The organism is Bradyrhizobium sp. RD5-C2 (assembly GCF_019972155.1).
Classification (GTDB): domain Bacteria; phylum Pseudomonadota; class Alphaproteobacteria; order Rhizobiales; family Xanthobacteraceae; genus Bradyrhizobium.
Genome location: NZ_BOVL01000022.1, coordinates 287,239 through 343,330, shown reverse-complemented (window position 1 = coordinate 343,330; position 56,092 = coordinate 287,239). Strand labels below are relative to the sequence as shown.

At 65.0% G+C, this 56,092-nt stretch carries 56 protein-coding genes and 1 tRNA gene (1 of these 57 cut by a window edge); 29 read left to right on the top strand and 28 right to left on the bottom strand.

Going from position 1 to position 56,092, the window contains the following annotated elements; genetic code table 11:
- Both BraRD5C2_RS30375 and BraRD5C2_RS30370 read left to right on the top strand, forming a co-directional pair.
- Positions 1-747, top strand: partial view of a tetratricopeptide repeat protein gene (locus BraRD5C2_RS30375; RefSeq protein WP_223974828.1) — the final stretch only. Its footprint begins 837 nt before the window's first position; only the last 747 of its 1,584 coding nucleotides appear in the window; its start codon lies beyond the left edge, outside the window; its stop codon occupies positions 745-747.
- Complete coding sequence (locus BraRD5C2_RS30370) at positions 747-1,151, top strand: hypothetical protein (protein WP_223974827.1); 405 nt, start codon at positions 747-749, stop codon at positions 1,149-1,151. The genes BraRD5C2_RS30375 and BraRD5C2_RS30370 overlap by 1 nt, the downstream gene beginning before the upstream one ends.
- A gap of 22 nt (positions 1,152-1,173) precedes the next feature.
- Here the strand turns inward: BraRD5C2_RS30370 and BraRD5C2_RS30365 are convergent, their stop codons facing one another.
- The 4 genes from BraRD5C2_RS30365 to BraRD5C2_RS30350 all read right to left on the bottom strand — a co-directional run bounded on the left by BraRD5C2_RS30365 (position 1,174) and on the right by BraRD5C2_RS30350 (position 6,711).
- Positions 1,174-1,929: an SDR family oxidoreductase gene (locus BraRD5C2_RS30365; protein ID WP_223974826.1), complete on the bottom strand. Its 756-nt coding sequence runs from the start codon at positions 1,927-1,929 to the stop codon at positions 1,174-1,176.
- A 294-nt stretch (positions 1,930-2,223) separates the two neighbouring features.
- Positions 2,224-2,778 (bottom strand): flavin reductase family protein, encoded by a 555-nt coding sequence (locus BraRD5C2_RS30360; RefSeq protein ID WP_223974825.1) that lies wholly within the window; start codon positions 2,776-2,778, stop codon positions 2,224-2,226.
- A gap of 80 nt (positions 2,779-2,858) precedes the next feature.
- On the bottom strand, positions 2,859-3,959 hold the full coding sequence (locus BraRD5C2_RS30355) for an LLM class flavin-dependent oxidoreductase (RefSeq protein WP_223974824.1): 1,101 nt from the start codon (positions 3,957-3,959) through the stop codon (positions 2,859-2,861).
- Between the two features lie 394 nt (positions 3,960-4,353).
- Complete coding sequence (locus BraRD5C2_RS30350) at positions 4,354-6,711, bottom strand: mechanosensitive ion channel family protein (protein ID WP_223974822.1); 2,358 nt, start codon at positions 6,709-6,711, stop codon at positions 4,354-4,356.
- 326 nt (positions 6,712-7,037) lie between these two features.
- On the opposite strand from BraRD5C2_RS30350, the gene BraRD5C2_RS30345 reads away from it, so the two are divergent.
- On the top strand, positions 7,038-8,768 hold the full coding sequence (locus BraRD5C2_RS30345; protein ID WP_223974821.1) for an ATP-dependent Clp protease adaptor ClpS: 1,731 nt from the start codon (positions 7,038-7,040) through the stop codon (positions 8,766-8,768).
- A gap of 24 nt (positions 8,769-8,792) precedes the next feature.
- Here the strand turns inward: BraRD5C2_RS30345 and BraRD5C2_RS30340 are convergent, their stop codons facing one another.
- Positions 8,793-10,883: a tetratricopeptide repeat protein gene (locus tag BraRD5C2_RS30340; protein ID WP_223974986.1), complete on the bottom strand. Its 2,091-nt coding sequence runs from the start codon at positions 10,881-10,883 to the stop codon at positions 8,793-8,795.
- A gap of 152 nt (positions 10,884-11,035) precedes the next feature.
- On the opposite strand from BraRD5C2_RS30340, the gene BraRD5C2_RS30335 reads away from it, so the two are divergent.
- The 3 genes from BraRD5C2_RS30335 (at position 11,036) to BraRD5C2_RS30325 (ending at position 14,695) form a co-directional block, all read left to right on the top strand.
- Positions 11,036-11,500, top strand: coding sequence for an Rrf2 family transcriptional regulator (locus BraRD5C2_RS30335; RefSeq protein ID WP_097674443.1), 465 nt, complete (start codon positions 11,036-11,038; stop codon positions 11,498-11,500).
- Positions 11,487-12,305 carry a class I SAM-dependent methyltransferase gene (locus BraRD5C2_RS30330; RefSeq protein ID WP_223974820.1) on the top strand — a complete coding sequence of 273 codons (819 nt, stop codon included), beginning with the start codon at positions 11,487-11,489 and terminating at the stop codon, positions 12,303-12,305. Before BraRD5C2_RS30335 ends, BraRD5C2_RS30330 begins: the two co-directional genes overlap by 14 nt.
- Positions 12,306-12,586: 281 nt before the next feature.
- Positions 12,587-14,695 carry an IPT/TIG domain-containing protein gene (locus tag BraRD5C2_RS30325; RefSeq protein ID WP_223974819.1) on the top strand — a complete coding sequence of 703 codons (2,109 nt, stop codon included), beginning with the start codon at positions 12,587-12,589 and terminating at the stop codon, positions 14,693-14,695.
- A 57-nt stretch (positions 14,696-14,752) separates the two neighbouring features.
- Here BraRD5C2_RS30325 and BraRD5C2_RS30320 read toward each other — a convergent pair whose 3' ends face one another.
- From BraRD5C2_RS30320 to BraRD5C2_RS30285, 8 genes are all read right to left on the bottom strand, one after another.
- Complete coding sequence (locus BraRD5C2_RS30320; RefSeq protein WP_223974818.1) at positions 14,753-14,929, bottom strand: hypothetical protein; 177 nt, start codon at positions 14,927-14,929, stop codon at positions 14,753-14,755.
- Between the two features lie 69 nt (positions 14,930-14,998).
- Entirely contained in the window at positions 14,999-15,283 is a 285-nt protein-coding gene (locus BraRD5C2_RS30315) for a hypothetical protein (RefSeq protein WP_223974817.1), read from the bottom strand.
- Positions 15,284-15,360: 77 nt separating this feature from the next.
- Positions 15,361-15,765 (bottom strand): DUF3597 domain-containing protein, encoded by a 405-nt coding sequence (locus BraRD5C2_RS30310; RefSeq protein ID WP_223974816.1) that lies wholly within the window; start codon positions 15,763-15,765, stop codon positions 15,361-15,363.
- Positions 15,766-16,046: 281 nt separating this feature from the next.
- A complete protein-coding gene (locus BraRD5C2_RS30305) occupies positions 16,047-16,547 on the bottom strand; it encodes a Rab family GTPase (protein WP_223974815.1) in 501 nt (166 codons plus the stop codon).
- Complete coding sequence (locus BraRD5C2_RS30300; RefSeq protein WP_223974813.1) at positions 16,547-18,298, bottom strand: OmpA family protein; 1,752 nt, start codon at positions 18,296-18,298, stop codon at positions 16,547-16,549. The genes BraRD5C2_RS30305 and BraRD5C2_RS30300 overlap by 1 nt, the downstream gene beginning before the upstream one ends.
- Before the next feature lies 1 nt (position 18,299).
- Positions 18,300-18,662 (bottom strand): hypothetical protein, encoded by a 363-nt coding sequence (locus BraRD5C2_RS30295; RefSeq protein ID WP_223974811.1) that lies wholly within the window; start codon positions 18,660-18,662, stop codon positions 18,300-18,302.
- 159 nt (positions 18,663-18,821) lie between these two features.
- A complete protein-coding gene (locus BraRD5C2_RS30290) occupies positions 18,822-19,478 on the bottom strand; it encodes a response regulator transcription factor (protein WP_176534057.1) in 657 nt (218 codons plus the stop codon).
- Between the two features lie 43 nt (positions 19,479-19,521).
- On the bottom strand, positions 19,522-20,592 hold the full coding sequence (locus BraRD5C2_RS30285; protein ID WP_223974809.1) for a sensor histidine kinase: 1,071 nt from the start codon (positions 20,590-20,592) through the stop codon (positions 19,522-19,524).
- A gap of 272 nt (positions 20,593-20,864) precedes the next feature.
- Here BraRD5C2_RS30285 and BraRD5C2_RS30280 point away from each other — a divergent pair, with 272 nt between their 5' ends.
- The gene (locus BraRD5C2_RS30280) at positions 20,865-21,146 is read left to right on the top strand and encodes a hypothetical protein (protein ID WP_223974807.1); all 282 of its coding nucleotides are present in this window, start codon (positions 20,865-20,867) and stop codon (positions 21,144-21,146) included.
- Positions 21,147-21,184: 38 nt separating this feature from the next.
- Here the strand turns inward: BraRD5C2_RS30280 and BraRD5C2_RS30275 are convergent, their stop codons facing one another.
- The gene (locus tag BraRD5C2_RS30275; RefSeq protein ID WP_223974805.1) at positions 21,185-22,138 is read right to left on the bottom strand and encodes an alginate lyase family protein; all 954 of its coding nucleotides are present in this window, start codon (positions 22,136-22,138) and stop codon (positions 21,185-21,187) included.
- A 242-nt stretch (positions 22,139-22,380) separates the two neighbouring features.
- Between BraRD5C2_RS30275 and BraRD5C2_RS30270 the strand changes: the two genes are divergently transcribed.
- Genes BraRD5C2_RS30270 through BraRD5C2_RS30255 form a run of 4 tightly spaced genes read left to right on the top strand, consistent with a single transcriptional unit; the run spans position 22,381 to position 24,998 of the window.
- Positions 22,381-22,833 (top strand): MarR family winged helix-turn-helix transcriptional regulator, encoded by a 453-nt coding sequence (locus BraRD5C2_RS30270; protein ID WP_223974803.1) that lies wholly within the window; start codon positions 22,381-22,383, stop codon positions 22,831-22,833.
- 41 nt (positions 22,834-22,874) lie between these two features.
- Complete coding sequence (locus tag BraRD5C2_RS30265; protein ID WP_223974801.1) at positions 22,875-23,450, top strand: isochorismatase family protein; 576 nt, start codon at positions 22,875-22,877, stop codon at positions 23,448-23,450.
- Entirely contained in the window at positions 23,437-23,766 is a 330-nt protein-coding gene (locus tag BraRD5C2_RS30260; protein ID WP_223974799.1) for a hypothetical protein, read from the top strand. Before BraRD5C2_RS30265 ends, BraRD5C2_RS30260 begins: the two co-directional genes overlap by 14 nt.
- Entirely contained in the window at positions 23,763-24,998 is a 1,236-nt protein-coding gene (locus BraRD5C2_RS30255) for an MFS transporter (protein WP_223974798.1), read from the top strand. Before BraRD5C2_RS30260 ends, BraRD5C2_RS30255 begins: the two co-directional genes overlap by 4 nt.
- A gap of 131 nt (positions 24,999-25,129) precedes the next feature.
- On the opposite strand, the gene BraRD5C2_RS30250 is transcribed toward BraRD5C2_RS30255, so the two are convergent.
- The 6 genes from BraRD5C2_RS30250 to BraRD5C2_RS30225 form a co-directional block, all read right to left on the bottom strand.
- On the bottom strand, positions 25,130-26,347 hold the full coding sequence (locus tag BraRD5C2_RS30250) for an acyl-CoA dehydrogenase family protein (RefSeq protein ID WP_223974795.1): 1,218 nt from the start codon (positions 26,345-26,347) through the stop codon (positions 25,130-25,132).
- 90 nt (positions 26,348-26,437) lie between these two features.
- On the bottom strand, positions 26,438-26,866 hold the full coding sequence (locus BraRD5C2_RS30245) for a phasin family protein (protein ID WP_223974793.1): 429 nt from the start codon (positions 26,864-26,866) through the stop codon (positions 26,438-26,440).
- Between the two features lie 23 nt (positions 26,867-26,889).
- Positions 26,890-27,846: a poly(3-hydroxyalkanoate) depolymerase gene (gene phaZ, locus BraRD5C2_RS30240; protein WP_374708059.1), complete on the bottom strand. Its 957-nt coding sequence runs from the start codon at positions 27,844-27,846 to the stop codon at positions 26,890-26,892.
- Positions 27,833-29,536, bottom strand: coding sequence for an alpha/beta fold hydrolase (locus BraRD5C2_RS30235; RefSeq protein ID WP_223974789.1), 1,704 nt, complete (start codon positions 29,534-29,536; stop codon positions 27,833-27,835). The genes phaZ and BraRD5C2_RS30235 overlap by 14 nt, the downstream gene beginning before the upstream one ends.
- Positions 29,533-30,009 (bottom strand): MaoC family dehydratase, encoded by a 477-nt coding sequence (locus BraRD5C2_RS30230; protein ID WP_223974787.1) that lies wholly within the window; start codon positions 30,007-30,009, stop codon positions 29,533-29,535. The genes BraRD5C2_RS30235 and BraRD5C2_RS30230 overlap by 4 nt, the downstream gene beginning before the upstream one ends.
- Before the next feature lie 41 nt (positions 30,010-30,050).
- Positions 30,051-31,703 (bottom strand): fatty acid--CoA ligase, encoded by a 1,653-nt coding sequence (locus BraRD5C2_RS30225; RefSeq protein ID WP_223974785.1) that lies wholly within the window; start codon positions 31,701-31,703, stop codon positions 30,051-30,053.
- Between the two features lie 426 nt (positions 31,704-32,129).
- Here BraRD5C2_RS30225 and BraRD5C2_RS30220 point away from each other — a divergent pair, with 426 nt between their 5' ends.
- Complete coding sequence (locus BraRD5C2_RS30220) at positions 32,130-33,170, top strand: AraC family transcriptional regulator (RefSeq protein WP_223974783.1); 1,041 nt, start codon at positions 32,130-32,132, stop codon at positions 33,168-33,170.
- Positions 33,171-33,216: 46 nt separating this feature from the next.
- Here BraRD5C2_RS30220 and BraRD5C2_RS30215 read toward each other — a convergent pair whose 3' ends face one another.
- Entirely contained in the window at positions 33,217-33,393 is a 177-nt protein-coding gene (locus BraRD5C2_RS30215; RefSeq protein ID WP_223974782.1) for a hypothetical protein, read from the bottom strand.
- A gap of 386 nt (positions 33,394-33,779) precedes the next feature.
- On the opposite strand from BraRD5C2_RS30215, the gene BraRD5C2_RS30210 reads away from it, so the two are divergent.
- The 6 genes from BraRD5C2_RS30210 to BraRD5C2_RS30185 all read left to right on the top strand — a co-directional run bounded on the left by BraRD5C2_RS30210 (position 33,780) and on the right by BraRD5C2_RS30185 (position 41,325).
- Positions 33,780-34,487 (top strand): TetR/AcrR family transcriptional regulator, encoded by a 708-nt coding sequence (locus BraRD5C2_RS30210; RefSeq protein WP_223974985.1) that lies wholly within the window; start codon positions 33,780-33,782, stop codon positions 34,485-34,487.
- 20 nt (positions 34,488-34,507) lie between these two features.
- Positions 34,508-35,479, top strand: a complete 972-nt coding sequence (locus BraRD5C2_RS30205; protein WP_223974781.1) for an ABC transporter permease — start codon at positions 34,508-34,510, stop codon at positions 35,477-35,479.
- 41 nt (positions 35,480-35,520) lie between these two features.
- Positions 35,521-36,537 carry a sugar ABC transporter substrate-binding protein gene (locus BraRD5C2_RS30200; RefSeq protein ID WP_223974780.1) on the top strand — a complete coding sequence of 339 codons (1,017 nt, stop codon included), beginning with the start codon at positions 35,521-35,523 and terminating at the stop codon, positions 36,535-36,537.
- 77 nt (positions 36,538-36,614) lie between these two features.
- Positions 36,615-38,738 (top strand): ABC transporter permease, encoded by a 2,124-nt coding sequence (locus BraRD5C2_RS30195; RefSeq protein ID WP_223974779.1) that lies wholly within the window; start codon positions 36,615-36,617, stop codon positions 38,736-38,738.
- Entirely contained in the window at positions 38,735-39,832 is a 1,098-nt protein-coding gene (locus tag BraRD5C2_RS30190) for an SMP-30/gluconolactonase/LRE family protein (protein ID WP_223974778.1), read from the top strand. The genes BraRD5C2_RS30195 and BraRD5C2_RS30190 overlap by 4 nt, the downstream gene beginning before the upstream one ends.
- Positions 39,829-41,325 carry a sugar ABC transporter ATP-binding protein gene (locus tag BraRD5C2_RS30185; protein WP_223974776.1) on the top strand — a complete coding sequence of 499 codons (1,497 nt, stop codon included), beginning with the start codon at positions 39,829-39,831 and terminating at the stop codon, positions 41,323-41,325. Before BraRD5C2_RS30190 ends, BraRD5C2_RS30185 begins: the two co-directional genes overlap by 4 nt.
- A gap of 76 nt (positions 41,326-41,401) precedes the next feature.
- Here BraRD5C2_RS30185 and BraRD5C2_RS30180 read toward each other — a convergent pair whose 3' ends face one another.
- From BraRD5C2_RS30180 to BraRD5C2_RS30150, 7 genes are all read right to left on the bottom strand, one after another.
- Positions 41,402-41,779, bottom strand: a complete 378-nt coding sequence (locus BraRD5C2_RS30180) for a hypothetical protein (RefSeq protein ID WP_223974774.1) — start codon at positions 41,777-41,779, stop codon at positions 41,402-41,404.
- Positions 41,780-41,945: 166 nt separating this feature from the next.
- Complete coding sequence (locus BraRD5C2_RS30175; RefSeq protein WP_223974772.1) at positions 41,946-42,884, bottom strand: phosphatase PAP2 family protein; 939 nt, start codon at positions 42,882-42,884, stop codon at positions 41,946-41,948.
- Between the two features lie 137 nt (positions 42,885-43,021).
- Entirely contained in the window at positions 43,022-43,309 is a 288-nt protein-coding gene (locus tag BraRD5C2_RS30170; RefSeq protein WP_223974771.1) for a DUF5658 family protein, read from the bottom strand.
- On the bottom strand, positions 43,296-44,096 hold the full coding sequence (locus tag BraRD5C2_RS30165; RefSeq protein ID WP_223974770.1) for a sterol desaturase family protein: 801 nt from the start codon (positions 44,094-44,096) through the stop codon (positions 43,296-43,298). The genes BraRD5C2_RS30170 and BraRD5C2_RS30165 overlap by 14 nt, the downstream gene beginning before the upstream one ends.
- Positions 44,097-44,425: 329 nt before the next feature.
- The gene (locus BraRD5C2_RS30160) at positions 44,426-44,692 is read right to left on the bottom strand and encodes a hypothetical protein (RefSeq protein WP_223974769.1); all 267 of its coding nucleotides are present in this window, start codon (positions 44,690-44,692) and stop codon (positions 44,426-44,428) included.
- 193 nt (positions 44,693-44,885) lie between these two features.
- Positions 44,886-44,962, bottom strand: a tRNA-Arg gene (locus BraRD5C2_RS30155).
- A gap of 153 nt (positions 44,963-45,115) precedes the next feature.
- Positions 45,116-46,594 (bottom strand): sensor histidine kinase, encoded by a 1,479-nt coding sequence (locus tag BraRD5C2_RS30150; RefSeq protein ID WP_223974768.1) that lies wholly within the window; start codon positions 46,592-46,594, stop codon positions 45,116-45,118.
- 364 nt (positions 46,595-46,958) lie between these two features.
- Between BraRD5C2_RS30150 and rpmH the strand changes: the two genes are divergently transcribed.
- The 11 genes from rpmH to dapE all read left to right on the top strand — a co-directional run.
- Positions 46,959-47,093: a 50S ribosomal protein L34 gene (rpmH, locus tag BraRD5C2_RS30145; RefSeq protein ID WP_008542748.1), complete on the top strand. Its 135-nt coding sequence runs from the start codon at positions 46,959-46,961 to the stop codon at positions 47,091-47,093.
- A gap of 32 nt (positions 47,094-47,125) precedes the next feature.
- Positions 47,126-47,536, top strand: a complete 411-nt coding sequence (gene rnpA / locus BraRD5C2_RS30140; RefSeq protein WP_223974767.1) for a ribonuclease P protein component — start codon at positions 47,126-47,128, stop codon at positions 47,534-47,536.
- Between the two features lie 3 nt (positions 47,537-47,539).
- Entirely contained in the window at positions 47,540-49,414 is a 1,875-nt protein-coding gene (gene yidC / locus BraRD5C2_RS30135; RefSeq protein ID WP_223974766.1) for a membrane protein insertase YidC, read from the top strand.
- A gap of 132 nt (positions 49,415-49,546) precedes the next feature.
- On the top strand, positions 49,547-50,200 hold the full coding sequence (gene yihA / locus BraRD5C2_RS30130; RefSeq protein ID WP_223974765.1) for a ribosome biogenesis GTP-binding protein YihA/YsxC: 654 nt from the start codon (positions 49,547-49,549) through the stop codon (positions 50,198-50,200).
- Positions 50,197-50,565 carry a DUF423 domain-containing protein gene (locus BraRD5C2_RS30125; protein WP_223974764.1) on the top strand — a complete coding sequence of 123 codons (369 nt, stop codon included), beginning with the start codon at positions 50,197-50,199 and terminating at the stop codon, positions 50,563-50,565. The genes yihA and BraRD5C2_RS30125 overlap by 4 nt, the downstream gene beginning before the upstream one ends.
- A gap of 108 nt (positions 50,566-50,673) precedes the next feature.
- On the top strand, positions 50,674-51,567 hold the full coding sequence (argB, locus tag BraRD5C2_RS30120) for an acetylglutamate kinase (RefSeq protein WP_223974763.1): 894 nt from the start codon (positions 50,674-50,676) through the stop codon (positions 51,565-51,567).
- Positions 51,568-51,638: 71 nt separating this feature from the next.
- Positions 51,639-52,625 carry a DUF1036 domain-containing protein gene (locus BraRD5C2_RS30115; protein WP_223974984.1) on the top strand — a complete coding sequence of 329 codons (987 nt, stop codon included), beginning with the start codon at positions 51,639-51,641 and terminating at the stop codon, positions 52,623-52,625.
- Between the two features lie 183 nt (positions 52,626-52,808).
- Positions 52,809-53,498, top strand: coding sequence for a pyrimidine 5'-nucleotidase (locus tag BraRD5C2_RS30110; protein WP_223974762.1), 690 nt, complete (start codon positions 52,809-52,811; stop codon positions 53,496-53,498).
- Between the two features lie 114 nt (positions 53,499-53,612).
- Positions 53,613-54,458 carry a 2,3,4,5-tetrahydropyridine-2,6-dicarboxylate N-succinyltransferase gene (gene dapD / locus BraRD5C2_RS30105; protein WP_097674394.1) on the top strand — a complete coding sequence of 282 codons (846 nt, stop codon included), beginning with the start codon at positions 53,613-53,615 and terminating at the stop codon, positions 54,456-54,458.
- A gap of 219 nt (positions 54,459-54,677) precedes the next feature.
- Positions 54,678-55,265 carry a DUF805 domain-containing protein gene (locus tag BraRD5C2_RS30100; protein WP_223974761.1) on the top strand — a complete coding sequence of 196 codons (588 nt, stop codon included), beginning with the start codon at positions 54,678-54,680 and terminating at the stop codon, positions 55,263-55,265.
- 49 nt (positions 55,266-55,314) lie between these two features.
- Positions 55,315-56,092 (top strand): succinyl-diaminopimelate desuccinylase (dapE, locus tag BraRD5C2_RS30095; protein WP_223974760.1); only part of this gene is annotated, 778 nt, incomplete at its 3' end.

The following is a 56,092-nucleotide window of genomic DNA, read 5'->3' as shown; positions in this document are numbered from 1 at the left end:
ATGGACTACCTGGTCTATGCCTATCTCCAACTGGGCCAGGACAAGGAGGCGCGCGCGGTGGTCGACGAGCTCGGCAAGCTCGCGTTCAAACAGGATCGGTTCACCGGCCCTTACGCGGTGGCGGCAAGCCAGGCCCGCTATGTCTTCGAGCGCGGCGACTGGAAGGGCGCTGCCGCGCTTGACGTGCATCCGACCAAATACGCCGCTGCGGACGCCATCACCTATTTCGCGCAGGCGGTCGGCGCCGCGCGCTCCGGTGATCCGGCGGCCGCCAAGGCCGATATCGCCAAGCTCGTCGAGCTGCGCGACAGACTGAAAGACGCCAAGGATGCCTACTGGTCTAACATCGTCGACATCCAGCAGCAGATCGCGAGCGCCTGGGTGCTGTACGCCGAAGGCAAACATGACGAGGCGCTCAGCGCGATGAATGCCGCCGCGGAGGCGGAAGACAAGACCGAGAAGCATCCCGTCACCCCGGGACCGCTCGCGCCGGCGCGCGAGCTCTACGCGGCAATGCTGCTCGATCGCGGCAAGGCCGCCGACGCGCTCGCCGCCTACGAAGCCGTGCTCAAGAAGGAGCCCAACCGGCTGGCGGCCTATCTCGGGATGATCAAGAGCGCTAAGGCTTCCGGCGATCAGGCCAAGACCCGGGAATGCGCTGATCAGATCGCCCGGCTCACCGCGGATGCGGATCTGTCGAGGCCGGAGCTGATCGAATTGCGCCAGACAACGGGAAGCAAGTTGTGATGACGCTGACGACATGGCGCAACGGTGGAGCGGCCCTGCTCGGCGCCGTTGCGCTGTCTCTTTGTCACGTGCCGTCGCTTGGCGCGATGGAGATCCTCGGCCAGGCCGGCGTGCTCGGCGAATGGGAGCTGACCGGGCATCTCACCGAAAGCGGACCGGGCACGGCCGGGCAATTCTCCGGCCCGCTGAAGATGAAGCATGTCGGAATCTGCACACAGGACGGGCCGGAGGAGCGCGCCGGAGAGATCCGGCTGCAAATCACGGGTCCGGATTCGCAGGTGACGGCAGAGCTGGTGCTGGACGGCGCACCCTGCACCTACAGTGCCCGCAAGACGCATAATTACGAGGGCACGCTGTCCTGCCAGGGCCGCGCGCCCGTCCCGCTGCTGGTGTGGCTCAAATAGAAGCTGCCGTCAGGCCTTCCCGTCAGGCTGCGGACCGCGAGCGGCGCAGCCATTCGTTCAGGTCGATGCGACCGAGGCGCGCCTCGCCCAACGGTACCAACGAGCGCTCCTCGACCCGGCCACCCCAGTAGAGCGCGTCAGGGTCCTTCACCACTTCGCGCAGGTCGCCTTTTGCCTTCAGGTAGCGGGCCACGAATTCGTTGAACGGCGCACGGTCGGGACCGGCGATCTCGACGATGCCGTTGCGCGGCGGCTCCAGCGCCACATCGGCAACGAGCGCAGACACGTCCTCTGCCGCGATCGGCTGGAACAGGCCGGGCGAGAGCCGGATCGTGTTTCCAACTGCACCCGCATCGGCGATGGCTCCGACGAATTCCATGAACTGCGTCGCGCGAATGATGGTGTAGGGAATGCCGGAAGCCTCGATGAGTTTCTCCTGCGCGACCTTGGCGCGGAAGTAGCCGTTCTCGGGCGTGCGGTCGGTTCCGACGATCGAGAGAGCGACATGGTGCTTGACGCCGGCCGGCTTCTCCGCCGCCAGCAGGTTGCGGCCGGAGGTCTCGAAGAACGCCATCACGGCCTTGTCCTCGAATGACGGCGAATTGGCCAGGTCGATCACGACGGCCGCGCCGGACAGTGCCTCCTTGAGCCCCTCGCCGGTAATGGTGTTGACGCCGCTCTTCGGCGACGCGGCGACAACGTCGTGGCCGCGTTGACGCAGAATGGCAACGGTCTTGGAGCCGATCAGTCCGGTGCCACCGATCACAACGATCTTCATGATTGGGCCTCACTTGTTGATGACGCGAGATTCCGGAGAGCGCTTATGTCCCCGGTTGCGGCCGTCAGGCGCGATGAACGCATCGGCTGATCAACGAGCGCTGCGCGCTGGCGAGACAATCGGCCGTGCTGCTGATGAGAGGTGTTAAAGAGCTCGCGCCGCCTCATCGATCGCTCCTGCACGCGCGGCAGCACGTATAACATGCCGCGCGTGTAGATCGCGTGCGCGTTGAATTGACCAGGATTGGTCAGCGATGCTGATTGACTATGGGAGGCGTGCCGTCCGCCAGCTGCTCTAGGAAAATTCGTTCCAGCTGACGCGCCGCGCGTCGATGTCGCCGAGCACGACCGGATCATGGATGTTGCGCACGCTCTGGAAGCCGCTGCGCAAATAGATCAAGGGATCGACCGTGGTCACGGCGCGGACATGCTGGACTTCGCCGATGAAGACCGAATGGGTCTTGGTCTCGAGCTCCTGGCTCAGCACGCAGTCGAACGCCGCCACCGCGTCCTCCAGCACCGGGGCGCCGGTCGCACCGGTGGTCCAGCGGCCGAAGCCAAAGCGGTCGTCGCCGTTGACGCCCTTCTGGCCGGAGAAGGTCAGCGCCAGCAGCGCGTGGTCCTCGTTCAGGAAGTTGATGACGAAATGGCGCTCGGCGCGGATGCGCTCATGCGCGCTGGCATTACGGTTAACGCAGACCAGGACCGACGGCGGATTGTCGGAGAGCGAGCAGGCCGAGGTCACCGTCAGGCCGGTGCGCTGTCCCGGCTCGCGGCCGACCGTCACCAGCGCCACCGCGCCCGCGCAATGCCGCATTGCCTGCTTGAAACTCTGTGCGTCGACCGTCATGCCCTGACCCTGAACCGGAATAGTTCCCTCAAACATATGCGAGGCAGGGTGCGAGGCAAGCCCCGCACCCTGCCTATCTGTCATGCAGCCTTCTCGAACTCGGCGCCGAGGTGCTTGAGCCGCGGCATCACCTCGTTCTTGAGCAGGTCCAGCGAGTGCCGCCAGGCCTCCGGCTTGTGCTTGTAGTCGAAGCCGAACACGCAGAGCACGCCGAAGCCGCCGACCTCCCGGTAGATCTTCTCGATCTTCTCGGTGACCGTCGCGGGCGAACCGACGATCCAATTCCGGCGCGCGCAATATTCGACGGTGACGTCGCTATCGGGCACGTCGGGGGCGTGCTTCAGATAGTCCTTGAAGCCGAAATGGCCGAGCAGCGGCAGGAAGTACTCACCCATCATCCGGCCCATCATGTCGCCGGTCGAGAGCTTCCATGCCTCCTCATCGGTATCAGCCACGAACACCTCGCGCACCAGCCGCCAATCCCTGCGGCTCGGCTTGCGGCCGGTCTTCGCCGCGCCGGCTTCGACCGAGTCCCAGTGGCTGCCGACATAGGCCGGGTTGAGGTTCAGGCTCATCGGGATGAAGCCGCGCTCGCCGGCGAGCTTGAGCGTGTCGGAATTCTTCGACAGGCCGGCGACGCCGATCGGCGGATGCGGACCCTGCAGCGGTTTGATGTGCGGCTTGAGGAAGTCGAACATCGTGTCCGGCTTCGACACCGTCCAGTACTTGCCTTTGTGGGTCCAGAGTCCAGGCTCGGACCACATCTTCAGGATGATCTCAAGCGCCTCGCGAGTCATGTCGCGGTTCTGGCCCGACATGCCGTCGACGTTGAACATCGCCCAGTCGCTCGGCAGGCCTGAGGCCGCGACGCCGAAGTTCAGGCGGCCGTTCGAGAGATGGTCGAGCATCGCGACGCGGTTGGCGAGTTCGGCCGGGTGATGATACGGCAGCAGGAAGCCGCCGGGCCCGATGCGGATATTCTTGGTCTGCAGCAGCGCCTGCGCGACCAGCAGGTCGGGCGACGGGTGCGGCTCCCACGGCGCGGTGTGATGCTCGCCGATCCAGGCTTCCTGATAGCCGAGCTCGTCGAGCCAGCGCAGCGTCTGCAGGTCCCAGTCGTGACCCTCTTTCAATCCGCACTCCGGCGGGTGCGAGGGCATGGTGAAGTAGCCAAGCTCCATGTGCGTTTCCTTCCTTCGCTTGAGATTCAGTCATGCAATGCGTCTTGCCGCGCATTCGAAGATGCGTTGAGCAAGCGCTGTGCCAGCTGAGGAAATCGCAGGAGAAGAGGAGAAAGGCGGCGTTTTCGGCCAAGTGCAAGCCATGCCTCGGGCCCAGCAAGGCCCTTACCGTCTCATCGTCGCGAGACGCTGTCGCAACGATGAGACGCGCCGATCAGCATCCAGCCAGTTTACTCCCTCTCCCCGTTCTTACGGGGAGAGGGTTGGGGTGAGGGGCTGCCTCCGCACATACGGAAACAGATACTCTCGCGGAGACTCCCCCTCACCCGAATTCGAGCTTCGCTCGAATTCGACCTCTCCCCGCAGGCGGGGCGAGGCGAAGCGGAGCGGCAAATCAGCCCGCCGCGCGGCGCGGCAGCTTGTTGGCATCCGGCTCCGACGGCGCGGGAAGCTGCATCAGGATGGTCTGGCCCATCGAGGCGATCTCGATGCCCTCCTCCTGGAAGCGCCGCTTCATGCGGCGATTGAACTCGCGCTGCACCGACCAGCGGCCGCCGTCGGTGCAGCGGATCTGGCCGACGATGGTCACGACCGAGCCGTCGACCTTGTCGACGCCCCACAATTCGAGATCGCCGCGGATCAGCGCGCGATACGCCGTCTCCTGGCGCATCCCGGCGACGATGTCCTTCAGCACCTCGCCGGCGCGGTCGGTGTCCTCCTTGTAGGACACATTGACGCTGACCGCGGCGTTGCCGGCGCCGCGGCTGGCATTGGTGATCGTCGTCACCGCACTGAACGGCACGATATGCACCGAGCCGTCACCGGCGCGCAGCCGCATGGTGCGGATCGAGACGTTCTCGACCACGCCCGAGAGGCCCGACACCGTGACGGTGTCGCCGACCTGCACGGTGTTCTCGAGCAGCAGGAACAGCCCGGTGATCAGGTCCTGCACCAGCTTCTGCGAACCGAAGCCGATCGCGATGCCGACGATCCCTGCGCCGGCGAGCAGCGGCGCGACATTGACGCCGATCTCGCTGAGCGCGGTGAGCCCGACCACCGCGACGATCATGCATAACAAAGCGGTGCGCAGCATCGGCTGGAAGGTGCGCAGGCGCGCGGCGCGGGCGAAATGCCCATCGCGCGACAGCGTGTCGATCTGCCGGTCCATCAGCGCATTGGCGACCTCCCAGATCACCGCCGCAGCGAGTGCGGCGATGCCGATCGTCACCAGCGCCGAGATCAGCCGAGAGCCGATCTGGCCGCCATAGAACCAGACGATGGCATCGACGCCCCACACCTCGAGCAGCGCGACGAAGCCGATCACGGCGATCACCGCCGTGACCACCTTGCGCAGCAGTGGGAGATAGCGATTGGCGCGGGTCTCGAGCCCCGGGAAGCGCTGCATCAGGTCCGGGCTGATACGGAAGCCGCGATCGATCAGGCTCAGCACCACCATGGTGACGAGCCGGGTGACCAGCAGCACCGCGACAGTGCCGACGAAATATTGCAGCAGCAGCGAATAGCCGTTGCGGATGTTGAGCGCCCACACCGCCCACAGCGCGAGATCGAGCGCGATCGCCAGCACATGCCACAGCGAAGCAAGACGATTGCGCGTCCGCGCCGCAAGGCCGGTGCGATCGGCCGGCGCGCGGATGACGTCGGCGACCTGGCGGCGGCACTGCAGGATGATGACGACGACGAAGAGGTGCACCACCAGCATCACGAACCGGAGCAGCGCAGCGTAACCGGCGCGATGCAGCCCGAGCAGCAGCGCGACATTGGCAAAGGCGATGCCGGAGACGCCGACCGCGACGATGCGCCGCGCCCAGATCTCGATATAGGCCGCGGTCTCGGCCCGGACGCGGAACAAACCGAACGGGCCGGCCAGCGCGCGCACCGCGCAAATCAGCACGCGCGAGAACACATAGGCGTTGACGACGGCGAGGATCACGAGCCGGGTGGTTGACTGGTCGCCGATCTCGGTGCCGAGCAGCGCGGTGGCGATGCCGCCGAACACCACCACCGGCAGCAATTCGAGCAGCAAGCGGCCGAGCACGAAAGGCAGCCGGACCAGCGACTGCCAGGCCCGCGCCAGGCTGAGCCGGCGGCGATGCAGATCGCCCTCCGGCGTGACGTCGGCAACCGACGACGGCGGATCGGCGCTGGCGAGCGCCTGCACCGGCACGCGCGCGGTCTGCGGCAGCCGCGCTTCGAGGAACGCGACCGGTCGCTTGATCAGGCGGAACACCACCCATTCGGCAGCCAGCGCGCAGCCGAACACCAGCGCCAGCTTCCAGGCGATATCGATCAGCAGGCCATAGGCGGCAGGATCGTTGGCAGTGCGCACGAACCAGTAATAGAACGCCGGAAAGTGCGTCAGCGTGCGCGCGACGTCGGCGACCTCGCGCGACATCTCGCCGACCTGCTCCGAGACCATCAGCAGAAGCTGCGCACCGAGGCTGTCCGCGTTGAGCGGGATCGGTGACTGCGACGCGGGTGCAGGCGGCTCGGCCGCTGGCGCAGGTTGCGCGGCCTGCGGCGAGGCGTTGGCGATGGCGCGCAGCGTGTTGATGATCTCGCCGCGCTTCTTGTCGTCCTGCAGCGTCTCGAGCGCGCGCTTCGCCTGCTCGGGCGTCAGCGCGTCGCCGGTAGCGGGTTGCGGCGGCGCCGGCTTGGCAGCGGGCTGCGCCAGCGCGGGCGAGACGAACAGGGTGAGGACGAGAAGGATCGCAAAGCGAAGTTTGTGCGACACGAGGGCCTCTTATTAAAATAATTGCGCGACCGCAGATCCCCAGGAGGAAACTGCTCTCGCGCTCGCGCCATGTCGGATCGCCCCTTTTCGCCTTGATGATGTGTCGGAAGTTTGCTGCTGCGACGACCATCTCTTGGCATTTGCCGCAACACAATCGTCACAGGTGTTGAGCGGCGTTTACGCATGGCGGGCGCGGTAGGCTGAGCCGGCCGAGCCGCGCGCCACACGCCAGGGCTGAAGCCGGACAATCTTTCGCTTGACGCACAGCCGTCGCCATGATGTTCTTATTTTGTTCTTTCTGTTTCCAGTTGCGTTTCGAGGTGACCATGCACGGCGTCTTTGCCGATGACGGTCCGGTCCAGCTCTTCATTCACGACGACGGTGAGACGCCGCTGGAGTTCGTGCAGGACCTGCTGCGCACGGTATTCGGGAAATCCCAGCAGGAAGCCGTCGCGACCGCTGCCTTGATCGAGGCAAGGGGCGCTGTTCCATGCGGCCCCTATCCGGGCGCCGTCGCGCGGGCAATGTTCAACAGCGCCAAGTGGCTAATCCGCTCCAACGGCCACCCGTTGATGATCACGAGCGAGTCCGCCGACGCCAGCCGCCCCTGCGATCTTTGCGAAGCCCCGAAAGCCGTGACGGAGATTATTCTCTCCGGTACGACGGCCTCACTGTGCAGGGACTGCCTGCTCGCCGCGCGTCGCAGCTCGGAAGAATTGCCGAGCCACGAGTTTCGATACGCCTTTGTTGCGCTCGACTGGCATTTCGCCGGCGTGCCGCGCAACCTGATCGTGACGCGGGCACGCCAGTTTCCAGGCCACATGCGTGCCGACGTTCAGGTCGCGATCGACAAGCTGCTCACGGACCCGATCCACTTCTTCGGAATCCATGAGGAATATCGCTACGAGACGATTGGATTTGCGTCCCTAATGAAAGACAGCCGCAATGCGCCGGCGATCGCACCTCCCCAGTACCAGGACGTCGATATCGGCGAGGCCGAGCCGGTGAAATGTCTCGTCAACGGTTTGTGGCTGTGCCGGTCCGGCACGTTACGCTACGCCGTGCTGCTGACCTATCATCGTGAATATGACCGCGAACCCGCTGTTCGGATCGAGATCGCATTGCCGGCAGGCACGGCCGGCGATGCCTTCGTACAGCCGACCTTTGCCGCGCTAGAAGCCGCTGTCCACGCCGCGCGATCCTACCGCGGCAAGATACTCTCGCTCGAGGGTGGTTCGGACTATCGCGGCCGTTCGCGCGGCGTGACCGTGCATCGGCTGCCGACGGTTATCCGCGATGACGTGATCCTGCCGGAACGGACGCTGCGGCTGCTCGACCGCAATGTGCTCGGCTTTGTCGAAAGCCGCGATCTGCTGCGCAAGCTCGGCCAGTCGACACGCAAGGGCATCCTGCTGTATGGCCCGCCCGGCACCGGCAAGACCCACACCATTCGCTACCTCGCCACCAACCTGCCGGATCACACCACGCTGATCATCACGGCCGAACAGGTCGGGCTGCTCGGCGCCTATATGAACCTCGCCCGCCTGCTCCAGCCGGCCATGGTCGTGATCGAGGACGTCGACCTGATCGCGCGGGACCGCGAGGATATGGGCGGACCGTGCGAGGAATCCCTGCTCAACAAGCTGCTCAACGAGATGGACGGCCTGAAGGAGGATTGCGACATCCTGTTCCTGCTGACCACCAACCGCCCCGAAGAGCTCGAGGGTGCGCTCGCCGGCCGGCCGGGCCGCATCGACCAGGCGATCGAAGTGCCGCTGCCCGACGAGACCGGACGCGGCAAGCTGGTCCGGCTCTATGGCAAGGGCCTGCCGCTCGAGCAGCCTGTCATCGACGAAGCCGTACGACGCACCGAGGGCGTCAGCGCCGCCTTCATCAAGGAGCTGATGCGCCGTCTCGCCCAAGCCAGCATCATCCGCGACGGCGGCGGAGAGGTCACAACCTCCGACCTCGACGGCGCGGTCGGTGAAATGCTGTTCGACGGCGGCCGGCTCAACGCCAAGCTGCTCGGCGGCGCGCAGGGAATGAGCGCAACGTGACTGACCGGAAGCCTCGGCTGGTCGTCAGCCGCGGGACGCCTGTGGCAGCAGCAGGTCCCGCTCCCCTCGCACGACCCGTGCAAGCTCGTCGGACATCCGCGTCAGCACGCCCTCCCAGGCCTGCGGTCTGTCCTGGCGGAACAGCCGCATGGTCGGATACCAGGGCGTGTCGGCGCGATCGCGCAGCCAGCGCCAGTCGAGCGCATAGGGGCACAGCATCCAGACCGGGCGGCCCAGCGCGCCGGCGAGATGCGCCACCGAGGTGTCGACGGCGATGACGAGATCGAGCGCGCAGACGGCCGCGGCGGTGTCGGCGAAATCGCCGAGCGTCGGTGCAAGATCGACGACGTCAGCACCGAGACGCCGCAGCACCGGGGCATCGTCCGGCCGCGGCTCCTTCTGCAGGCTGTAGAGCTGCACGCCAGGTGTGACCAGCCGCGGCAGCACGGCATCCGCCGGGAGCGAGCGCTGGCGGTCGCCCTTGTGCCTGGCATTGCCTGCCCAGACCACGCCGACCTTCAGCGCGGACACGTCGGCGAGCGCCTCGCGCCAGCGCGCGAGCTTGGTGGCGTCCGCCTGCAGATAGGACACGGCCGAAGGAATGGTGTCGACGGTGGTGCGGAAAATTCGCGGCAGGCTCAGCAGCGGCAATTGCAGGTCGAACGGCGGCAATGGCTCGCCGCGGGCGAACACTGCGACATCGGGCAGCATCGGCCGCAGCAGCGAGACCAGCGCCGGCTGCACCTGCAGAATGATCCGGCCGCCGCTGCCCGCCAGCATCGGCACATAGCGGACGAAATTGATGGCGTCGCCGAGCCCGTATTCGGCAAACAGCAGCAGCGTGCGTCCCGCCAGCGGCTCACCCTGCCATTCCGGCTCGTCGAACACGGGATCGCCTTCGCTGAGCATCTTGGTCTTGCGGCGCCACTGATACTCCTCAAAACCCTCCTCGAACTCGCCGTTCATCAAGAGGAAATGCGCGTGGTTGTAATGCGCCAGCGGCTGTTCGGGATCGAGCGCGATGGCGCGGCGCGAGGCCACCAGCGCCGCATCGATCTCGCCGGCATTGCGCAGCGCGACCGCAAGATTGGCGTGGCCCTTGGCGTAATTGGGTTCGAGCTCGATGGCCCGCCGATGCGCGGCGACCGCCGCCTCGACCAGATTCTGCGCCTCGAAGATGATTCCAAGATTGGTGTGCGCGGCGGCATAGTCCGGCTTGAGCGCCAGCGCCAGTTCGGCGCAGGCGATGGCGTCGTCGACCCGTCCGAGCTCGAACAGGCAGGCGCCGAGATTGTTGAGGATGACGTGATCGGACGGATCGCGGGCCGAGACTTGCTGATAGATGCGGACCGCCTCCTCGCGCTCGCCCAGCTCGTGCAGCACCATGGCGAGCAGGCGCCGCGGCGCGAAATTGTCGGGCTCGAGCGCGATTGCCCGGCGATAGTGCAGGACTGAGTCCTCAAGCCGGCCCAGCCGGTAGAGGGCCGCTCCGAGGCCGCTATGCAGGCCGGGATGATCGGGATCCGCGCCGAGCCCGCGGCGATAGGCGGTGGCGGCGGCGTCATGCTTCTTCTGATCGGTCAACGCATTGCCGAGGTTGAGCCAAACCCCGCGATAGGCCGGATCGCGCGCGATCACCTCGCGATAGGCCTGCTCGGCCTCGACCGGCCGCTGCTGTCCGGCCAGCGCAACGGCGAGGTTGAACCGCGCCCGCGTCAGGCCGCCATCGAGGGCGATCGCGCGGCGAAACGCCGCCTCGGCCTCGTCGAAGCGCGACAGCTCGCATAGCGCGACGCCGAGCTTGATGTGCAGCCCGGCATCCTTCGGCCGCAGTGTGACGCCGCGCTGGAACGCCGCCACCGCGCCCTCGTGCTCGCCCTTCACGGCGAGCGCATCGCCGAGCGTAGCGAACGCCGGTCCGTGATGCGGATCGAGGCTGAACACCCGGTTCAGCAGCACCGCGCCCTCGGCGGCGCGGTCGGTCACAAAGGCGATGACGGCGGACAGATGCAGCGCCGGAATATGATCGGGATCGGCGGTCAGGATGTCGCCACACAACGTGCCGGCCTCCATCGCGCGGCCCGCGCCATAATGCGCCACCGCATCCAGCAACATCCGATCAACAGCCACACTGCCCACGATACCGCCCCCGCCTCTCAAGACCCCAATGGGGATTAAACGGGCGGCGCCGCCAAATCCGGCACGCGAAGTTCAGCGTCCGCTATCCCCTCTTGACGCTCGGCCCATCATGTAACATATGAAGTTACATGATACGCGACAGCCGTCTATCCGGTGTCCTGCACGGCCTGCTCCACATGATCGGAGCGGGCGAACCGGTCACGTCGGAGCAACTTGCGCAGGCGATGGCCACCAACCCGGTGGTCGTCCGCCGCGTGATGGCGGGCCTGCGCGAGCAGGGCCTGGTCCGCTCCGAGAAGGGCCATGGCGGCGGCTGGACGCTTGCGCGCGATCCCGCCGACATCACGCTCGCCGACATCTATCGCGCGGTCGGCGCGCCCACGATCGTCGCGATGGGCCATCGCTCGGAAAATCCCGGCTGCCTGGTCGAACAGGCCGTCAACGACGCGCTGTCAGGTACGTTTCGCGAGGTCGAGGCGATCTTCCTGAAGCGGCTCGGCGCGGTCACGCTCGACGCGCTCGCGAAGGATTTCAAGCGCCGCCTCGCCAAACACAAACAAAGTCTCGAGGACCAGATTCATGCAGCCAAGTGACCAGGCGAAGCCGCTTCCGTTCAACGATCCCGCGCATTGGGACAAGATGGTCGCGACCTACGAGGCGCAGTCGCAGCCGTTCACGACACACTTCGCCGAGGCCGCGGTCGCGATGCTCCCGATCGGCCCGTCGTCGAAGGTGCTCGACGTCGCCACCGGTACGGGTGCCGCGGCGCTTGCCGCCGCGCACAGGGGCGCCGACGTCACCGCGATCGACTTCTCGGCCGGCATGGTGGCACGGGTCCGCGCGCATGATGTGGCGAATATCGAGGCGCAGCAGATGGACGGCCAGGCGCTCGACTTGCCGGATGCCGCCTTCGATGCGGCGGTGTCGGTATTCGGTGTGATGCTGTTTCCCGACTGGCGCGCCGGGCTGCGCGAGATGGCGCGGGTGACGCGGTCAGGCGGATCGGCGGCGATTGCGGTCTGGAAAAGCGCCGACGGCGCCGCCGTGTATCTCTTGCTCTCGCAGATCATCCGGCGGCTCTATCCCGACAACGTCACGCCGATGCCGTGCACCGGCCTCGCGGAGCTCGCCGATCCCGGCCGCCTCAGCGCTGCGGTCATCGCGGCCGGCTTCTCCGATCCTGTCGTCGCCGAGATCACCCACGACTTCAAACTCAATGTCGCCAATCCCGCCGACGTCGACAAACTGTTCGCGTTCATGCCGCATTGGAGCGGGCTCGATGCGGACCAGAGCGCGGCGGTCGCGCGCGCCTTCCGCGCCGAGATCGAGCGCGGGCGGGTCGGAGACACCTTCGCGATTCCCTCGACCGCACTGATCGCGACGGCCCTGCGGCCCTGACCATCATCCGCTTTGCCTGCGCTGAATGAGAAGAGCCCGCCGCGCGATCGCCAGATCGCAACCATGGCGCGCGCCAACGCCTTCTCAGATTGTGCAATGACGTAGCGGCCCGGCAACGGCGCGACACAAAAGCAGATGCACGCGGAGATTCCGCGACGCGCCTGCCGAGCAGCGTACTACAACAATCCCGTATTTTTTAGATGTGCGCCGCCTGCTGCGGACCGGCGCGACGGGGGTTACCTTTGTTGCCGATTGCAAACCTTGCGCGGACTCGCTTCCGCTTGGCCGCCCCGCGTCTTGCGTCCGAGCTTCACAACAAACTGCCGTCGATGGCGATCGCGCGACGCGCCGGATGGCGTCTCGTCGTGATCGCCGCCGCGCTGTTCGGCTCTGTCGCCGCGGCCAGCGCGCAGGCACCGGTGATAGCCTCGATCTCCCCGACATCAGGTCCCGCCGCGGGCGGCACCAGCGTCACCATCGCGGGCGGCAGCTTCAGCACGGCCACCGCGGTGCGCTTCGGCGCCGTCAACGCAACGAGCTTTGTCATCAATTCGAGCGAGCGGATCACCGCGGTCGCGCCGGCCGGGACCGGCACAGTCGATATCACGGTGACCAACCCGTCCGGGACGTCATTCGCGTCTCCCGTGGATCGGTACACCTACGTGGCGTCCGCGCCGACGGTGACGTCGATTTCGCCGACCACAGGCCCGACCAGCGGTGGAACGACGGTCATCATAACAGGCACAGACTTGACCGCTGCGACGGCTGTGACGTTCGGCGCAACCCCTGCAACCGGCTTCACCGTCAATTCCAGCACCCAGATCACAGCGACCTCGCCGGCGGGAACGGGAACGGTGGATATCACGGTGACGACGGCAGTCGGGACATCGGCGACATCAGCGGCGGACCGCTTCACCTTCGCAACCGCAACGACGACCCAGACCGCGCTGACCTCATCGCAGAATCCGAGCAGTCTTGGCCAATCGGTGACTTTCACGGCGAACGTCACCGCCTTGGCAGGAACGCCGACCGGCACAGTGACCTTCAGCGACAATGGATCGCCGATCGGCACCGCGACGCTCGCGGCAGGCACGGCGAGCTTCTCCATCGCGACGCTCAAGATCGGCAGCCACACCATCACGGCGAGCTATGCCGGCAGCGGCGCATTCAATGCCAGCACCTCGCCCGCGCTGGCGCAGAGCGTGAATGTCCCGACCGACAGCGTAAAGCTGCGGGCATTGCAGATCGACATCACCAAGCTGGTGGCGCAGAACTCCGGCCAGGCGATCTCGGGCGCGATCGACAACGCGATCTCGGAAGGGTTCAGCGAAGGCGGCAGCTTCATGACACCAGGCGGCGCCGGCATGCACTTCAACTTCGCGGCCGATCCGTCAGACGGCCTGGCGCAGCCCGATGCGACGGGGAATCGCAGTGCTTATGCGCCGGATCGCACTTCCGGCGCACCCGGACGCAGCGGCAACAGTTCGCGAATCGACAATGCGTTTGCGGCGATCGACCAGCAAATGCCGACCAAGGCGGCGCCCAAAACCCAGACGACGGCCAATCGTGAACCCCGCGACTGGCTGTTCTGGATCGACGTCAGGGGCAGTGGCATCGACCGCTGGTCGTCGCCGACCTCGCCTGGTGTCGGCACAACGGGTTCATCGATCTACGGCAGCCAGCTCAATGCCCTGATGGGACTGACCTACCGGGCGCTGCCCAACCTCCTGGTCGGCGCCGTCGCCGGCTATGAGACGTTCAACTACACGGCCCAGGACATCAACGGAAAGCTCACCGGCGACGGCTGGACCGCAGGCAGCTATCTCGGCTGGATGATCACGCCGGCGCTGCGCTACGACGCCGCGGTGACCTTCTCTCAGATCGGCTACAACGGCGTCGCCGGAACGGCGCAGGGCAATTTCAACGGCGACCGCTGGATGTTCGCGACCGGGCTCACCGGCAGCTACAGGATGAGCAACCTGCTGATCGAGCCGTCCGCACGTCTCTACACGCTGTGGGAGCACGAGAACGCCTATGTCGACACGCTCGGCACGCTGCAGACGGCGCGTGACTTCGTCACCGGCCGCGCATCCGGCGGTGTCAAGCTGAGCTATCCGCTGGCAACGACCGACGCCGCGGTGGTCTCGCCCTATCTCGGCGTCTATGGCGACTATTATTTCAGCAGGGACGACGCCGCGGCGCTGGCCGTGAGCGGCATCCCAGTCAACCCGACGCTGGTGCTGGAGGGCTGGTCGGCCCGCGTCACGGGTGGCCTGAACACGAGGCTCGCGGGCGGCATGATGCTCGGCCTCGGCGCGGAGTATGGCGGGCTCGGCGGCACGGCCCGGCTCTGGACGTTCTCGGCCAGGGCGCGCGTGCCGTTCAACTGATTGAAGACGGCGCCACCGGCTCGCATCCTCGGCGATGCAGGTCCATCGGCGGCACGCTTACTTGCGCTGGCGCTGGTCGTCGCCCGGCTTCTCTGCGTCACTCGGCGGTTGTAGGCCGGGACTATTGGCCCAGCGATCGAGATCCTCGATGACCCGCCGGTGGCTCGGCCGTAGCGACGGCGGACCGCCGGGCTCCTGAGACAATTTTCGGGGCAGCTTGACCTGTTCTGGCATGGCGAGGCTCCAGAGCTGGGCGGTGTGCGGGCCGTTCGCAGCGAGCGTTACGCAACGGAGCCGCGAAGACTATTTGTGATCTGCCGGATTTGCCGGTGCTGCGACCGGCTGCGCGGGAGCGGCCTGCTCCCATGGCGCCGGCAGAATGACCCGCGCCGGCGGCAGGTTCTGCGCCGCGCGCGGCACATTGGCGTCCGCGTTCGCCGGCCGCGACTCCTCGCTGGCACTATCGGCGCGGGCGACGGCGATGGTGATGCCCATCGCCACTACCGCGAGGCCGAGTCCCGCGCCGATCGAAGCGGCAACGACGCCGGCCCGCGGCCTGTTCAGGATGGCAAGATGAGATGGGGTCATCACAACTGCTCCTCACGCAATACACATGGTTCGGAGCCGTGCGCGACGCTAAAGCAGCGCACGGCTCAAGGCGGTGATCAGGTCTTGATGTCGGCCGGCAGCTTGCCGCCATTGGCGGCGAGCTTGGCCATCACCTGCTGATGCAGCCAGACGTTCATGGTGGCGGTGTTGTTGGTATCGCCGGTGTAGTGCAGCTCCTTGGCGAGCTCCTTGCGCGCAGCAAGGCTGCTGTCGAGCCCGAGCGCCTTCATCAGGTCGACGATCGAGGTCCGCCAGTCGAGCTTCTCGCCGGTGGCAGCCGCCGCCTTGTCGACGATCGCCGCGACGTCGACCGTTTGCGCGGCGGGCGTGCCAGGCGCGGTGGATGCGGCAGTTGACGTCGTTGCCGGCGATGCTCCCGGCGCAGCCGTCGTGGTCTCAGGTGTTTTGGCCTGGGCACCGTGGCCGAAGATTGCACCCATGATGCTTCCAAAAATGCTCATGTTCTCTCACTCCGTGCGCCCGGGACACCGTTGGACCCGTGACTGGTTCCAGTGACGGGTGGACGATAGGCAGGCCATTGGCCGAGTGGAAGATGACCATCGTCACTATCGGAGTGTGGGACGGCGTGGTGCAGTTGGTGAGAGAATCGTGCGGTCCTGCACCGCACGTCGCGCGCGTTTCATCGTACGCCCCACGTGCGATGAAGTCAGCCGTCCCGGCCCGATTCGCCAGCCCCGAGAAGTCGGGACGGCTGACACAAACCTGCGCGGAGTTATGTGAGCTAGAGCTGACGGCGGCGAATGGTCTGGGCGAGTTCGACAAAGCATTCGGCAATGCCGACGCCGGTCTTGGCGCTGACCGGCTTGACGCTCGACTTGGCGAGCTCGGCAATCGCGCCGGCGCTGCCAGCGGCTTCCGGCAGGTCGATCTTGTTGAGCAGCGCCCGGTAGGGCCGGCCCGGGAAGCGCTCCTCGAAACCGCGGACCAGCTCGACCATGCGGGTCACGGTCTGCGGTCGCGTGACGTCGGACACGATGATGGCGGCGGATGCGCCGGTGACATAGACCGTGTCGAAGATCTGCGTACCGAAATCGCCGTCGGTGTCCCACAGCACGAGGCGCATCGGTTCGCTGCCATCCGCCGGCGCGACGTCATGGCTCAGGATCTCGACGCCCAGCGTGGATTTGTACTGGCCCTCGAACCGGTTGTAGATCAGCCGATAGAGGATCGACGTCTTGCCGACCCCCATGTCGCCGAGCAGCATGACTTTTGCGGTGAGCATCAGCGGGCCACTTCGCCTCGGTAGACCGTCTCGAACGCCACGCGGCGGTTGCCGCCGACGGTGGCGTCGAGCCGGTCGGTGATCGGCATCGTCGCGGCGCGCGACACCAGAATCAGTCGCGACGGGTCGACCCCGAGCGCGGTCAACCTGCGCTGCACCTGCTCCGCTCGCTTGCGCCCCAGCGTCTTGTTGGTGCCTTCGGTGCCGCTCTGATCGGCGTAGCCGACGATGCGCAGCCTGAGATCATTGTTCGTCAGCAGCCCGGCGAGTTCGCGCAACTGCTGATCGGCCTGGTCGTTGTCGAGGATCTCGTCCGAATTATTGATGAAGAAGATCGCGGTCGAGGCGATGAAGCGATCGAGCCGCGCCGCCGGACCGTCGGCGACGGACTGCAGCTTCGTGACTTGCTCGCCCAATTTCGCAGACTGCTCGCCGAGCTTGTCATATTGCGCGGCGAGAGCGGCATGTTTCTCGTCGCCCGACTTCGCCTGCGCACCCATCGCCTCGCGCATCTGGTCGAGGCTCGCCTGCAGCCGCGTCAGGCTCTGCTGCAGGCCCGCAATGCCGGCCTGCGATGCCGCTGCCTGGTCCGGCGTGGACACCAGTCCGATGCGGTCGACCACCTTGTACGGCGCCGCGGCCGCAGCGAGCGCGTCGATCAACGGCGGGGTCTCCAACTGGCTCGGCTCGATGCCCGAGACGGCCACGCTTGCCTTGCCGTGATCGAAGTCGAGCCGCAGCGGGAAGGTCGCCAGCAAGGGCTGCTTCGCGGCGAGCTGCTCCAGCGCGGCATGGGTCCGCCGCTCCAGCAGCGCACGCGTCACCGAGGTCACGGCAAAATAAAGCAACAGCGCGGCCACAGCGGCGAGCACGGCGAACAGGATCACCTTGCCGCGCCGGCTCGCGATCCGCCGCGGTGTGTCGTCGGTCTCGATCGCCGTTGCGAGTGAGGCGAGCATCGGCCCGTCGCAATCCGCGCCGCGGTCGATGCGCTCGATCGCATCGAAGAACAGTGAGTTGATCCTGGCGTTGTCGGCGGGGCGCAGCGGCCCCAGGCACTCCGCCGCCAGGATGAAGCGCGGCGAGGCGCGCAGCGCGAGCTGCCGTCCGCCGAAATCGAGCGTCTGCAGATTGCCTTCGCCGGCCAGCGCCTGCACGGAAAATTCGAGGATTGCCGCGACCATGGCGCTAAGCAGGTCGGCGCGCTCATCGACCGTCGGCTCGCGCTTCCAGTCGGCGACAAGGCGGCCATTGCCGCGTTCGATGATCAGGAGCCGGTTGATCTGCGGCGGACTGTCGGCGAGCACGAACTCGCTGATCGGACGTCCCGTCACCAGCGACTTGACCCGCCCGACCCACAATTGCGCCGAGGTCAGCGCATTGATGCGCTGCTCGAGCGAGGCAACCAGTTCCCGGAACGCGTTCGCGACCGCGGCGCTGACCAGCCGGCCGACGATCGGATAGAGCGCCTCGATCATCTGCTCGCGCGAATTCTTGATCTCGCTGCGGATCGCGGAGACCACGACCGGCGCAATCGCAGTCGCAAGCTCGCGCGGCCGATTGACCTCGGCGCGCTCCAGCGCCTCGACCAGAATGCCGGCGGTGGCCGTCTCCAGGCGATCGGCGTTGCCGACATAGCGCTGCAGCGAGTCGAGGTCGGCCTCCAGCGACGTCAGACGCGTCGCCTCGGGCTGAAACAGCAATGTCCTGAGCTGCTCGATCTCGCGGTTCTGGCCGGCAGCAGCTGCCATGCTATTTGCCCGTGCGGCCGGATCCCAATCCGCTGATCGCAGCGCCGAGCTGGGTGATGGCCGCGCCGACATCCTTCAGCGAGTCGAGACGCTTCTGCTCGGTATCGCGTTCGAGGTCGGAGAGCCGCGCCTGCAGCGTGGTGAGCTCGTTGTTGAAGTCCGCCTGCATCTGCTTCAGCGATGCCTGCATCTCCTCGCGCAGACCCGACAGATTGGACTCAATCGAGCGTTGCGCGCCGCCGAACAGGAGATCGCGGACCTGATCGATCGCCGCCATGCTAGGCGCCGCCGAATCCGCGCCGTTGCCGGCCGCCGCGTTTGCCAGTCCATCGCTATCCTTGGTCTGGCGCTCGATACCCTTCATGGTCATTCCCTGTTTAGCCAAAGCCGCGCAATCCGGACCTGCCATGTCAAAAAGCAAATCCGAAACAAACCTATAGCCAATTTTGTCGGCGCGGCACAGAGAAAGGCGAGCAATCTCAGCCAGATCAACCGCGTGGTGTGCGATTGCGGGCAGTTATTTCTAGTAAGTTATTGCCTTTATTGCCAGTTCCGTACGGTTCTTGACCTGGCATTTCTCCAGGATGGTGCTGACATAGTTCTTCACCGTGCCCTCGGCCAAATGCAGCCGTTCACCGATCTCGGTATTGCTCTTGCCCTCGACGATCAGCGTGAGAATTTCATTCTCTCGCGCCGTCAGCCCGTCGCGAACCGGCAGCTTTGCCGAGACGCGCGGGCCGCGCAGCCGCTTAAACTCGTCGAGGATGCGCGCGGCGACGCTGGGCGACAGCCCGGACTGGCCGTTGATCACCGCGCGGATGGTCGATGCGATCTCCTCCATCCTGGCGTCCTTCAGGAGATACGCCTTGGCGCCGGCGCTGACCGCCTCGAAGATCAGATCGTTGGTCTCGAACGTCGTCAGCACCACGATATGGGTCTGCGGCAACTCGCGCAGAATCCGTTGGGTCGCCGCGATGCCGTCGACACGCGGCATCTGCAGGTCCATCAGGATGACGTCCGGCCGATAGCGCCGTGCGAATTCGATGGCCTGCTCGCCGTCGGACGCACCGGGAAGGATCTCGAAATCGTCGTTCTGCTGGGCAAGCAGTGTGGCGATACCTTCCCTGATCAGGGTCTGATCCTCGGCGATCAGCACCCGCACCTTCTCAATTATGCTCACGGGCTTCAGTCATCCTCTCGAAGGTCTTGGCGCGGCAACGACATCAATCGGCCAGCAGGCCGGCAGACGCTGCCGGCGGCACCGCCACGGGGAGCGATATCCGGACCAGCGTACCCTGTCCGGGCGCGCTCTCCACCGCGCAGCTTCCGCCGACGAGTTCAGCAAATTCGGCCATCCCGATCAATCCGAAATGTCCGGGAGTAGGCACCGCGAGATCGAAGCCGCGGCCGTCGTCGCGGATCTCGACGACGAGCTTTCGACCGACCGCAGCCGGCGCTTCGAAGGCGTGAAACGAGACACGGCGTGCCTTCGCATGTGCCTGAACATTGCGCAATGCCTCGCTGAGGATGCGTTGAACCGTCAAGCCGCAATCGCGCAAGCCGGGACGCGCCTCCTCGTCGATCTGGATCGACACCCTGACGCCGCTGCGCGCGGCGAAGTCGCTGAGCAGTCCCTCGACATCGGGATCGAGCTTCAAATCGTCGGGCGTGCGCAGGCGATCGATGGCCTCGCGGGCGCGCGAGAGGCCGCTCGCTGCGGCGTCTTCGGCGGTTGCAAGGCTGTCCGCTACGCGCGCGGGGTCGGCTGAGAGGTAATGCCTGATCAGCCGAATCTGGGTCAGCAGCGCCACGATCGAATGCACCAGCGTATCGTGCAAGTCGCGCGCCAGCCGCAGCCGCGTCCGCGCCAGCGAGGCAAAACGCACTTCGGCGCTCGCCGCCTCGAGCTGCTGCTCCATCAGCCGGCGGGCCCGGCGCTCGCTTCCGAGCAGCGTTTCGACCTGACGTCCCGCGAAGTCCGGCATGGCGATGACGAAGTAATGCGACTGCGCGTCATTCCACAGTACGACCGCCGTCATGGGCTGCGCGATATCAGGCGAGGCACCGCGGACACCGGCCAGTGCGATCATGTCCCGCTGGCCGCGAGCCAGCGCCGCCAGCTCGGCTTCCATGCCGACCAGCAGCATGCACTCGCAACAATCGACGCCGATTGCGGGAAGCCATTCGACCAGCCGCCCGATCTTCCGCTGCATGCTTCGGTCGGCACCGATGACGGCGAGACCGATGACGTCGGCTCCTGCGGCCGCAAGCAAATCCGCGCTCAGATCGATCATGCGTTGCCCATCAACTCAGCGAGCGGCCCACTCTGGCGTAAGCCCGCAGCGGCCGCAAACGAATATGACTTTCGTCACAACTGGTCCTGACTTTCGTCAGATGCCGCTGCCGCTCGAAATGCGGTTCTGTCTTACGCATGAGTAACAGCGCAAGCCATGATGTGCCACATGCCGGCGTCCATGGCGATGCCGGCCGGTCGCCGGGCCTCGCGGAAGGTCGCGCCTGTCGGCCGAAATGTGAGCTGACAATGAAGGCCGCGCCACGGAAATCGTTGGGTACCGAGCTCATGCTGGCGGAAGCGGAAAAGCCTGCGCGGCGCCGGCGCCTGAGCGCGACCCAGAAGCTGGCGTTGCAGGAAGCGCTGGCCGGCCGCCTGCAGCTCTACCCGCGCGGATATGCCGCGAGCAAGACCGGGCCGTTCCACTCGCGCCGCGCCATTCTCGGACTGGTGCGCGCCGGCCTGATGAGCCTCAGCGCGACCGCGCGCTACGCGGCCGTGACCCGGCGCGCACGGGACATGTACGCGGCGCCGGCGACCAGCGAGAGCGAATAGCGCGCGTCATCGGGATACTGCGCATCTCCGGCCGACGCCTAGTCCGGCAGGGGCGCGCCCCAGCTTGCCGTCACGTTGCCGCCGAGCCTCGGATTATTCAAAGGCCTTCTCGAGCTGAGAATTGGCGGCAAGCGCGGATCGTGAAACCGGGCGTAATACGGCTCCATCCAGGCAAGGTCTCCCTGGAACGTCCAGGGGAAGAGCTGCTGCGGAACGTTGGTGAGAGCGGCGAAGCTGCGCTCGTCCTGCACCGCGCGAACGATCAGGTCGGCGAGCCGACGGATCGCTCCCTTGTTCTCCGCATAAAGGTCGATCTTCCGGCGGCTTGCGAGTTCGGCGCAGAACACCAGCGGGGTCAGCGCAAAGTTGTGGTAGTGCAGCGCGCGCTCGCCGCGCTTCAACTCGCGCTCCAATTCGCCGTGCGCCCCGATGTCCCTGATGCCCTGGCGCGCCCGGGATATGCCGGCGTCGACCAGATCGCCCCGATCCGTCAGGGTGCCGATCGACATCAGATCGAGCCCGGCCCAATAGACCAGATTGTTGCCGAGGTGGTTGATGCGATCGGCATCGCGCGTTTCCTCGGCGATGCGGATCAGCCACGGCTTGATTTGCGGGAATCGATGGTCGGCTTTGATGGACGCGTTGGGGAAACGCAGCAACGCCAGCGCGAAATCGGTCCCGGCCCAGGAGCGCTCGAAATCGCCCTGATAGTTCGCCCCGATCGTCAGCAGCGCACTTCCGCTCGCCCAGTCTGCGAGCAAGTCCATCACGCAATCGAGGTCGCGTTCATCGGCGGCCTTGTTGACCTGCGCAATGAACGCATGCAGCGGCTTGATGGCGTCCGCGTAACCGCTTGCGTTCTGGTAGAAGCCGGGAGGATCGACCGATGTCAGCGCCGGTGGCGCCTCACAGGTCCGGGCCGCTGCCGGCTGCGCCAGGCAAGCGAGGACGATCGACACGCCGATCGCCGTGAAACGAACATCAAACTTCATTCCAAACAACTCCGCGAGCCACCGCGGGGACGATACGCCACGTTGTGAGCGCAAGCGCAGTCATCGACAACCGCGCGCACGAAGACAACAAAATCTAATGTGATTCACTCCGGAGCCGGGTTCAGGCGCGGTTCAGATTTTGCAGCATCGTCCGACCACAGCACTGACGATCACGGGAATATGAAGGTAATCTGCGAAGCTAATCTTTACAGTTTACCTTCATATATGCCACTATGACCGACATGAACAATGCAGCGGCCCGTACCGGCTCGGCGCGCACATCCGCGCTCGCCGAAGACCTTCGCCTGTTGATCGGAACGCTGAAGCGCCGGCTGCGCGAGCAGGGCCAGCGTGAGGATCTTCCGCCGTCCCAGGTCGCGGTGCTGCTGCGCCTCGAAAAGGACGGCCCCGCGACCGTGTCCAGCCTGGCGCGCTCGGAAGGCATGCGTCCGCAGTCGATGAGCTCGGCGATATCGGCGCTCGAGGCCGCGGGCCTGGTCCGCGGCGTGCCCGATCCGGACGACGGCCGCCAGACCATCATGTCGCTGACCGATAGCTGCCGCGAGCGGCTGCGCACCGGCCGTGCCGCGCGGCAGGATTGGCTGTCGCGCACCATCGCCGCGCGGCTGTCGGCACGGGAGCAGGATGAACTCGCCGCCGCCGTCGGCCTGCTGAAACGACTGGTCGCGGATTGATGCCGGCCGCGCCACACCAATCGCGAGAACAGGAGACGATCATGGCTCTGACGACGCTCGATCCGATCACCGCCCTCATTGTCGTCGACCTGCAATCGGGGCTCGCCGGCGCGCCGTTCGTGCATCCGTTCGGAGACGTCGTGGCGCACGCCTGCGGCCTCATCAATGCGTTTCGACGGCGTGGACTGCCGATCGTGCTGGTCAATGTCGACGGCACGGCACCGGGACGAACCGAGCGGCCGCGCCACAATGGACAATTTCCCGACGGCTGGACCGACCTGATTCCGGAGCTCGACCGGCAGCCGGGCGACATCGTCGTGACCAAGCGAACGTGGGGCGCGTTCGCCAGCACCGATCTCGAGAAGCAGCTGCGGGCCCGCGGCGTCACTCAGGTCGTGGTCGCCGGCGTTGCGACCGGCACCGGCGTCGAATCCACGGCACGGCAGGCCTATGAGGCCGGCTTCAACGTCACGCTCGCGATCGACGCCATGACCGATGCGCGGCCCAACGCGCATGACTACAGCATCGAACACGTGTTCCCGCGGCTCGGCGAAACCGGCTCGACGCAGGCGATCATCGATCTGCTTGAAAGGACCAACGCGCATGAATTGGCTTGACCTCGTCGCCTATTTCTTCGGCGGCGCCTTCCTCACCAACGCAATTCCGCACGTCGTCGCCGGCATGATGGGCGAACCGTTCCAGAGCCCGTTCGCAAAGCCGCCGGGCGAAGGCCTGTCGTCATCGACCGTCAACATCGTGTGGGGCTTCTTCAACCTCGCGGTCGGATATCTACTGGTTTGCCGCGTCGGCGACTTCGGCTTGAGAACGACAAGCGACGTTGCAGCGCTTGGCCTCGGCGGCCTCTTGATCGGCCTGATGCTGGCGCGGCGGTTCGGACGGTTTCACGGCGGGAATGATCCTCAGCGAACATGAGACGCGTCTTTCGATCGCTCGCAAGCTTCAACTACCGGGTCTGGGCGGCCGGCGCGCTGGTGTCCAACATCGGCACCTGGATGCAGCGCGCCGCCCAGGACTGGCTGGTTCTCACCCAGCTCACACAACATAGCGCATCCGCCGTCGGCATCGTGATGGCGCTGCAATTCGGCCCGCAGTTGCTGTTGATGCCGTGGAGCGGCTTTGCGGCCGATCATTTCAACCAGCGCAAGCTGCTGATTGCGACCCAGGCGACGATGGGCGCACTCGCGCTGGCACTTGGAATTCTCACCGTCACCGGACTGGTGCAACTCTGGCACGTCTATGTATTCGCCTTCCTGTTCGGCTGCGCGGCAGCGCTCGACGCGCCGGTGCGCCAGACCTTCGTCGCCGAGCTGGTCAGCGACACCAACCTCTCGAATGCGATCGCGCTGAATTCGACCTCGTTCAATGCCGCGCGCATGATCGGCCCCGCCGTCGCCGGCCTGATCATCGCCTCCGTCGGCACCGGCTGGGCGTTCCTGTTCAACGGCGCCTCGTTCCTGGCGGTGCTGACCTCGCTGACCCTGCTGCGCACCTCCGAGCTGCGCCCGAACGCGCGGGCGCATGCCACCAAGGGCAGCGTCATGCAGGGTTTCCATTATGTCTGGTCCCGCCCAGACCTTCGGGCGACCTTGATCATGCTGTTCCTGATCGGGACCTTCGGACTGAACTTTCCGATCTTCATCTCCACCATGGCGGTCGGCGTGTTCCACACCGATGCGCGTGGCTTCGGCCTGCTGTCGTCGGTGATGGCGCTCGGCACGATGTCGGGCGCGCTGCTCGCCGCGAGCCGCGACCAGCCGCGGTTCTCGTCCCTGATGCTGGGATCAGCGATCTTCGGCCTCGGCTGCACGCTGGCCGCGTTGGCGCCGAACTATTGGCTGTTCGCTGCCGCGCTGGTCGTGATCGGTGTCGCCGCGCTGACCGTCGCCAACACCTCGAACGCGCTGATGCAGCTCGCGACCGAGCCCGCGATGCGCGGCCGCGTGATGGCGCTGCGGCTCGGCGTGGCGCTGGGCGGCACGCCGATCGGCGCCCCGATCGTCGGCTGGGTCGCCGATCACCTCGGCCCGCGCTGGGCACTCGGCGTCGGCGCTGCCGCCGGCTTCGCCGCCGCGATCGTCGCCCTCGGCATGCTGCCGCGGAAAACCGCCGAAGCCGGCCATGGCAGCCTGCCGCCGGCGGAATAAAGGCAATCGCGTAGCCCTATCCACGTCATTGCGAGCGAAGCGAAGCAATCCATTTCACCACATGTGGAAACGTGGATTGCTTCGTCGCTGACGCTCCTCGCAATGAGGGAGTTGGATGCTTTCGCAACGGTTCAGACGAAGGCGCTCAATCCCGTGATCGACTTGCCGACGATCAGGGTGTTCATCTCGCGGGTGCCCTCATAGGAGTAGATTGCCTCGGCATCGGCGACGAAGCGCCCGATATGGTTCTCGAGCAGGATGCCGTTGCCGCCGAGCAGCTCGCGCGCATAGCCGACGGTCTCGCGGCATTTGACGGTACAGAACGCCTTCGCGAGCGAGGCGTGCTCGTCCAGCATCACGCCCTCGTCCTGCATCTGTCCGAGTCGCAGCATCATCGCCTGGGTCGCAGTGACGTTGCCGAGCATCCGGACCAAGAGATCCTGCACGAGCTGGAAGCCGCCGATCGGCCTGCCGAACTGCTGCCGCTCGGTTGCATAACGCAGCGCGTGCTCATAGGCGCCCATCGCGCAGCCGACGGCAAACCACGCCACCCCGGTGCGGGTCATGCGCAGCACCTTGGCGGTGTCCTTGAAGGAGTTGGCGTTCTGCAGCCGGTCCGCCTCGGGCACGCGGCAGTCCTTCAGGGTGATCAGGCCGTTCTGCACCACGCGCAGCGCCATCTTGGTCTTGATCTTCTCGACCGAGAAGCCGGGATTGTCCTTGCCCACGACAAAGCCCTTGACCTGGTTGGAGCCTTCCTCGCGCGCCCAGATCACGTTGATGTCCGCGAAAGTGGCGTTGCCGATCCACTTCTTCTGGCCGTTCAGGATCCAGACGTCACCCTCGCGCCGGCAGGTGGTCAGCATCCCGCCCGACGTCGCCGAGCCGACCAGCGGCTCGGTCAGACCAAACGAGCCGATCTTCTCGAAGCGCATCATCGCCGGCAGCCAGCGCTTCTTCTGGGCCTCGTCCCCACACAGATAGATCGAGCCCGCCGAAAGCCCAGTGTGCACGCCCCAGAAGGTCGCGACCGAGGAATCGACCCGCGCCAGCTCCATCGCGACAAAGCCGTTCAGCAGCCAGCTGCCGCCGGCCGCGCCATAGCCCTGATAGCCGACGCCGCCGATGCCGATTTCGGCCATGTCAGGGATAATCGCGAACGGAAATTCGTCGCGGCTCCAGAACTCCTCGATCACAGGCGCGACGACACCCTCCGTGAACTCACGCACACGCCGCACCAGCGCGCGCTCCTTGTCATTGAGGACAGTGGCAATGCCGTAGAAATCGCCATTGATCGGCGGCGGCGCGTAATCCGGCTTGGCAGACCGTGTCGCCTGTGCGTTGGCCATGATGTCCTCCCTGATGCATGGCGATGGCTCGCCCTTATCCCGCGCTCCCGGCAGGACCCGCGCCCTGCCGGGATTCGTCTCACCGTGGCGTCAGGTTGACTTGTTCGGGCGGACGCTGGCGCGGAACTCCTCAAAGTTCTCCTTCATCCGGTCCTGGATAATCTTCACCGCGTCCGTGGTCGACTGCCGCGCCGTCGACGCGCTGTCCTGCGCGCCCTTGACCGCGATATCGAACACCTTCCGCGCGAATTCGGTTTGCAGAGCGAGGTTCTCATGAATCTTGCCGAGCGGCTTGTACTCGCGCGCCAAAGTCGAGGCCTCGCGCAAGCCCGCCTCGATCACCTCGCGCTGCTTCTGCGCCACCGATTGCGCGCCCTGGGCCGCGACCTTCGCGCTCTGGCCGAGCGCCTCGAGGTTCTTCTTCTGCGCCTGCAGCAATTCGTCCACGTTCAGCTTCGGCAGACCGAGGTCACTGCCGAACTTCCGCAGCATGTCGATGTAAGAGGTATTGTCGGTCACGATATCCTCCCTGGTTGCTGTGTTTAAGGCTTCTGCCGTCCGCCTCCGGACGTCGGAACGAAATCCCTGAAGTAGCTCGTTGTTCGCGCGAGCAGAGATGACGATGCAGCCTGACGGCTCTCGTCAGCCAGAAACGCTTCGATCAGGCCGGCGGTTTCCTTTGGCCGCGTCACCATGAAGAGGTGTCCGTCGTCGATCAGGCGTAGCTCGGCGTTCGGGATCAGGCTCGCCATGATCTGACCGTTGACCGGAGGGACCAGCGGATCGTCGCGGCCCATCAGGATCAGCGTCGGCTGCGGCAGCGACCACAGCCAGGGCAGGCTGGTCCAGCCGGTCATCGCGAGCAGCTGATAGAAGTAACCCATGCTGCGCGCGCCGTGCATCGCGGCGGCGTGCCGGCCGATCAACGATGGATCGTCGCGGAACGCCCCGCCATAGATGTCGGCGGCAATCGTCTTCATATAGCCCTTGTCGGTGTAGCGGCGCGGCGTCGCCATTTTCCACAGCACCGACGGGCTTGCCGGCACCATCGTGAAACCGGGCGCGGTCGCGGCAAGCACCAGGCGGCGGCAGCGCTTTGGAAACTGATGCGCGAACTGCTGCGCGATACCGCCGCCCCAAGACACGCCGGCGACATCGACCTCGGCATAGCCTAGCTCCGCAACGAGCCCGGCGGCAAGACGCGCGAGGGTCGACGGGCGATAGGGCCACGCCGGTTTCGGCGACCCTCCGACGCCGGGCACGTCGAAGATAATGGCGGACGTGCCGGTGAGCGCATCGAGGAACGGCTTCGCCAGCTCCCAATTGGCGCCGATGCCGTTGAACAGCAAGAGCGGCGGCCCGCCGCCGCCGCCATGCCGGATCGCGACCTGAAGCAACTGGCCGTCGACCGTGATCTGCCGCGTCTCGATCGCGCCGCGCTGCGCAACCGCCGCCGGCCCGGCCTCGTCAGCGCTGGTGAGATCATCAGTCAAAGACATAGGTCCCCGGTGCCGCGCCAAGGGATGGATAGCGCGCGCTGCCGAGCGAGGCAGGCGCCGCCACCTCGTCGCCTGAGCGCGCCTGCAGCCAGTCGCGCCAGTCGAGCCACCAGCTGCCCTTGCGCTTCTCGGCCGAGGCCATGAACGCGTCGGGCTTGTCCTTGGAGATCGGCCCTATCATGAAGGACGCCTTCGGATTGCTCGGCGGATTGAGCAGGCTCTGCAGGTGTCCGCTGTTCGACAGCACGAAGGTGGTGCCCTCGCCCATGATCTGCGCGGTCTTGTAGACGCCCTTCCACGGCGTGATGTGGTCGGTCACCCCCGCGACGACGTAGCTGTCGGCCTTGACCTTGCTCATGTCGATGGTCTTGTCATTGAGCGTCAGCTTGCCGGCGTTGACGAACGGGTTGGAGAAATAAAGATCGAGATAATCGCCGTGCAGCGCCGCCGGCAAACGGGTCGTGTCGGCGTTCCAGTACAGGATGTCGAACGCCGGCGGCTGGTTGCCGAGCAGATAGTTGTTGACCCAGTAGTTCCAGATCAGGTCGTTGGGCCGCATCCAGGCGAACATCCGCGCCAGATCGTGGCCGTCGACAATGCCGCGCAGCTGCGACGACGCCTTGGCCGCGCGCATGGTCTCCGGCGTCATCAGGCAGCCGAACGTGCTCTCCTCGGCCGAGTTGGGATCGAGCAGGCAGACCGCCAGCACCAGATTCTTGATCTTCTTCTCGGCGGCGCTGCCGAGCGTCGCGAAATAGGCCGTCGAGGTGATGCCGCCGGAGCAGGATCCCATCATCGAGATGTCCGCGCTGCCGGAAATCTCGCGCGCCGCGTCGACCGCCTCGTCGAGCGCCGCGACATAGGTATCCAGTCCCCAGTCGCGATGCGCCGCGGTCGGGTTGCGCCAGCTCACGGCGAAGACCTGAAAACCGCTCTCCAGCAGGAAGCGGACCATGCTCTTGTCCGGCGACAGATCGAGCGCGTAGTACTTGTTGATCTGCGGCGGCGTGATCAGAAGCGGCCGTTTCCTGACTGTCGGCGTCGTCGGGGTGTACTGGATCAACTCGATCAGCTCGTTGCGGAAGATCACCGCGCCCGGCGTGATCGCGAGGTTCTCGCCGACCTTGAACGCGTTCATGTCGACCATCGACGGCATGCCGCGGTTCTGCGTCAGATCGCCGATATAGTTCTTCAGGCCGCTCCACAGGCTTTGTCCGCCGGTGTCGATGAACTTGCGGACCGCCGCCGGGTTGGTGAGCATGGTGTTGGTCGGCGCGACGGCATCGATCAGGATGTCCGTGATCAGATGCGCGCGCTGCTTGTCGATGTCGCTGAGGCTGGTCTTGTCGACCAGGCCGTTGACCGCCTCGCCCCACGCCAGATAGGCCTTGAGCAGGCCGGAGTGCAGCGAGCTCTCCTTCCAGGTCGGATCGGCGAACCGCTTGTCGCCGGCCTTCGGCGTGCGCTCGGACTTGCCGGCGGCGATCGAGCCGAGCTCGCCGACGAAAGACAGCCACTGCTCGGTCGCGACTTTCGGCTCGTTGATGACGGCCTTGAACAGGACCCCGGCGCCCTCGACGAGGTCCTGGCCCTGGATGCCGACCAACGGATTGAGTGCCAGCGTATTCCTGGACGCCGCCTCGGACATGTCGGACGCCGGGGAATCCGGGCTGCGATTTTCCGTGCTCATTGCTTGGCTCCCGCTGCGGGAATCAGAAGCGCCAGCGTTTCGGCGATCAGAGCGGGCTTCTCCGATCCTTCAACCTCCAGCGTGTTCAGGGTTTTCATGATCACCTGGCCACCGTCCCTCGGCTCGATGCCGGACAGCACCACCCGCAGCCGCACCCGCGCGCCTGATGGCACCGGCGCCAGGAAGCGCACCTTGTCGACCCCGTAGTTCAATCCGGCGGCGGCGTCGCGCGGGATGATGCCGACCTGCATCGCCAGCGGCGCCACCATCGCGAGCGTCAGATAGCCATGTGCGATCGGACCGCGGAACGGACTCTCCCGTTTCGCGCGTTCGACATCGACGTGGATCCATTGATGGTCGCCGGTGCAGGACGCAAAATTGTCGATACGCTGCTGATCGATCGCGACCCAATCGGAAAGTCCGAGCTCTTTGCCGACGTGCTCGTCGAGGCCAGCCAAAGTGAGGTTGCTCATGATGTCGTCCTCCTCGATCCGTTCCCGGCTGTATTGAGCCGTCACATGTCGCCGTACAGCTCGCGCAGCTCCTTCTTGTTGATCTTGCCGACGCTGGTCTTGGGGATGCTGTCGATGAACAGGATCTTGCCGGGGATGCCGTATTTCGAGATGACGCCCTTGTCGGCGAACACCTTGAGATGGTCCTTGATGGCGTCGTCGCTGAGGCCGTCGGCACCGGACGGCTTCTTGACCACCAGCGCGAGCGGGCGCTCGCCCCATTTCTCGTCCTTGACGCCGATCACCGCGGCCTCGGCCACGCCGGCGCATTGCGAGATCAGATCCTCGATCTGCAGCGAGGAGACCCATTCGCCGCCGGTCTTGATCACATCCTTGATGCGGTCGGTGATCTGGACGTAGCCGCCCGGGCTGACCACGGCGATATCGCTGGTGTGCAGATAGCCGCCCTCCCAGAGCTGCTCCGAACCTTCGGGATTGTTGAAGTAGCCCTGAGTGAGCCACGGCGCCCGCAGCACGATCTCGCCGGCGGACTTGCCGTCATGCGGCACGTCCTTCATGTCGGGATCGACGATGCGCAGATCGACCAGCGGGCCGGCCATGCCGGCACGGGTGCGGAATTCGACCTCGCCGTCCGGATCGCCGCTGAGATCCCTGGATTGAACATGGGACACCGCGGCAAGCGGGCCGGTCTCCGACATGCCGTAACCCGCGAAGATGTCGATGCCGGCCTCCATCGCCTGCTTGGCCAGTGCCTTCGGCAGCGCGGAGCCGCCGATCACCATCTTGAGGCCGTGGAGATCGACCTTGGCCGCAGCGGCGGCGTTGAGCAGCATCTGCAGGATGGTCGGCACGCCGTGCGTGAAGGTGACGCCTTCGCTCTTGATCAGCTTGACCAGCATCGCCGGCTCGTAGCGGCCGGGATAGACCTGCTTGGTACCGGCCAGCGTCGCCGACCACGGAAAGCCCCAGGCGTGAACGTGGAACATCGGCGTGATCGGCATGTAGACGTCGTCGCGCGAGAAGCGTCCCTGCGACCCGGCCATGCCGAACAGCGCAAGCCCGGCGATCGTGTGCAGCACCAACTGGCGGTGGCTGTAATAGACCCCCTTGGGCAGACCGGTGGTGCCGGTCGTGTAGAAGGTGGTGGCCTGGGTGTTCTCATCGAAATCGGGGAAGTCGTAGTCCGGCGAGGCTGCCGCAAGCAGACCTTCATACTCGCCGATGAAGGACAGGTTGCCGGTCTGCGGCGACGGCTTGTCCGACATCACGATCATCCGTTTGACCTTGGGCAGCTGCGCCTTGATGCCCTCGAGCAATCCTACGAACTCTTCATTGACCAGCAGCGTCGATGCGCCGGCGTGATCGATCGTGTAGGCGATCTGCTCCGGCGACAGGCGGACGTTCACCGTCTGCAGCACGGCCCCCATCATCGGGATCGCGAAGAAGGCTTCGAGGAAGCGATGACTGTCCCATTCGAGCACGCCGACAGTGTCGCCGGGCGCGACGCCTGCCTTGCTGAGCGCCGAGGCGAGGCGGTCGATGCGTTCTCTGGTCTGTCGATAGCTCTGACGCTTGAGATCGCGATAGACGATCTCCTGGTCTGGCGCCTGCACGCTCGGCGTGTGCCATAGCTGCTTGAAGATGAGCGGATAGTGATAGGCGGATTGGGCAGTCTGAATCAGCCTTCCGACCATGGAAGCCTCCCTCGACCTGGCATGTCCTCCGACCGTTGCGTCCGCAGTTCTAGGCGAGCGGATCGTGTGGTCTGCCGTGCTGCATCACGACGGTCTGACCGTGTGACATTAGGACGAAGCGTCGCGTGGCGCCCGAGATTTGTGAAGGTCCGAAACGGACAGGAGCCGGGTCTGAACCGGACAGAGTGCCGTCGTCGACGGCAACCGGTGTTTTGCCGCCCTCGTCGCAGTCGGCGTTTCCGCGCCCACTTTGCTGCTTCGCAATAAGGGAGACCCATTTGACGAGTCTTGGGTTTTGGCGCGAACCGGCTATGTTCCAAGGGCTCGCGAACGGAAATCCACTCGGGCCAGGTTTGCGGCGCACGGCTTCCGGACTGAAGGAAAGGCTGGTTCACTTTGCAACCAACCACGCGACTGAAGAGGCCTGTGGGCTCCCGCAACGACATCCTGAGCGTCGGCACCGGCGACAAGGTCTATGAGACCACCAAGCTCGGCGCGGTCTTCGACATGCTGGCAGGCGCCGGCGTCCCGGTCGACGCCATCCTGCGCGGCACCCGCATTCCGCTGGCCGACGTGCACTCACCGCAGGCGCGGATTTCGCTGACGCAGCTGATGACGGTTTGTCAAAACGCACTGCGCCTGTCGACCGACCGTCACTTGCCCTATCGCATCGGCGCATCGATCCACATCTCAACCTACGGAATGTACGGCTATGCGTTGCTGTGCTGCCCGGACTTTCGCAAGGCAATGGAATTCGCGATGCGCTACCACGCGCTCGCCGCGCCGCTGGCGACGATCGAATTCACCGAGGACAAGGCCCATGCGCGATGGACCATCGAGCCCAATCTGCACGCACATGCCGATTACGCGCTCTACCGGTTCGTCGCCGAGATGCAGATCGGCATCCACATTTCGTTGATGCGCGACATCATGGGACCAGGCTTCGCTCCCTCCGAAGTCACGCTCGCCTATCCGCAGGCAAAGGACTTCGAGCTTCCGCTCGATCATGTCGGGTGCCCGGTGCGCTTCGATCAACCGGCCAACCAGATCGTCTTCAAGGCGCAGTTGCTGGACCGGAGCGCGGATCTCGGCAACAGGACGACGTATCCGACCATCGTCGCCCTCTGCGACGTCTTGCTTAGTGACTTGAGATTGCGGACCGGCGTCGCCGGAAAAATCCGCGCCATCCTGCTCCGCGATATCGCCAATCCCCCGACCTTCGAAGCCATCGCCAAGCAGCTCGGCATGAACGACCGCTCGCTGCGGCGCCAACTTCGTCAGCAGGGCTTTTCCTTCCGAGGGCTGCACGACGAACTGCGGACCCAGATCGCGCTGAAATATCTCCGCAACACGACGCTGGCCAATGACGATATCGCATTGGCGCTCGGCTTCAGCGATGCGGCAAACTTCCGGCGCGCGTTTCACCGCTGGACCAACAAGGCCCCGAGCGACATCCGCGGCGAATGATTGCATGCCATGACCGCTCGCCGCCTCGGTTGCGCGGACGCGCGCGCTAGTAAGCGTAGGATGTCTTGCCCGGCTGCACGGTCAGCCGAAAGGCGACATCGGTCGAACCGTCCATCAGCTCGATCAGTTGGTCACACACCAGGCATCGAAACTCGCCGGGGATGCCGCCCCTCGACGTCAATTCGATCCGGCGATAGCCGGCCTGGCAATGGGGGCACGTCACGTCAGATTTTCGCATGGAATCAGCAAACCGTTGCGATGCTCAGTTTCTCACACACCCGCCGTCGGAAATGTGACGGCCGTCCAACTGGCATGTCGGTCGACCAGAGCATCGCGAATTTGTGCTGACCTTTCAGCGCGAAAGTTCCCGAACCGCGCCGGAGCGGCGCCGGGCTCAAGGCAAGCGACACGGTGCGCGCCAAAAAACGAGCGAGCGCTCTCTCAGAAAAATTGATCATCCCCCTTTTCCGAATGGCAGTTCGTGGGCTAGGAATTGAGCAAGGGCGTAAAGCCCGGCCCGGACCGGCAATCAAATGAAATGGTCGGGGACATAGCCAGGGAGGCAACGTGGGTCTCGCGCGTCAGCGGCCGGGGACGAATGCGTTCGCGATGGACGTGCTTTGCGCACGCATCCTCGAACGTCATCGGGATTCCATCCGGGTCCAGAAGCCGCATCTCGCCGTTCCGAACCTCACGCGCATCATCGGCGCCACGCTCACGCTTTCCAACAAGCACGGCTTTCACGCCACCACGCTGCGCCAGCTCGCGGAGGCCTCCGGTCTCAGCATGGGCGGCCTCTATACTTACTTCGACAGCAAGCCGACGCTGCTGTCGATGATCCTCGGCGAGGTCGCCGAAACGGCGGCTGAAGTCCTCACAGCGCCGCCCGCCAGCGTGAAGCAGGATGCGCGCAAGCACCTGCACTGGATCATCGCCACCCATGTTCGCATGAGCGAGGCGATGCAGCCCTGGTTCGTGTTCTCCTTCATGGAAGCGAAATCGTTTCCGCCCGCCGAGCGCCAGCGCGCCATCGAGATGGAGGTGATGACCGAGAAGATCATCGCCGACGTCCTGAAGCAGGGCGTCGCCAGCGGGATGTTCGCCATCGACCAGGTCACGCTGACGGCCTCGCTGATCAAGCCGCTGCTGCAGGACTGGTACGTCAAGCGCACGAAGTACCGCCGACGCGGCACCTCGATCGAGGCCTACATCAGCGCCGTCGGCGCCTTTGTCGACGCCGCGGTCGCCGGCAGGACGCGGCCCGGCCGCGTCGCGACCGGCTCCCGCACGAGATCCAGGCAGACGGCGCACCCGTAGCCGAAAGGAAGGACGAGGCAATGAAGCGATTTCGATTCAATCAGCAGGAGATCGTCTTCGCCGTGTTCGCCGTGCTGTTCCTGGCGTTCTCGATTTTCCTGCGCGGCTTTCTGACGCCGGAGAACATGCTGACGCTGCTGCAGAACGTGGCGGTGCTCGGCATCCTCGGGCTTGCCATGGCGCTGGTCGTGATCGGCCGCGGCATCGACATCTCGCTGATCGCAGCCCTCGCGGTGCCTCCGGGACTCGTGCTACAGATGGTGCAGAACGGCCACTCGCTGCCGGCCTCGCTGCTGACGGCCGTGCTGCTCACGATCGCGTTCGGCCTGGTCAATGGCTGGCTGATCGCCTACGCCGAAGTCCCTTCGCTGTTTGCGACGCTGGCGACCGGCCTGCTGCTCGCCGGCCTCGGACAGGCCGCGCTGTTTCAGCTCGACGTCGTGCAGTGGAGCGACGGCATGCAGGGCTTCGAGCGGCTCGGACAAGGCACCATCCTCGGTGTCCCGACCTCGATCGTGATGTTCGCGATCGCCTGCGTGGTGGTCGCCTTCCTGCTGCGCCAGACGCGCTGGGGCGCCTATATCTACGCGATCGGCGACAATCCCTATGCGGCCCGCGTCACCGGCATCCCCTCGCGGCCGATCATCGTGCTGCAGTATGTCGTCGCGGCCCAGATCGGCTGCTTTGCGGGCCTGGTGATGGCGGCGTCGGTCAACTCGATGCCGACCCGGGTCTTCAATTCGACCCTGATCTACGACGTCATTCTCGTCGTCGTGCTCGGCGGCATCGGCCTGTCGGGCGGCCGTGGCGGCGTGCTCAACGTCATCATCGGAACGCTGCTGATCGGCACCATGCTCAACGGCATGACCATCATGGATATCTCCTATGCCGGACAAAACCTCGTCAAGGGCGTCGTCCTTCTGCTCGCCGTCATCACGGATTCATTCCTGAATCCGCGCAACGAAGAAACCGCACAGCAGGGCGACATCTGAACCAAGTCGAAGAACGATCAATCACCACCAAGGAGGAAGCAATGAAATACGCTGTCAGGACTGCCAAGGTGATCGCCGCAGCGCTCGGGCTTGCGGCCATCGCCGCCCCGGCTCTGGCCCAGCAGGGCCTCGACGAGCCGTTCCAGAAGCCGTTCAAGGAGGCCCTTGCCGGCAAGACGGTGGCCTACGTTCCGGTCGCCATGAACTTCGACCTCACCGAGGGCTGGTACGCCGGCATGAAGAAGGAGCTCGAGCCCCTCGGCGTCAAGTTCGAGATCCGCGATCCCAACTGGAACACCAATGCCGGCGCGCAGGCGGTGACCTCGCTGATCTCGGAGAAGCCGGCCGTGATGGTGATCCACAATCCGGACGTGCAGACCTACGCCAAGCTGCTGCAGCGCGCCGAGAACGAAGGCATCTACGTCATCCAGATCAACATGGGATCGGCCTATCGCTCGTCGGCCTTCGTCGGCGCCAACTGGATCGAGATCGGCGAGAAGGACACTGAGGCCGTGGTCAAGGCCTGCCAGGGCAAGTCGAACAAGATCGCCATCGTGCAGGGCGCCCTGTCGGCCGCCGCCAGCGCCTACACGCTCAAGGGCGTCGAGAACGTGCTTGCCAAGCATCCAGAGATCAAGGTGGTCTCGAGCCAGGCCGCCGACTGGGATGCCGCAAAGGCCAAGGCGATCACCCAGACGGTGCTGAAGCAGAATCCCGATCTCTGCGGCATCGTCGGCTTCTGGGACGGCATGGACATCGGCACCGCGGCCGCGGTGAAGGAAGCCGGCCTGACCGGCAAGGTGTTCGTCGCCACCTCCGGCGGCGGCGAGCGCAAGGGCGCCTGCGAACTCGTGAAGTCCGGCGCCTTCGACCTCAACCTGAGCTACGACGTGCCGACCCAGGCCGCGCAGATGGCCGGCACCATCAAATGGCTGCTGTCGTCCGGCGCCAAGGCCGGTTCGATCAAGGGTTCGGAATACACCACCCTGATTCCGATCACCAAGGAGAACGCGGACAGCCAGACTTCGTGCTGGAATCTCAGTGACCTGAAGAAATAGCCCGGCCATTCCCGCCGGACGTCCCGGGCGCATCCCGCCCGGGACGTTCATCTCCCGAAATCGAACGCCTTGCTGGAATGCCGATGCGCGATACCTTGACGAGCCTGCGTTACCGTTACTGGCCGGATCATCTCCTCGGCGAGATCCTGTCCAAGCGTTGGACCGAGACCGCCATTCCGGTGATCCTGCTCTTGATCGTCGGCTTCGCGCTCAGCCGCTCCATCGATCATTTCCTGTCGCCGGCGAGCCTTGCCGACACCGCGCGGCAGGCCGGCGAGATCGGCTTCATCGGGCTCGGCATGGCGCTGGTCGTCATCGTCGGCGGCATCGATCTCTCGGTCGGCTCGATCTTCGCGCTGACGGATTTCTGCGCGCTCTATCTGCTCGACGTGCTGAACTGGCCGGTGCCTGCGGTGGTGGTCGCCACCCTCGCCTGCGGCGCGTTGCTCGGCGCCGTCAACGGCGTCCTGATCGGATATCTGCGGCTGCGCGCCTTCATCACCACGCTGATCACCTTGATCATCTACCGTTCGGCGTTCGACCTGCTGATCCAGCGCTACTCCAATTCGATCGCCGCGGCCTTTCCCGACATCCCGTCCTGGAATTTCATCGGCGGCGGCGACGTGTTCGGCATTCCGAGCGTCGCGCTGGTCTACATCGCGATCGCGATCTTCGGCCACATCTTCATGACGCGGCTGCGCCCGGGCTGGCACATCACCGCGATCGGCGGCTCGCGCCGTTCGGCCTACAATTCCGGCATTCCGGTTCGCCGCACCATCGCGCTCTGTTACGTTGCGAGCGGCGTGCTGACCAGCATCGCCGCGCTGTTCTTCGCAGCAAGGCTCGGCACCGTCGGCGGCGACATCGGCGTCGGCCTCGAGGTGATCGTGCTGACCGCGACCGTGCTCGGCGGCATCACGCTCGGCGGCGGCAAGGGCTCGGTCGCCAAATCGCTGGTCGGCGTGCTGATCGTGCTCCTGATCACCAACGGCCTGACCACGCTCAATGCGCGCGGCGGCATCAACCGCATGGCGCTCGCAGGTATCCTGCTGCTCGCCGCCATGGTCGACATCCGCTGGCAGAAGAACCGCACCCGCATCATCAGCAAGGTCTATGTCGCGCCGACCTATCACGCGTTGCCGCCACCCCCGGCTACCGAGATCGGCCAGGGCGGCCCGTTCGAGCAGAACGACAAGCTGCGCGACGTCGAATTGATCGGCCTCGGCCGCATCGAGGCGCCGGAGGACGTGATCCTCGACCGCAACAACAATCTCTACGCCGGCTCGCGCCATGGCGACATCATGCGCTTCTTCGCGCCCGACTATCAGCGGATGGAGGTGTTCGCCCATATCGGCGGCCAGCCGCTCGGCATGGCCTTCGATCGGCAGGACAATCTCTATGTCTGCATCGGCGGCATGGGCCTATACCGGATCACGCCCGACGGCACCGTGGAGAAGGCGACCGACGAGACCAACCGCAGCATGCATTCGGTGAATGACGACAGCCGGCTGCGGCTCGCCGACGACCTCGACATCACCGACGACGGCCTGATCTTCTTCTCCGAAGCCACCGTGCGCTACGAGATGGACGAATGGCCGATCGACGGCCTCGAGGCGCGCGGCAACGGCCGCATCATCTGCTACGACACCAAGACCGGCGCCACCCATACGGCGCTGCGCGGCCTCAAATTCCCCAACGGCATCTGTGTCGCGAGCGACGGCCAGTCGATCCTGTTCGCCGAAACCTTCGGCTGCTCGATCAAGCGGCTGTGGTTCGCGGGACCGAAGAAGGGCCAGGTCGAGGTGGTGATGGACAATCTGCCGGGCTACCCCGACAACATCAACCTCGCCTCCGACGGCAATTACTGGCTGGCGCTGGTCGGCATGCGCAGCCCCTCGCTCGACCTCGCCTGGAAGATGCCGGGCTTCCGCCGCCGCATGGCGAAGCGTGTCCCGGTCGACGAATGGCTGTTCCCGAACATCAACACCGGCTGCGTCGTCAAGTTCAACGAGCAGGGCAAGATCCTCGAATCGTTCTGGGACCTGCGCGGCGAGAACCACCCGATGATCACCTCGATGCGCGAGCATCGCGGCTACCTCTATCTCGGCGGCATCATGAACAACCGGATCGGCCGCTACAAGCTCGACAATGCCGACCCGAACTACGTGCAGTATGACAAGCGCTGGGGGAAAGCGTCGTGATCGCGGCCGTCAGAGAATTCGCCAACCGCTTCCTCGGCCGCGGCGAGGCCACCATCACCGTGCCGTCGTTCGACGGCGCGCTCAAGCCGAACCAGCAACTGGAGGCCGCGACGACGCTGCTGGAGTGCGAGGCGCTCGAAGATCTCGCAACCGATGGCCGCAACCTCTATGTCGCCGACGGCCGGCGTCTGCTGCGGCTCGACGGCAGCATCGCGACGGAGCTGCGCAGCTTCGAGCAACCGATCTCGGCGCTGTGTGCACTCGCCGACGGCGGCATCGCGGTCGCGCTCGGCGGCCGCGAGGTGCGCCTCTATGCCAATCCTTCATCGGGCGAACCGAGCGTGACATTCAGCGACGCCGCCTTCAATGCGATCAACGCACTGACGCCGGCAGACGACGGGACCTTGATCGCGACCGACGGCTCGGCGACCTGCGGCGTCGACGATTGGGCGCGCGACCTGATGGAGCTCAACCGGAGCGGCCGCGTGTTCCGGCTCGATCCCAGGACCCGATCGGTGAAGCCGCTGGCCTCGAAGCTCGGCTACGCCTTCGGCGCGTGCGCGCGCGGCGATGGCGTGCTGGTCAGCGAGAGCTGGCGACATCGTCTCGTGCTTGTTGCGAATGGCAGGCCGCCGCAGATCGTGCTCGGCCACCTGCCGGTCTATCCGTCGCGATTGTCGAAGGCCGCAGGCGGCGGCTATTGGCTCACGGCGTTCACCGCACGCACCCAGCTGATCGAATTCGTGCTGCGCGAACCGGGCTACCGCCGCCGCATGATGGCCGAGATCGACCCGGCCTATTGGGTGGCGCCGCGGCTGCGCTCGGGCTTCTCGTTCAAGGAGCCGATGCAGGGCGCGCACATCAAGACCATGGGCGTGATCAAGCCGTGGGCGCCGCCGCGATCCTACGGCCTCGTGATCCGGCTGGGCGAAGACGGCAAGCCGCTCTATTCGCTGCACAGCCGGGTCGATGGCGTCAATCACGGCGTCGTCGCGGCGCTCGAGCTGGGCAGCGACCTCGTGCTGATCGCCAAGGGACCGGGCCGCGTGCTGAAACTGCCCCTCGCCGGGCTGGCCGAGGAGACAGGCTCATGAGCGACACCGTGCTGTCCCTGCGCAAGGCCACCAAGCTTTATGCCGGCGTGCCCGCCATCGAGGGCGTCGACTTCGAGCTTCGCCGCGGCGAGATCCACGCACTGGTCGGCGAGAATGGCGCCGGCAAGTCGACCCTGACCAAGGTGATGGCCGGCGTCGTGACATTGACGTCGGGCAGCATGACGGTCGACGGCTCCGACGTCGCGCCGCGCACGCCGCTCGAGGCCCGCAATCTCGGCATCGCCATGGTGTTCCAGGAGAACAGCCTGGTGCCGACCATGACCGTGGCGCAGAACCTGTTTCTCGGGCAGGAAAAGTTCTACAACCGGCTGCGCGGTATCTACATCGCCGCCCAGCAATTCCTGCAGTCGCTGAATTTCGACGTGACGCCGACCGCGACCGTGAGCGGGCTCGGCGCCGCCAAGAAGCAGATGGTGGAGATCGCGCGCGCGGTCCTGCACAAGGCCAAGGTCATCATCTTCGACGAGCCGACCGCATCGCTGACGCCGGAAGAGAAGAAGTATTTCTTCGACCTCGTCCGCGACCTCAAGAAGCGCGGCGTCTCGATCATCTTCATCTCGCACGCGCTGGAAGAGGCCTTGCTGCTCGCCGACCGGATCACCGTGCTGCGCGACGGCAAGCACGTCGTCACCGACGATGCGGCGAAATTCGATCGCGCGGCGATCGTGCAGGCGATGGTCGGGCGCGACCTCTCCAACACGCTGTACGGCGCCAGGAAGTCCAGCGTGCGGCCCGCCGGCGCGCGCGTGCTCACGGTGCAGAACCTCAAGATGGCGCCGATGGTGAAGAACAATTCGCTGTCGGTGTTTGCCGGGCAGATCACCGGCGTGTTCGGCCTGGTCGGCGCGGGCCGCACCGAAACCTTCAAGATCGTATCCGGTGTGCTGAAGCGGGACTTCTTCCATGGCGGCGAGATCCTGCTGCATGACAAGCCGGTGCGCTATCGGGTTCCGGCGCCGGCGGTGAAGGCCGGCATCGCGTATGTGACCGAGGATCGCAAGGTCGAGGGCTTCTTCGAGACCGCCTCGATCGCCCGCAACATCTATCTCGGCCTGCTGTCGAAGTTTCCCGCCGGCCGGATGATGCTGTCGCGGCGCGAGACCAACACGGTGGGCAAGACCTGGACCCAACGGCTCAAGGTTCGCGCCATCGGCGACGAGGCCAAGGTGGTCGAGCTTTCGGGCGGCAACCAGCAGAAAGTGGTGATCGCCAAGTCACTGGTGCAGGAGCCCGAGCTGATCATCTTCGACGAGCCGACCCGCGGCGTCGACGTCGGCGCCATTGTCGAAATCCACGAATTGATCAACCAGCTTGCCGACGAGGGCAAGGCGGTGGTGGTGATCTCATCCTATCTGCCCGAGATCATGGCCCTCTCCGACCGCATCCTGGTCTCGCGCCAGGGCAAGGTGGTCGAGGAATTCTCCGCGGTCGAGGCCACCGAGGAGAAGATCATGTACGCGGCGATCCATTGATGGACGCAAGAGAGATGCGTCGTGACCTGCTGGCCACGCCATGGAAGCCGCACCCGCTGCGCCCCCGGTTCGCCCGCTATTGCTTTGGACCGACGGTCCCGGTCGCCTTCAATCTTGCCGACCTCACCCAACCCGAGACGTCGTTGCCGCCCCGTGGATTGAGATACATCACCGACGACCAGCCGTCATTGGTTTGCGCATAGGCGACGAGCGCGTCATTCGGAATGACGAACACGCCGCCGATCGGGCAGTGCAGATTCGGCGCCGAGTAGAATTGCAGCCGTCCCTTGCCCGTCACCACATTGGCGAGCGGCGGCGAGAATATCGGGACGCGATCGGTGCCGGTCCGCGGCTCCTTGCAGCTCGACGGCGTCTGCGCGTGCACGGTCGCGCCCAGGGCCCCCAGGATCAGGGCACTGCAGACGATGCAGGCGAGCACGGTTCTGTCCGACATCACTCGATCTCCTGACCACCGGACGCGATCATCCGTCATTCCAGAGTGTTTGTCGCCGGACGGGGCGGACAGGTTCTACGAGCCAGAGCGTTTTCGAGCGAAGCCTGTCCCGCACTTGATGCGGGATGGACGCCGGTTCGCGTGAAGAAAACGCGTCAAGACAGCTCTAGAATGAAAGTTTGCCCGCCCGCAACACGAGCATGGCCGCAGGCACGGTGGCCAGCCCGACGACAATATCGCTCAGATGGTGACCGCCGGCGGTCAGCGCCGATACGATGATGAGAACGTTGAGCGGGAGAAAGACGGCGAGCAGGAAAGTGCCCCGGCTCGTCAGGATGAGGATCAGCGCAAGCGCTGCATGGAACGAGGGAAATTGAATGATGCCGTTGATCCTGGCCAGATCGATGACCTTCATGGATCCATCGCGGATCGCATAGAAGTCGGACAGGTAATAGGCGCTTGTCAAATGTGACACACCGTAATGCGCCCAGGCGCCCTCCGCGGGCAGCAGCATCGACAACGGAAGGATCATCAGCAGCGTGACCACAAAGAGCCAGGCGAGTTCTCTGGCCCTCTCGAGCTTTCCGATCGTGTTCAGCACGACCAGCAGGACGCCGAACTGAATGAAGAGGGTATCGTAGATGATATCGAGCGCCCAACCGATGTTGGGATGCTCCAGCTTCACCCAGTTGAAGAATGCGAGCCAATCGAAGCCTACAGCGGAATCGGTCGCAGCGAGAGCGTTGTCGACCAGAGGAAATCCGGCGGACGCAGCAAGATAGCTGAGAACGGTCCCGACATTGCTGAACGCAACCAGCTGCGCGCAGGTGAGGGCAAATGACGCGATGCGTCTGTTGGGCCTGATCCTGGTGTAGACCAGATTGAGGCCGACCAATGCCAGGAAGCCGACGACGATCACAGGGTTGAATGAGACCCGAAGTCCCGACAGAACGAGCCCGGCGGTGGCAACTGCGGTGAGCGCGGCGATGATGATCCAGAGGCTCCTGGCCTCTGGGGCTTCAGAATATGAGTGAGGGAACACGCGCGCGGCCCGTGCTGAAACCGGGCCGGGCACACAAGATTGCACCCCGTCAATTTCACCCATGGAAAAGCTCGTATCGTTCTAAAATAGCCGAACTCATGTCCCGCGCCGCGCGCGGTTCTGTTCATCGTCCTTGCAGCAAGACGCGCCGGACAACACCAGCGCTTCGCGGATTCCGACCACGAGACGAAGTGGCCGGCTCAGTTCGCACCCGCGATGATGACGAGATTGTTCAGGACGGGCGTACAACAGAAAGCGACGACAAGAGCGACGTTGTAAACGTTGGTGCTGCGCCAAAGTAACCACGTCAGGACGAACGTGAGACCTAGCTTTGGGACCAGCCACCATACGCCGAACCATGTCTGAGCCAGATGCATGAACGGGTTCAACTCGCCCAACCCGAGAGTCAAAATCACATTGGTCGACACGAGGTCGGCGTAGCCCAGCAGCAAGGCGAAGAACAGCAAGAGGCCTTTAACCCAGTTCATTCTTTGACTCCCCATGCCGAAGATGCCGGATCGGCCAGATCACGCTGTTGATGATGTCCACCCGTTCGGCAGGCACAAGTCCCGTCGCAGGATACTCGTCCGGCTTCGGCACCCACGCCGTGCCAAACACAATGTCCAGGAGCGGAAAGAAGGCAGCAAAATTCTTGTCCCGATGCTCGGGATGGACCGAATGATGGATCCGGTGCCATTGCGGGTTGTTGACCCATGTCACGAACCGGCCGAGCGGGATGCGGACGTTGAGATGCGCGCACGCATCGGGGACGAAGAAGATGAATCCCGCGGCGATTGCCATATCCGGCGGGATCCGAAACAGGATCGCCAGGATTGGAAGGAAGGCATCAGACAACACCCTCTCCAACCAGAAATGCCGGGCACCGGTGATGAACGTAATGCCGTTGGCGCTGTGGTGGAACGAGTGCATCGCCCAAAGAAAGGGGATCGCATGCTGCAGGCGATGGAATGTGTACTTGTAGAGATCGAGCGCCACCACGACGATCGCGAGGGAGACGTACCACCAGTAGCCTTCGGTCGGCAGCTTGATCCAACCGACCCCGGCGTAGCTCGCAATCGCACCCGCGCTGATCGCCGCGATCGGGGCAAGCATGTGCTCCAACCCGACGCTCACGATAACCGCCAGCCAGTCATCGCGAAACTCGGCGCGGGAAACATCGGCAATCGGCCACCTCTTCTCGAGGATGCGACTGCCGTAGACGACACCCAGAAAAATCGCCGCTAACAAAATGGCGTTTGAGATCTCACTCGACATGAGAGATGACCCGCCGGTTCAAATGGACAGACAAAATGAATAAAAAACGTTCTGCCGCTTATAGGCTGAAAGGCCTTATTTTTTCTCAACGGTCGGACGAGCGCAAGCAGGGTTTCTACGGGATGGCCGCTCGCCATCACCGGCGTCGATAGCGTTCGCAAGTCGGCAATGTCGGGGCCTTGCGGCTGTCCAAGCATGCGATCGAGTTCGACGACGGCCGCATGCTGCTGCGCGGATAAGCGAGGGCGGAGACAGCCGTTGCACACCTCACATATGAGAAAGCCCGCGACGTGGTCGCGGGCTTTCTGGAGTTGGACCAGTTATGCCAGTCAGTGCAACGCGCGGTCCGTCCGGACCGAAGCCCGCGCGGTCGTGATCTTGCTTCGCGGCGTCAGAACACTGAGCTGATGCGGAGTTGCCGACGTCGCAGCTACCGGCGCCTGCTCGTGGACGTTGGCGGCGCCAAGCACACCAGCCTGCACCGGCGAGATCGGCAGGCCCGCGGCTTCGAAAGTCGGACGCTCCGCAGCGGATGCGAACGTCACGCTCGCGATTGCGAGGGTGGCGGCTACGATGGACAGAGAAATCTTGGTCACTTGGAGGCTCCTCGATAGGACTCGAGCAGCACAGGTAGACGCATTTTGTTGCAATGCAATAAAATAATACTGCGTCGCACAAGTACTTGATCGTCGCGACAAGCCCGGAGCCGGCGGTCAACGGCGTCGCTCCCGCTCCGACCAGGAGCGAGCGCGGCATGCGACACGAAACTTCAATGAAAACAATGCCAAATGGCGCGCCCGGAACGATTCGAACGTCCGACCCTCAGATTCGTAGTCTGATGCTCTATCCAGCTGAGCTACGGGCGCATTTTCGCAGGTGGGCCTAAAGCCCGCACGGCTCCGGGAGCCCCGGAACGTCGCGAAAGAGCGCTCTAGCTACAGGCTCCCGGTCCGGTTGGCAAGGTCTGCAAGCGCCAATTTCGGCCGCGGTTTTGGCTGCCCTGGGTTACCAGAATGACCTCAGGCCCTCGCCCGCTCGCTGCGGACCGACAGCAGTTCCACCGGGCGATCCGGGATCGAGATCTGGAAGGTGGCGCCGATGGTGCCCTCGACCAGATGGATATGGCCGCCATGGGCCCGGATCAGCTCGGCCGCGATCGCAAGGCCGAGCCCGCTGCCGCCGGGGCGGCCGGAGGTCTGGAACGCCTCGAACAGGTGCTCGCGCGCCTTGGCCGGAACACCGGGGCCGGTGTCGGAGACCTCCAGGATCGCAACCGTGCCCTCTCGGCGGCCGGTGATGCGAATCTGCTGGGCACCGCCGTCGCTGTCCTGCCGGCTTTCCAGCGCCTGGGTCGCGTTGCGCACCAAATTGAGCAGCACGCGGAACAGCTGGTCCGGATCGGCGTCGATGGTGAGGCCGCGCTCGATTGCACTGATCCAGGTGATCGAGACATCGGTCGCCAGCCCGGCAGACTCGCGCACCTCGGCAACCGCAGGCTCCACCATGATCACGCGGCGATCGGGCGCCGCCTCCTGCGCGCGGCCATAGGACAATGTCGACTGGCAGAAGGCGATGGCGCGCTCCAGCGAGCGCAGCAGTTTCGGCGCGAAGCGCTGCACCCGCGGGTCCGGCACGCTGGCGAGCTGGTCCGACAGCAGTTGCGAGGACGCCAGCAAATTGCGCAGGTCGTGATTGATCTTGGAGACGGCGAGCCCGAGCGCGGCCAACCGGCTCTTCTGATGCAGCATCGAGACCAGGTCGCGCTGCATGTCCGACAGCTCGCGCTCCGCAACGCCGATCTCGTCGCCGCGCTGGCTGGGCACGATGATTCGCGCCGAACTCTCCGGATTCTCGTGGAACCCGACCAGGCTCGCGGTCAGCCGCCGCATCGGGCGGACGAACAGATAATGCAGCGCCAGATAGACCAGGCCGGCGGTCAGGCCGGCGATCAGGAGCGCGACGACCAGAACGTTGCGCGAGAAGCGGTACATTGCCTGCCGCAACGGCTTCTCGTCGATCACGACCTCGATGAATTGCGCCTGGCCCGGCGCGGGTCCGACCACGCGGATGGTCTGGTCACCGTGCTCGAGCATGATCTCGAAGGCATCCACGATCGCCGACCACACCGTCATGGCCCGCATGTCGACATCATGGTCGATCGAGGCCGGCAGGTCGGCGCTGGCGAGCAGGCGGCGCTGTTGCCCGAGCTTGATGGCGACGGCGCGGGCGCCGATGCTGGTGAGGATCTGCCGGGCCAGCGAATCCGGCACGAGGCCGGAGGGGGCGGCATCGAGCACCAGCGCCGCGGTGTTGGCTGCGGCTAGGCGGTCATTGAGCCGGTTCATCCGGAAGTTGGCGATGGCCGGCACGTAGATCAGGAGCCCGGCGATCATCACCAGCGGAATCGTCAGCAGCAAAAGCTTGCCCGACAGCCCGAGCCGGTGGGACGGCTTGGGCCGCTGTTTCTGCGCGGTCGCCTGATCGTCAGTTAGAGCCACAAGATAAGGCCTTGTTGGGCTTAGGGGTCGGAAGATGCGGCCCGGCCCCCAAGCCGGTCAAATTACGGATCGCTAATGTCGGCGGTTCCCCGAACGCCCCAAAGCGCTCCTCACCGTCAAAAACCCCGCGAAAACAGTTATATTCGCCCCAATTGCGACGTTTCAAAGAAGCCTCTTTGCGACGCCCTGTGACATTGACGAGAACAGGGCGCTCCCTTATAAGCCGCGCCAACTGTCCGCGATGGCCCGGTTCTTGACCGGGGGCGGCTCATTTAGGGCCGTAGACGGCTCGCTTGGGCCCGCCAGCATCATCGGACTCCATCTCAATACAACGGCAAATTGCCCGGTCAGCGGAGAATTACCCGTGAAGCGGACTTATCAACCCAGCAAACTGGTGCGCAAGCGCCGTCACGGCTTCCGCGCCCGTCTCGCCACGGCCGGCGGCCGAAAGGTCCTCGCTGCGCGTCGCGCGCGTGGCCGTAAGCGCCTGAGCGCCTGAGCCCGGACGTCTCCTCTCCGGAGATACCCATTATGGATCGGCTGAGGCAGCGGGCGGATTTCCTCGCCGTTGCCAATGGCGCACGGGCGAATACCACGGCTTTTGTGCTGCAGGGCCGCCGTCGCGACGATCAGGGCCCGATCCGCGTCGGCTATGCCGTCACCAAGAAGAACGGCACCGCGACCGAGCGCAACCGCATCCGCCGCCGACTTCGCGAAGTGATAAGACGGGTCGATGCCGTATTCATGCGGCCACACCATGATTATGTGCTAGTCGGCCGTCGTGACGCGCTGACCCGCGACTTTGCGACCATGATTGACGACCTGCGGTCGGCGCTGGGCCGCCTCGACCGGCCTGCGCCCAAGACTGGTACCAATAAGACGGGTACCAACAAGGCGGGTAACAAAAGCGCTCCCAATCCGAATGGAATGACGAGACCATAAGAGATGTCCGACAACCGCAACACGATCATCGCCGTCATTCTGTCGGGCCTCGTCCTGATCGCCTGGCAATACTTCTATAACGTCCCGCAGATGGAGAAGCAGCGCGAGGCGCAGAAGCAGGCTGAACTGCTGAAGCCGACGCCGCAGGCGACCCCTGGCGCTGCTGCTCCCGGCGCCGCTCCCGGAAGCACCGCGACGCCATCACCGACGGCGGCCGCGCCTGCTGCCGACGCCCCGGTGGCGAGCCGCGAGACGGTGCTCGCGGCCGGCCCGCGCATCAAGATCGAGAGCCCGCGCATCATCGGCAGCATCGCGCTGAAGGGCGCCCGGATCGACGATCTGGCGCTGGTCCAGTTCCGCGAGACCGTCGACCCCACATCGCCGGCCGTCGTGCTGCTTTCGCCGTCGGGTACCGCCGAGCCTTATTATGCCGAATTCCTGTGGCTGACCGCCAGCGGCTCGTCGGTGAAGACGCCGAACGCCGACACCGTCTGGCAGCAGGAAGGTTCGAACAGCCTGTCGCCGAGCACCCCGGTGACGCTGAAATACGACAACGGCCAGGGCCTGACCTTCCGCCGCACCATCTCGATCGACGATCGCTACCTCTTCAGCATCAAGGACGAGGTCATCAATCAAGGCAGCGCGCCGGTGACGCTGTATCCGTTCGGCCTGATCTCGCGCGGCGGCAAGCCGCCGGTCTCGGGCTACGCGATCCTGCACGAAGGCCCGATCGGCTATCTCGGCGAACAGGGCCTGCAGGAATTCACCTACAAGAACCTCGACGAGGCCAAGACCCCGACCGGTGGAAACTCGCGCGGCATCGTGTTCTCGAAGATCACCGACGGCTGGCTCGGCATCACCGACAAATACTGGGCCACCGCGCTGCTGCCGGATACCAATGCGACGCTCGACACCGCCCGCTTCACCACCGGCGACAAGCGCTACCAGGCCGACTACATGCTGGGCGCGCAGACCATTCCGATCGGCGGCACCGGCGTTGCCAACGGGCGGCTGTTCGCCGGCGCGAAGGAGGCCGCCACGGTCGGCCTCAACTTCCCGCTGGTCGGCTTCGGCGGCTACAACAAGCAGCTCGGCCTCAACCATTTCGATCTCCTGATCGACTGGGGCCATTTCTACTTCATCACCAAGCCGATGTTCCTGGCGCTCGACTGGTTCTATCGCCTGGTCGGCAATTTCGGCATCGCGATCCTCTTGGTGACGGTGATCGTGAAGCTGCTGTTCTTCCCGCTCGCCAACAAGTCCTACGCCTCGATGGCGAAGATGAAGTCGGTGCAGCCGCAGCTGGCCGCGCTGAAGGAGCGCTATCCTGACGACCGCGTGAAGCAGCAGCAGGAGATGATGGAGATCTACAAGAAGGAGAAGATCAACCCGATCGCCGGTTGTCTTCCCGTCGCCTTGCAGATCCCGGTGTTCTTCTCGCTCTACAAGGTGCTGTTCATCACCATCGAAATGCGGCACGCGCCGTTCTTCGGCTGGATCAAGGATCTCTCCGCGCCCGATCCGACCAATCTGTTCACGCTGTTCGGGCTCGTTCCGTTCGATCCGATCGCGCTGCTCGGACCGCATTTCGGCGCCTACCTGGTGATGGGCATCTGGCCGATCATCATGGGCATCACGATGTGGGTGCAGATGAAGCTCAACCCGGCGCCGCCGGACCCGACCCAGAAGATGATCTTCGACTGGATGCCGCTGATCTTCACCTTCATGCTGGCCGGCTTCCCGGCGGGTCTCGTGATCTACTGGGCCTGGAACAACACGCTCTCGGTGCTGCAGCAGAGCTTCATCATGCGCAAGAACGGCGTGAAGGTGGAGTTATTCGACAATCTGAAGTCGGCCTTCGCCAAGAAGCCGACTTAACTCCACTGCGTATCCCGTCATTGCGAGGAGCAAAGCGACGAAGCAATCCATCCTTCCCGTGCTGAAGAATGGATTGCTTCGCTCCGCTCGCAATGACGGCGAAGCCGCTTGCGCCTTGATGGGATCCTTCGCATGACCGCCGAACCTGATGCGGAGCTGATCGAGCAGGGGCGAAAGCTGTTCGCCGGCGACTGGCGCTTCATCTGGGCCTCGCCCTCGATCGAGACCCTGCCGCCGATGGCCGGCCTCGAGGTCGCCTTTGCCGGCCGCTCCAATGTCGGCAAATCGAGCCTGATCAACGCGCTGACCGGCCGCACTGCGCTGGCTCGCACCTCGCATACGCCGGGCCGCACCCAGGAACTGATCTTCTTCGAGGGCCCGGTAAACGCGGACTTTCGTCTCGTCGACATGCCAGGTTACGGCTACGCCTCGGCGCCGAAGACCAAGGTGGCGTCATGGACCGCGCTGATCCACAAATTCCTGCTCGGGCGCGCGACGCTGGCGCGGGTCTATGTGCTGATCGACGCCCGCCACGGCATCAAGGACGTCGATCTCGACGTGCTGAAGACGCTGGACAAGTCCGCGGTCAGCTACCAGGTCGTGCTGACCAAGGCCGACCAGGTCAAGGCCGGCGAACTCAAGACCGTCACCGCAGATACGATCGCGACGCTCGCAAAACATCCCGCCGCGTTCCCCGAAGTGCTGGTGACCTCGTCGCGCACCGGCGACGGCATGCCGGAGCTGCGTGCCGCCATGGTACGCCTGATCGAGGAGCGGCGCCGATGAACGGCGCGCCCCGTCTCCTGATCGGCCTTGCCGCCATCATGGGCGCCTGCGGCGTGATATTGGCGGCGGCCGCGGCCCATCTGCCGGACGCCACGCGGCTGGCGGCAGCGTCCTCGATGCTGCTGTTCCATGCCACCGCCGCCATCGCGACCATTGCGGTGGCGGAGCGCGCGATCATCCATGCCAAGCTCGGCGTGGCGGCAGCGGCAGGCTTCGTCATCGCCGCGTCATTGTTCGCGGGCGATCTCACGCTGCGCCAATATGGCGGCCATGGCCTGTTTCCGATGGCGGCTCCATCAGGCGGAACGCTGCTGATCCTGAGCTGGCTGGCGCTGGCGGTTTCGGCGATGTGGCCGAGGCGGTGATCACTGCCTTCCTTCTCCCTTGTGGGAGAGGTTTGAAGACAGCTTTGCGCCCTGCCCGGCAATCAGATAGAAACGCGCCCGTCCCTCCGCTGACGTGAGACCAGCCCCATGACCGACCAGCACATCAGCCCGCTCGATCAGGCCCGCATCCTGTCCGAGGCGCTGCCGCACATGCAGGAATATGACGAGGAAACCATCGTCATTAAATATGGCGGCCATGCCATGGGCGCCGAGGACACCGCCAAGGCGTTCGCGCGCGACATCGTGCTGCTCGAGCAGACCGCGATCAATCCGGTGGTCGTGCATGGCGGCGGGCCGCAGATCGCGACCATGCTGAAGCGCCTCGGCATCCAGTCGGAATTCGCCGCGGGCCTGCGCATCACCGACGCTGCAACCATCGAGATCGTCGAGATGGTGCTGGCGGGCTCGGTCAACAAGCAGATCGTCGGCTACATCAACGAGGCCGGCGGCAAGGCCGTGGGCCTCTCAGGCAAGGACGGCAACATGGTGAAGGCGTCGAAGACGACGCGCACCATGGTCGATCCCGATTCCAACATCGAGAAGGCGGTCGATCTCGGCTTCGTCGGCGACCCCGAAAAGGTCGACCTCACGCTGCTCAATCAGCTAATCGGCTATGAGCTGATCCCGGTGCTGGCGCCGCTGGCGACCGCGCAGGACGGCCAGACGCTGAACGTCAACGCCGACACCTTTGCCGGCGCGATCGCGGGCGCGTTGAAAGCCAAGCGCCTGCTGCTGCTGACCGACGTGCCCGGCGTGCTCGACAAGTCCAAGAAGCTGATTCCGGACCTGTCGATCAAGGAAGCCCGCAAGCTGATCGCCGACGGCACGATCTCCGGCGGCATGATCCCAAAGGTCGAGACCTGCATCTACGCGCTCGAACAGGGCGTGCAGGGCGTCGTGATCATCGACGGCAAGACGCAGCACGCTGTGCTGCTCGAGCTCTTCACCAACCAGGGCACCGGCACGCTGATCCATAAGTAATGGCAGACGAGGTCGTCATCGCGGGACGCGCGGCGAGGAACCCTCGCCGGTCGCCGCCGGCGCGGCTCGCGATGTCGCTGCCGGCCGCACTGGTGTCCTTCCTGTTCTCGGCGGCGCCGGCGCATGCCGACCTCAAGCTCTGCAACCGCATGAGCTATGTGATCGAGGCCGCGATCGGCATCGACGACAAGGCCGCAACCGCAACACGCGGCTGGTTCCGCATCGATCCGGCGACCTGCCGCGTCGTGGTGCAGGGCGCGCTCACCGCTGACCGCGTGCTGCTCAATGCGCGCGCGCTGGGCGTCTACGGCGCCTCGCCGATCCCGCAGAACGGCACCGACACGCTGTGCGTCGCGCAGGACAATTTCGTGATCGCCGCCGCGCGCCAATGCCGCTCCGGCCAGACACCGGCGCAATTCACCCAGATCATGCCGACGCAGAGCGATGACGGCAATCTCGTCGCCTATCTCGCCGAAGACAGCGAATATGACGACGAGCAGGCGCGGCTCGCCGGCATCCAGCGCCTCTTGGTGATCGCAGGCTATGACGCGGCGCCGATCGACGGCGTCGACGGGCCGAAGACCCAGGGTGCGCTCTCGGCATTCCTCAAGAGCCGCGGGCTTGCCAGCGACATCGTGCAGTCGCCGAACTTCTTCACCACCATGGTCGATGCCGTGCAGAAGCCGTCGCCCTCAGGACTGACCTGGTGCAACGACACGCCGCACAAGGTGATGGCCGCGGTTGCAACCGATGACGGCAAGATGGTGACCAGCCGCGGCTGGTATCGGATCGACCCCGGCAAGTGTCTGCATCCCGACGTGTCGGGCACGCCGAAGCAGATCTATTCCTTCGCCGAAGCCGTCGACGGCGATAACCGCGCCATCCGCATCAAGGACAAGCCGCTGAACTGGGGCGGCGGGGTGCAGCTCTGCACCCGCGAAAGCAAGTTCGAGGTCAACGAGCAGGGCGACTGCGCCACCCGCGGCCTCACCGCGCTCGGCTTCACCACCGTCGACATGACCAGCGGCGGCAAGACGCTGCGCTTTGCGATGCCGTGATGAAGACAGTGGCGCCACATGGATCACCGTCGTCGTGGCGAAGGCCAGGACCCATTACCACAGGCAATCATTTGGCGAAGACGGGTCGTGACCGGCCGTTGCGCGGTATTGGCACCGCGCTTCATTTGATGGATCACGCGGTATGGGTCCTGGCCTTCGCCAGGACGACGACGGAAAGATAACATGAAAACTCCCCGCAGCTTCGGCCACGTCGAGACCTGGGTGTTCGACCTCGACAACACGCTGTACCCGCATCACGTCAACCTGTGGCAGCAGGTCGATGCGCGGATCGGCGAGTTCGTCGGCAATTGGCTGAAAATCTCGCCCGAGGAAGCGCGGCGGCTGCAGAAGGACTATTACCTGCGCTACGGCACCACGATGCGCGGCATGATGACCGAGCACGGCGTGCAGGCGGACGATTATCTCGCCTATGTGCACAAGATCGACCACTCGCCGTTGCAGCCGAATCCGGCAATGGGCGCTGCGATCGCAAAACTGCCGGGGCGCAAGCTGATCCTGACCAACGGCTCGGTCGATCATGTCGATGCGGTGCTGGGCCGGCTCGGCATCTCCGACCATTTTGACGGCGTGTTCGACATCATCGCCGCCGATCTCGAGCCGAAGCCGGCGCCGCAGACCTATCAGAAGTTCCTCAGGCTTCACGACGTCGACCCGTCGAAGGCTGCGATGTTCGAGGACCTCGCGCGCAATCTGGTAGTGCCGCATGAGCTCGGCATGACCACCGTGCTCGTCGTGCCCGACGGCAGCCAGGAAGTGGTGCGCGAAACCTGGGAGCTCGAAGGCCGCGATGCCGCTTATGTCGACCATGTCACGGACGATCTCACGGGATTCTTGCAGCGACTGAAGCCCTGATCTCTCCCCTTCGCCGGGACGACGATGGAGTCAGCCTTGACTCCACAGCCCCAAATCCCGAAAAAGCCCTGCAAAATTCCCGTCATATCCCCGATACGCCCAAGGATTGTCCCGATGTCGCTGTCCGCCCTCGAAACCACCGTCAACACCGCGTTCGACGCCCGCGATGGCATTTCGACGTCGACCAAGGGTGAGGTCCGTGAGGCCGTCGACCACGCGCTGGAGCTGCTCGACAAGGGCGAGGCCCGCGTCGCCGAACGCGAGGCCAATGGCAAGTGGAAGGTCAATCAGTGGCTGAAGAAGGCCGTGCTGCTCTCGTTCCGCCTCAACGACATGAGCGCCATTCCCGGCGGTCCGGGCAAGGCGTCGTGGTGGGACAAGGTGCCCTCGAAGTTCGAGGGCTGGGGCGAGAACCGCTTCCGCGACGCGGGCTTCCGCGCGGTCCCCGGCGCGATCGTGCGCCGCTCTGCCTTCATCGCCCGCAACGTCGTGCTGATGCCGTCCTTCGTCAATCTCGGTGCCTATGTCGATGAAGCCACCATGATCGACACCTGGTCGACGGTCGGCTCCTGCGCCCAGATCGGCAAGCGCGTGCACATCTCCGGCGGCGTCGGCATCGGCGGCGTGCTCGAGCCGCTGCAGGCCGAGCCCGTGATCGTCGAGGACGACTGCTTCATCGGCGCGCGCAGCGAGGTCGCCGAGGGCGTCATCGTGCGCAAGGGCGCGGTGCTGTCGATGGGCGTGTTCCTCGGCGCCTCGACCAAGATCGTCGACCGCGAGACCGGCGAGATCTTCGTCGGCGAGGTCCCGGAATACGCCGTCGTCGTTCCCGGCACGCTGCCGGCCAAGCCGCTGAAGAACGGCCAGCCGGGCCCGGCCACCGCCTGCGCCGTGATCGTCAAGCGCGTCGACGAGCGGACCCGCGCCAAGACCAGCATCAACGAGCTGCTTCGGGACTGATCGGTCTTCCGCCGCGAGACCAGTCCATCACCGTCACCCTGAGGTGGCCGCTCCTTCAGCGGCCCTCGAAGGGTCGACGGCCCGGCTGGTGGCCGTGCATCCTTCGAGACGCCGCTTCGCGGCTCCTCAGGATGACTGGTCAAGAGAATCGAACCGAATTCGATCCGACGCCGACAAAACTCCGGGCCGCGAAACATTGCCGCTGCCCGGAGTTCTTTCATGGACTGGGCCAATTACCTGTTCGGCTTCAAGGGCCGCGTCAGCCGGGCCAAGTTCTGGCTCGCGGCACTGATCATCGTCTGCTGGATGATATTCCTGGCCGCCCTGGTGATCTCGGCCGGCCTCGGCGGCAAGCATGGGTCGTTCGGCTTCAATGTCGACGACATCTTCCGGGCCTTCGACCCGGATAGCTACAAATCGCTGACTCTTGCCCGATTGCCGGCGCTGCTGGGCAAGGCCAGCGGGACGGTGCTGTTCGTCTGGGTCTATATCGCGGTCTCGATCAAGCGCCTGCACGACCGCGACAAGAGCGGCTGGTGGATGGTCCCGTTCTTCGCGATCCCCGGCCTCATGAGCCAGTTCTCGGACCGGCTTCCCGATGAGTCCTATTGGGTGATGGCCGCGGGCGCGATCGTCTTCGTGCTCTATATCTGGGGCTTCATCGAGCTCGCCTTTCTGCCCGGCACCTCGTACCCCAATCGCTACGGCCGCAATCCGCTTGGAAAAACCCATGTCAGCCGAGGCGGCGGCCGCGACAGCGGGTCGCGCTCCAGGCAGGGCTGGGATCAGCAGAGCGAGCTCGAATGATGCCGCACAAAGCTGGTCCACCCGCGGTGTGACGTGTTAAGCGAGGCGCATGAATGATGCCGTCTCGATTACCCGCGATCTGGTTCGCTGCCCCTCCGTCACCCCGGCCGACGCCGGCGCGCTTGGCGTTCTTGAAAATTTGCTGAAAAGCGCAGGCTTCGACGTCCACCGCGTAACGTTCTCGGAGCCCGGCACCGCCGATATCGACAACCTCTACGCCCGCATCGGCTCTTCGGCGCCGCATATCACCTTTGCCGGCCATACCGATGTGGTGCCGCCCGGCGATGAAGCGGCGTGGACGCTCGGCGCGTTCTCCGGCGAGGTCAAGGACGGCTATCTCTACGGCCGCGGCGCCGTCGACATGAAGGGCGGCATCGCCTGCAGCGTCGCCGCGGTGCTGCAATATCTCAGCGACCACGGTGGACGACCCAGCGGCTCGATCTCCTTCCTGATCACCGGCGACGAGGAAGACGTCTCGATCAACGGCACCGTCAAGCTGTTGAAATGGTGCGCCGAGCGCGGCGAAAAATTCGACCATTGCGTGCTCGGCGAGCCCTCCAACGTCGAGGTACTCGGCGACATGATCAAGATCGGCCGGCGCGGCTCGCAATCCGGCACACTGGTCGTCGACGGCGTGCAGGGCCACGTCGCCTATCCGCACCGCGCCTCGAACCCGGTGCCCGATATCTCGCGGCTGATCGTGGCGTTGAGCGACGAGCCGCTCGATCACGGCAGCGCGCAATTCCAGGCCAGCAACCTCGAATTCACCACGGTCGATGTCGGCAACACCGCGAGCAATGTGATCCCCGGCCAGGCGCGGGCGAAGT

Bases quoted from the DNA above. Each gene is read 5' to 3' on its own strand.
- BraRD5C2_RS30370 (WP_223974827.1), top strand. From the start codon at position 747: ATGACGCTGACGACATGGCGCAACGGTGGAGCGGCCCTGCTCGGCGCC.
- BraRD5C2_RS30285 (WP_223974809.1), bottom strand. From the start codon at position 20,592: ATGATCGATCTGAGCGCGGATTTGCTTGCGGCCGCAGGAGCCGACGTC.
- BraRD5C2_RS30250 (WP_223974795.1), bottom strand. From the start codon at position 26,347: ATGGCCAACGCACAGGCGACACGGTCTGCCAAGCCGGATTACGCGCCG.
- BraRD5C2_RS30340 (WP_223974986.1), bottom strand. From the start codon at position 10,883: ATGTTGCTGGATGCGGTGGCGCATTATGGCGCGGGCCGCGCGATGGAG.
- BraRD5C2_RS30365 (WP_223974826.1), bottom strand. From the start codon at position 1,929: ATGAAGATCGTTGTGATCGGTGGCACCGGACTGATCGGCTCCAAGACC.
- BraRD5C2_RS30300 (WP_223974813.1), bottom strand. From the start codon at position 18,298: ATGGCAGCTGCTGCCGGCCAGAACCGCGAGATCGAGCAGCTCAGGACA.
- BraRD5C2_RS30165 (WP_223974770.1), bottom strand. From the start codon at position 44,096: ATGTCGAGTGAGATCTCAAACGCCATTTTGTTAGCGGCGATTTTTCTG.
- BraRD5C2_RS30265 (WP_223974801.1), top strand. From the start codon at position 22,875: ATGGCTCTGACGACGCTCGATCCGATCACCGCCCTCATTGTCGTCGAC.
- BraRD5C2_RS30230 (WP_223974787.1), bottom strand. From the start codon at position 30,009: ATGAGCAACCTCACTTTGGCTGGCCTCGACGAGCACGTCGGCAAAGAG.
- BraRD5C2_RS30335 (WP_097674443.1), top strand. From the start codon at position 11,036: ATGATACGCGACAGCCGTCTATCCGGTGTCCTGCACGGCCTGCTCCAC.
- BraRD5C2_RS30260 (WP_223974799.1), top strand. From the start codon at position 23,437: ATGAATTGGCTTGACCTCGTCGCCTATTTCTTCGGCGGCGCCTTCCTC.
- BraRD5C2_RS30200 (WP_223974780.1), top strand. From the start codon at position 35,521: ATGAAATACGCTGTCAGGACTGCCAAGGTGATCGCCGCAGCGCTCGGG.
- BraRD5C2_RS30195 (WP_223974779.1), top strand. From the start codon at position 36,615: ATGCCGATGCGCGATACCTTGACGAGCCTGCGTTACCGTTACTGGCCG.
- BraRD5C2_RS30205 (WP_223974781.1), top strand. From the start codon at position 34,508: ATGAAGCGATTTCGATTCAATCAGCAGGAGATCGTCTTCGCCGTGTTC.
- rnpA (WP_223974767.1), top strand. From the start codon at position 47,126: ATGGATCGGCTGAGGCAGCGGGCGGATTTCCTCGCCGTTGCCAATGGC.
- BraRD5C2_RS30360 (WP_223974825.1), bottom strand. From the start codon at position 2,778: ATGACGGTCGACGCACAGAGTTTCAAGCAGGCAATGCGGCATTGCGCG.
- BraRD5C2_RS30275 (WP_223974805.1), bottom strand. From the start codon at position 22,138: ATGAAGTTTGATGTTCGTTTCACGGCGATCGGCGTGTCGATCGTCCTC.
- BraRD5C2_RS30330 (WP_223974820.1), top strand. From the start codon at position 11,487: ATGCAGCCAAGTGACCAGGCGAAGCCGCTTCCGTTCAACGATCCCGCG.
- BraRD5C2_RS30305 (WP_223974815.1), bottom strand. From the start codon at position 16,547: ATGCTCACCGCAAAAGTCATGCTGCTCGGCGACATGGGGGTCGGCAAG.
- BraRD5C2_RS30175 (WP_223974772.1), bottom strand. From the start codon at position 42,884: ATGGGTGAAATTGACGGGGTGCAATCTTGTGTGCCCGGCCCGGTTTCA.
- yidC (WP_223974766.1), top strand. From the start codon at position 47,540: ATGTCCGACAACCGCAACACGATCATCGCCGTCATTCTGTCGGGCCTC.
- yihA (WP_223974765.1), top strand. From the start codon at position 49,547: ATGACCGCCGAACCTGATGCGGAGCTGATCGAGCAGGGGCGAAAGCTG.
- BraRD5C2_RS30255 (WP_223974798.1), top strand. From the start codon at position 23,763: ATGAGACGCGTCTTTCGATCGCTCGCAAGCTTCAACTACCGGGTCTGG.
- BraRD5C2_RS30345 (WP_223974821.1), top strand. From the start codon at position 7,038: ATGCACGGCGTCTTTGCCGATGACGGTCCGGTCCAGCTCTTCATTCAC.
- BraRD5C2_RS30315 (WP_223974817.1), bottom strand. From the start codon at position 15,283: ATGACCCCATCTCATCTTGCCATCCTGAACAGGCCGCGGGCCGGCGTC.
- BraRD5C2_RS30180 (WP_223974774.1), bottom strand. From the start codon at position 41,779: ATGTCGGACAGAACCGTGCTCGCCTGCATCGTCTGCAGTGCCCTGATC.
- BraRD5C2_RS30170 (WP_223974771.1), bottom strand. From the start codon at position 43,309: ATGAACTGGGTTAAAGGCCTCTTGCTGTTCTTCGCCTTGCTGCTGGGC.
- BraRD5C2_RS30295 (WP_223974811.1), bottom strand. From the start codon at position 18,662: ATGAAGGGTATCGAGCGCCAGACCAAGGATAGCGATGGACTGGCAAAC.
- dapD (WP_097674394.1), top strand. From the start codon at position 53,613: ATGTCGCTGTCCGCCCTCGAAACCACCGTCAACACCGCGTTCGACGCC.
- BraRD5C2_RS30110 (WP_223974762.1), top strand. From the start codon at position 52,809: ATGAAAACTCCCCGCAGCTTCGGCCACGTCGAGACCTGGGTGTTCGAC.
- BraRD5C2_RS30270 (WP_223974803.1), top strand. From the start codon at position 22,381: ATGAACAATGCAGCGGCCCGTACCGGCTCGGCGCGCACATCCGCGCTC.
- argB (WP_223974763.1), top strand. From the start codon at position 50,674: ATGACCGACCAGCACATCAGCCCGCTCGATCAGGCCCGCATCCTGTCC.
- BraRD5C2_RS30310 (WP_223974816.1), bottom strand. From the start codon at position 15,765: ATGAGCATTTTTGGAAGCATCATGGGTGCAATCTTCGGCCACGGTGCC.
- phaZ (WP_374708059.1), bottom strand. From the start codon at position 27,846: ATGTCTTTGACTGATGATCTCACCAGCGCTGACGAGGCCGGGCCGGCG.
- BraRD5C2_RS30320 (WP_223974818.1), bottom strand. From the start codon at position 14,929: ATGCCAGAACAGGTCAAGCTGCCCCGAAAATTGTCTCAGGAGCCCGGC.
- BraRD5C2_RS30115 (WP_223974984.1), top strand. From the start codon at position 51,639: ATGTCGCTGCCGGCCGCACTGGTGTCCTTCCTGTTCTCGGCGGCGCCG.
- BraRD5C2_RS30185 (WP_223974776.1), top strand. From the start codon at position 39,829: ATGAGCGACACCGTGCTGTCCCTGCGCAAGGCCACCAAGCTTTATGCC.
- BraRD5C2_RS30355 (WP_223974824.1), bottom strand. From the start codon at position 3,959: ATGGAGCTTGGCTACTTCACCATGCCCTCGCACCCGCCGGAGTGCGGA.
- BraRD5C2_RS30235 (WP_223974789.1), bottom strand. From the start codon at position 29,536: ATGAGCACGGAAAATCGCAGCCCGGATTCCCCGGCGTCCGACATGTCC.
- BraRD5C2_RS30125 (WP_223974764.1), top strand. From the start codon at position 50,197: ATGAACGGCGCGCCCCGTCTCCTGATCGGCCTTGCCGCCATCATGGGC.
- BraRD5C2_RS30225 (WP_223974785.1), bottom strand. From the start codon at position 31,703: ATGGTCGGAAGGCTGATTCAGACTGCCCAATCCGCCTATCACTATCCG.
- BraRD5C2_RS30210 (WP_223974985.1), top strand. From the start codon at position 33,780: ATGGACGTGCTTTGCGCACGCATCCTCGAACGTCATCGGGATTCCATC.
- BraRD5C2_RS30100 (WP_223974761.1), top strand. From the start codon at position 54,678: ATGGACTGGGCCAATTACCTGTTCGGCTTCAAGGGCCGCGTCAGCCGG.